Source organism: Streptomyces sp. NPDC006430 (genome assembly GCF_040612395.1).
In the GTDB taxonomy this organism is placed as follows: Bacteria; Actinomycetota; Actinomycetes; order Streptomycetales; family Streptomycetaceae; genus Streptomyces.
Map to the genome: position 1 here is coordinate 115344 of NZ_JBEXQA010000014.1, position 57671 is coordinate 173014.

45 protein-coding genes and 1 pseudogene (2 of these 46 cut by a window edge) are annotated in these 57671 nt (G+C 71.5%); 28 read left to right on the top strand and 18 right to left on the bottom strand.

The window, feature by feature from the left end; all coding sequences use genetic code 11:
- Window positions 1–79, bottom strand: the 5' portion of a protein-coding gene (locus tag ABZZ20_RS21400; protein ID WP_356871784.1) for a serine/threonine-protein kinase. The gene continues 1715 nt to the left of window position 1, outside the view; only the first 79 of its 1794 coding nucleotides appear in the window; it begins with the start codon at window positions 77–79; its stop codon lies off the left edge, out of view.
- A gap of 298 nt (window positions 80–377) precedes the next feature.
- On the opposite strand from ABZZ20_RS21400, the gene ABZZ20_RS21405 reads away from it, so the two are divergent.
- Both ABZZ20_RS21405 and ABZZ20_RS21410 read left to right on the top strand, forming a co-directional pair.
- Complete coding sequence (locus tag ABZZ20_RS21405) at window positions 378–839, top strand: calmodulin-binding protein (RefSeq protein WP_356871786.1); 462 nt, start codon at window positions 378–380, stop codon at window positions 837–839.
- Window positions 840–1040: 201 nt separating this feature from the next.
- Window positions 1041–2891: a BTAD domain-containing putative transcriptional regulator gene (locus tag ABZZ20_RS21410; protein ID WP_356871788.1), complete on the top strand. Its 1851-nt coding sequence runs from the start codon at window positions 1041–1043 to the stop codon at window positions 2889–2891.
- Between the two features lie 23 nt (window positions 2892–2914).
- On the opposite strand, the gene ABZZ20_RS21415 is transcribed toward ABZZ20_RS21410, so the two are convergent.
- A complete protein-coding gene (locus ABZZ20_RS21415) occupies window positions 2915–3592 on the bottom strand; it encodes a response regulator transcription factor (RefSeq protein ID WP_356871790.1) in 678 nt (225 codons plus the stop codon).
- A gap of 229 nt (window positions 3593–3821) precedes the next feature.
- Between ABZZ20_RS21415 and ABZZ20_RS21420 the strand changes: the two genes are divergently transcribed.
- The 5 genes from ABZZ20_RS21420 (at window position 3822) to ABZZ20_RS21440 (ending at window position 13930) form a co-directional block, all read left to right on the top strand.
- On the top strand, window positions 3822–6698 hold the full coding sequence (locus tag ABZZ20_RS21420; RefSeq protein ID WP_356871792.1) for a BTAD domain-containing putative transcriptional regulator: 2877 nt from the start codon (window positions 3822–3824) through the stop codon (window positions 6696–6698).
- A 118-nt stretch (window positions 6699–6816) separates the two neighbouring features.
- Window positions 6817–7383 carry a PadR family transcriptional regulator gene (locus tag ABZZ20_RS21425; protein WP_356871794.1) on the top strand — a complete coding sequence of 189 codons (567 nt, stop codon included), beginning with the start codon at window positions 6817–6819 and terminating at the stop codon, window positions 7381–7383.
- Window positions 7384–7494: 111 nt separating this feature from the next.
- Window positions 7495–9213 (top strand): acyl-CoA dehydrogenase family protein, encoded by a 1719-nt coding sequence (locus tag ABZZ20_RS21430; RefSeq protein ID WP_356871796.1) that lies wholly within the window; start codon window positions 7495–7497, stop codon window positions 9211–9213.
- Between the two features lie 252 nt (window positions 9214–9465).
- A complete protein-coding gene (gene ppdK / locus ABZZ20_RS21435) occupies window positions 9466–12165 on the top strand; it encodes a pyruvate, phosphate dikinase (RefSeq protein ID WP_356871798.1) in 2700 nt (899 codons plus the stop codon).
- A 148-nt stretch (window positions 12166–12313) separates the two neighbouring features.
- A complete protein-coding gene (locus ABZZ20_RS21440) occupies window positions 12314–13930 on the top strand; it encodes an oleate hydratase (protein WP_356871800.1) in 1617 nt (538 codons plus the stop codon).
- A 134-nt stretch (window positions 13931–14064) separates the two neighbouring features.
- Here ABZZ20_RS21440 and ABZZ20_RS21445 read toward each other — a convergent pair whose 3' ends face one another.
- Window positions 14065–14667, bottom strand: coding sequence for a CBS domain-containing protein (locus ABZZ20_RS21445; RefSeq protein WP_356871802.1), 603 nt, complete (start codon window positions 14665–14667; stop codon window positions 14065–14067).
- Window positions 14668–14924: 257 nt separating this feature from the next.
- On the opposite strand from ABZZ20_RS21445, the gene ABZZ20_RS21450 reads away from it, so the two are divergent.
- The 6 genes from ABZZ20_RS21450 (at window position 14925) to ABZZ20_RS21475 (ending at window position 22773) form a co-directional block, all read left to right on the top strand.
- Window positions 14925–15647: a response regulator transcription factor gene (locus ABZZ20_RS21450; RefSeq protein WP_356871804.1), complete on the top strand. Its 723-nt coding sequence runs from the start codon at window positions 14925–14927 to the stop codon at window positions 15645–15647.
- A gap of 207 nt (window positions 15648–15854) precedes the next feature.
- The gene (locus ABZZ20_RS21455) at window positions 15855–17543 is read left to right on the top strand and encodes a GAF domain-containing sensor histidine kinase (RefSeq protein WP_356871878.1); all 1689 of its coding nucleotides are present in this window, start codon (window positions 15855–15857) and stop codon (window positions 17541–17543) included.
- 401 nt (window positions 17544–17944) lie between these two features.
- A complete protein-coding gene (locus ABZZ20_RS21460; protein ID WP_356871806.1) occupies window positions 17945–19168 on the top strand; it encodes an arginine deiminase in 1224 nt (407 codons plus the stop codon).
- A 94-nt stretch (window positions 19169–19262) separates the two neighbouring features.
- Window positions 19263–20264, top strand: a complete 1002-nt coding sequence (gene argF / locus ABZZ20_RS21465) for an ornithine carbamoyltransferase (protein WP_356871808.1) — start codon at window positions 19263–19265, stop codon at window positions 20262–20264.
- 26 nt (window positions 20265–20290) lie between these two features.
- On the top strand, window positions 20291–21244 hold the full coding sequence (locus ABZZ20_RS21470; RefSeq protein WP_356871810.1) for a carbamate kinase: 954 nt from the start codon (window positions 20291–20293) through the stop codon (window positions 21242–21244).
- Window positions 21241–22773 (top strand): YfcC family protein, encoded by a 1533-nt coding sequence (locus ABZZ20_RS21475; RefSeq protein ID WP_356871812.1) that lies wholly within the window; start codon window positions 21241–21243, stop codon window positions 22771–22773. Before ABZZ20_RS21470 ends, ABZZ20_RS21475 begins: the two co-directional genes overlap by 4 nt.
- Window positions 22774–22892: 119 nt before the next feature.
- Here ABZZ20_RS21475 and ABZZ20_RS21480 read toward each other — a convergent pair whose 3' ends face one another.
- The 3 genes from ABZZ20_RS21480 to ABZZ20_RS21490 all read right to left on the bottom strand — a co-directional run bounded on the left by ABZZ20_RS21480 (window position 22893) and on the right by ABZZ20_RS21490 (window position 28392).
- The gene (locus ABZZ20_RS21480; protein ID WP_356871814.1) at window positions 22893–25793 is read right to left on the bottom strand and encodes an AAA family ATPase; all 2901 of its coding nucleotides are present in this window, start codon (window positions 25791–25793) and stop codon (window positions 22893–22895) included.
- A gap of 191 nt (window positions 25794–25984) precedes the next feature.
- Complete coding sequence (locus ABZZ20_RS21485) at window positions 25985–27337, bottom strand: cytochrome P450 (RefSeq protein ID WP_356871816.1); 1353 nt, start codon at window positions 27335–27337, stop codon at window positions 25985–25987.
- 14 nt (window positions 27338–27351) lie between these two features.
- Window positions 27352–28392 (bottom strand): terpene synthase family protein, encoded by a 1041-nt coding sequence (locus tag ABZZ20_RS21490; RefSeq protein ID WP_356871818.1) that lies wholly within the window; start codon window positions 28390–28392, stop codon window positions 27352–27354.
- A 518-nt stretch (window positions 28393–28910) separates the two neighbouring features.
- Here ABZZ20_RS21490 and ABZZ20_RS21495 point away from each other — a divergent pair.
- Window positions 28911–29339 (top strand): hypothetical protein, encoded by a 429-nt coding sequence (locus ABZZ20_RS21495; protein ID WP_356871820.1) that lies wholly within the window; start codon window positions 28911–28913, stop codon window positions 29337–29339.
- A gap of 79 nt (window positions 29340–29418) precedes the next feature.
- Here ABZZ20_RS21495 and ABZZ20_RS21500 read toward each other — a convergent pair whose 3' ends face one another.
- From ABZZ20_RS21500 to ABZZ20_RS21525, 6 genes are all read right to left on the bottom strand, one after another.
- On the bottom strand, window positions 29419–31053 hold the full coding sequence (locus tag ABZZ20_RS21500) for a M4 family metallopeptidase (RefSeq protein WP_356871822.1): 1635 nt from the start codon (window positions 31051–31053) through the stop codon (window positions 29419–29421).
- A gap of 663 nt (window positions 31054–31716) precedes the next feature.
- A complete protein-coding gene (locus ABZZ20_RS21505) occupies window positions 31717–34110 on the bottom strand; it encodes a bifunctional polysaccharide deacetylase/glycosyltransferase family 2 protein (protein WP_356871824.1) in 2394 nt (797 codons plus the stop codon).
- A gap of 26 nt (window positions 34111–34136) precedes the next feature.
- Window positions 34137–34694, bottom strand: coding sequence for a hypothetical protein (locus ABZZ20_RS21510; protein ID WP_356871826.1), 558 nt, complete (start codon window positions 34692–34694; stop codon window positions 34137–34139).
- Between the two features lie 90 nt (window positions 34695–34784).
- Window positions 34785–35639, bottom strand: a complete 855-nt coding sequence (locus tag ABZZ20_RS21515; protein WP_356871828.1) for a hypothetical protein — start codon at window positions 35637–35639, stop codon at window positions 34785–34787.
- Window positions 35636–36274 carry an RNA polymerase sigma factor gene (locus ABZZ20_RS21520; RefSeq protein ID WP_356871830.1) on the bottom strand — a complete coding sequence of 213 codons (639 nt, stop codon included), beginning with the start codon at window positions 36272–36274 and terminating at the stop codon, window positions 35636–35638. Before ABZZ20_RS21520 ends, ABZZ20_RS21515 begins: the two co-directional genes overlap by 4 nt.
- Before the next feature lie 324 nt (window positions 36275–36598).
- Window positions 36599–37333 carry an SDR family oxidoreductase gene (locus tag ABZZ20_RS21525; RefSeq protein WP_356871832.1) on the bottom strand — a complete coding sequence of 245 codons (735 nt, stop codon included), beginning with the start codon at window positions 37331–37333 and terminating at the stop codon, window positions 36599–36601.
- A 71-nt stretch (window positions 37334–37404) separates the two neighbouring features.
- Here ABZZ20_RS21525 and ABZZ20_RS21530 point away from each other — a divergent pair, with 71 nt between their 5' ends.
- Entirely contained in the window at window positions 37405–38352 is a 948-nt protein-coding gene (locus ABZZ20_RS21530) for a LysR substrate-binding domain-containing protein (RefSeq protein ID WP_356871834.1), read from the top strand.
- Here ABZZ20_RS21530 and ABZZ20_RS21535 read toward each other — a convergent pair.
- The 3 genes and pseudogenes from ABZZ20_RS21535 to ABZZ20_RS21545 form a co-directional block, all read right to left on the bottom strand.
- The gene (locus tag ABZZ20_RS21535; RefSeq protein ID WP_356871836.1) at window positions 38346–38579 is read right to left on the bottom strand and encodes a hypothetical protein; all 234 of its coding nucleotides are present in this window, start codon (window positions 38577–38579) and stop codon (window positions 38346–38348) included. The genes ABZZ20_RS21530 and ABZZ20_RS21535 overlap by 7 nt on opposite strands.
- Before the next feature lie 128 nt (window positions 38580–38707).
- A pseudogene (locus ABZZ20_RS21540) lies at window positions 38708–39057 on the bottom strand (protein kinase); the annotation flags it as partial.
- A 32-nt stretch (window positions 39058–39089) separates the two neighbouring features.
- Window positions 39090–39911: a dienelactone hydrolase family protein gene (locus ABZZ20_RS21545; protein WP_356871838.1), complete on the bottom strand. Its 822-nt coding sequence runs from the start codon at window positions 39909–39911 to the stop codon at window positions 39090–39092.
- Window positions 39912–40327: 416 nt separating this feature from the next.
- Between ABZZ20_RS21545 and ABZZ20_RS21550 the strand changes: the two genes are divergently transcribed.
- From ABZZ20_RS21550 to ABZZ20_RS21560, 3 genes are read left to right on the top strand one after another with little or no spacing between them, the layout of a single operon-like run.
- Window positions 40328–41773 (top strand): hypothetical protein, encoded by a 1446-nt coding sequence (locus ABZZ20_RS21550; protein ID WP_356871840.1) that lies wholly within the window; start codon window positions 40328–40330, stop codon window positions 41771–41773.
- Window positions 41774–41792: 19 nt separating this feature from the next.
- Window positions 41793–43274 carry a hypothetical protein gene (locus tag ABZZ20_RS21555; RefSeq protein ID WP_356871842.1) on the top strand — a complete coding sequence of 494 codons (1482 nt, stop codon included), beginning with the start codon at window positions 41793–41795 and terminating at the stop codon, window positions 43272–43274.
- Between the two features lie 13 nt (window positions 43275–43287).
- Window positions 43288–44337, top strand: coding sequence for a beta-ketoacyl-ACP synthase 3 (locus ABZZ20_RS21560; protein WP_356871844.1), 1050 nt, complete (start codon window positions 43288–43290; stop codon window positions 44335–44337).
- 61 nt (window positions 44338–44398) lie between these two features.
- Here the strand turns inward: ABZZ20_RS21560 and ABZZ20_RS21565 are convergent, their stop codons facing one another.
- On the bottom strand, window positions 44399–45181 hold the full coding sequence (locus tag ABZZ20_RS21565; RefSeq protein WP_356871846.1) for a lysophospholipid acyltransferase family protein: 783 nt from the start codon (window positions 45179–45181) through the stop codon (window positions 44399–44401).
- Window positions 45182–45375: 194 nt separating this feature from the next.
- Between ABZZ20_RS21565 and ABZZ20_RS21570 the strand changes: the two genes are divergently transcribed.
- The 10 genes from ABZZ20_RS21570 (at window position 45376) to ABZZ20_RS21615 (ending at window position 56096) form a co-directional block, all read left to right on the top strand.
- On the top strand, window positions 45376–45627 hold the full coding sequence (locus ABZZ20_RS21570; protein ID WP_356871848.1) for a phosphopantetheine-binding protein: 252 nt from the start codon (window positions 45376–45378) through the stop codon (window positions 45625–45627).
- On the top strand, window positions 45624–46829 hold the full coding sequence (locus ABZZ20_RS21575) for a beta-ketoacyl-[acyl-carrier-protein] synthase family protein (protein WP_356871850.1): 1206 nt from the start codon (window positions 45624–45626) through the stop codon (window positions 46827–46829). The genes ABZZ20_RS21570 and ABZZ20_RS21575 overlap by 4 nt, the downstream gene beginning before the upstream one ends.
- Before the next feature lie 192 nt (window positions 46830–47021).
- Entirely contained in the window at window positions 47022–49130 is a 2109-nt protein-coding gene (locus ABZZ20_RS21580) for a SpoIIE family protein phosphatase (protein ID WP_356871851.1), read from the top strand.
- A gap of 37 nt (window positions 49131–49167) precedes the next feature.
- A complete protein-coding gene (locus tag ABZZ20_RS21585; RefSeq protein WP_356871853.1) occupies window positions 49168–49800 on the top strand; it encodes a nucleoside/nucleotide kinase family protein in 633 nt (210 codons plus the stop codon).
- Between the two features lie 396 nt (window positions 49801–50196).
- The gene (locus tag ABZZ20_RS21590) at window positions 50197–50775 is read left to right on the top strand and encodes a sigma-70 family RNA polymerase sigma factor (RefSeq protein ID WP_356871855.1); all 579 of its coding nucleotides are present in this window, start codon (window positions 50197–50199) and stop codon (window positions 50773–50775) included.
- Window positions 50772–52322 carry a hypothetical protein gene (locus ABZZ20_RS21595; protein ID WP_356871857.1) on the top strand — a complete coding sequence of 517 codons (1551 nt, stop codon included), beginning with the start codon at window positions 50772–50774 and terminating at the stop codon, window positions 52320–52322. Before ABZZ20_RS21590 ends, ABZZ20_RS21595 begins: the two co-directional genes overlap by 4 nt.
- A gap of 113 nt (window positions 52323–52435) precedes the next feature.
- Window positions 52436–53068, top strand: coding sequence for a hypothetical protein (locus tag ABZZ20_RS21600; RefSeq protein WP_356871858.1), 633 nt, complete (start codon window positions 52436–52438; stop codon window positions 53066–53068).
- 117 nt (window positions 53069–53185) lie between these two features.
- Window positions 53186–53446: a ferredoxin gene (locus tag ABZZ20_RS21605; RefSeq protein ID WP_356871880.1), complete on the top strand. Its 261-nt coding sequence runs from the start codon at window positions 53186–53188 to the stop codon at window positions 53444–53446.
- On the top strand, window positions 53439–54830 hold the full coding sequence (locus ABZZ20_RS21610) for an FAD-dependent oxidoreductase (RefSeq protein WP_356871860.1): 1392 nt from the start codon (window positions 53439–53441) through the stop codon (window positions 54828–54830). Before ABZZ20_RS21605 ends, ABZZ20_RS21610 begins: the two co-directional genes overlap by 8 nt.
- Before the next feature lie 27 nt (window positions 54831–54857).
- Window positions 54858–56096 (top strand): cytochrome P450, encoded by a 1239-nt coding sequence (locus ABZZ20_RS21615; RefSeq protein WP_356871862.1) that lies wholly within the window; start codon window positions 54858–54860, stop codon window positions 56094–56096.
- Between the two features lie 119 nt (window positions 56097–56215).
- Here ABZZ20_RS21615 and ABZZ20_RS21620 read toward each other — a convergent pair whose 3' ends face one another.
- Both ABZZ20_RS21620 and ABZZ20_RS21625 read right to left on the bottom strand, forming a co-directional pair.
- Window positions 56216–56881, bottom strand: a complete 666-nt coding sequence (locus tag ABZZ20_RS21620) for an HAD family acid phosphatase (RefSeq protein WP_356871864.1) — start codon at window positions 56879–56881, stop codon at window positions 56216–56218.
- Between the two features lie 84 nt (window positions 56882–56965).
- On the bottom strand, window positions 56966–57671 hold the 3' portion of the coding sequence (locus ABZZ20_RS21625) for a 3-hydroxybutyrate dehydrogenase (RefSeq protein WP_356871866.1). It continues 53 nt past the right edge of the window; 706 of the gene's 759 nt are visible here — the last part of the coding sequence; its start codon lies off the right edge, out of view; its stop codon occupies window positions 56966–56968.

The following is a 57671-nucleotide window of genomic DNA, read 5'->3' on the forward strand; positions in this document are numbered from 1 at the left end:
AGACCTCGCCCATGCCGCCGCCGCCGATCCGCTCGGCCAGCGTGTAACGGTCCCCAAGGACCGTCCCCCGTCCCCACATGTGCGCCCCTCGCCCGTCCGGCTCGCTGGTGGTCAGTCAAAATCCGTCGGGCAGAGCGTACTTGCCGCCCACCCGGCACATCCCGTTGACGGCCGGTCGGAATCCGGCCGGGTCCCGCCCTGGCCGTCTGCGAGCAACGAAGGGAGCCTTTTGGTCACTCCGGGAAGATCATCGGGGCACGCAAGGGGGAGCCTTTGGGGCACCCTTGGGATGGAATAGACCATTCCTTTGGCTTTCTGGCTACGTTCGCCGCAGACGGGTCGTGGACGCGACCCGACGGACACAGGAGGTCCCAGGCATGCGACGTACCCTCACCAAGGCCGGTAGTCTCGCGGCGGTTTCGATGTTCGCCCTGTCGTTGGCCGCGCCCGCCCAGGCGGCCCAGAGCAGCGACACCGGAGCGGCTTCCACCGCCGCGTCGGCCGCCTACTTCGAATTCACCGACGGCACGGACACCTTCGTCTTCCAGCTCACCGACCGCGCCAAGATCAAGCAGGCCCGCGACATACTCAACGGCGTGGACACGGAGAACATCAGTGTCATGGGCACGGTCGTCAAGACCCCCGCCTCGTACAACAAGCCCTGGAAGTACCAGCTCGCCCCGAACTCGGTGGAGTTCTTCAGCATGGCCATGGAGGTGTGCGACGCGAGCATCGCCTACGTCAACGACCACCTCGGCGAGGTGGGCGGTGCCCTCCTGCCCAGGTCCACCTGGTGTCCCTGGCACTCCAAGCTGACGCGCGAGATCAGCAAGCCGTAAGGCGCCGGCGCCCCCGGGGCGCCGCCCGCGCCCGACGCCACTCCGGCCGCCGGACCTCCCGGCGGCCGGACGGACGTCCGCTGCGGGGCGCACCGGGGCCCGCCCGGACCCGCCCCGAACCGCCCGCGCGAAGCGACCGAAGTAACGTATCCCCTCGCCGGTGTCCAGGGGTGGGGAAGGTGCGTGGCGCAGAGTGAGGGCGTGAGCGGCGCCGCGGACGGGATCCGGTTCCGGATGCTCGGCCCGATGACCGCGCGGGCGGCCGACGGGACCCCACTGGCCCTGGGCCCCAACCAACAACGGGCGCTGCTCGCCGTGCTCCTGCTGAGGGCGGGCCGGACCGTGCCAGTCGCTGAACTGTGCGACGCGCTCTGGGGGGAACGCCCGCCGCCGCATGCCGTGGGGACCCTGCGGACGTACGCGTCCCGGCTGCGGGTGCTCTTCGAACCGGAGCGCCCGGCCCGTGCCCCGGCCCGGCTCCTGGTGCACGTCTCCGGTGGCTACGCCCTGCGGCTGTTGCGCCCGGTGGTGGACGTCGTCGAGTTCGAACGCGGGCTCGCCGATGCCGCCCGGCTGCGCGCGACCGGTGCCACTCGGGACGCGTACCGCACCCGTTGCCGTACCCTCGGGCTCTGGGCGGGGCATCCGCTGGCCGGTCTGCCCGGTCCGTACGCCGAGGCACAACGGGAGCGGCTCGCCGAACGGTGGCTGACCGCCCGGGAGGACCACTTCCACGACGCACTGGAGCTCGGGCTGGACCGCGACGCCGCGGTCGTCCCGGCCCTGCGCACCTTCGCCGCGGAACACCCGCTGCGCGAGCGGGCCCAGGCGCTGCTCATCCGGGCCCTGCACAGGGAGGGTCGGACCGGTGAGGCCCTGGCCGCGTACGAGGCCACCCGCGAGACGCTCGGCCTGGAGCTGGGGGCGGCCCCCGGGCCCGAACTGGTGGCGCTGCACCGCAGGTTGCGAGGAGGCTCCGGCCGTGTCCGGGGTGCCCGCGGGGACTCCCGGCGGGCACGGCCCGCAGGTCCTTCGTACGTCCTGTCCGCGGGCACCTCGTACGCCCCGCCCGTGGTGCCCCCGCCCGTCGGCGCCCCCCTCGCCCCGGCGCTGCCCTTCGTCGGCCGGGCCGCCGAGACCGCCCGGCTCGTCGAACTCCTTTCCCGCACCCCGGCCGGCGTGCCCGTCGCGGTGCTCACCGGGCCGCCGGGCATCGGGAAGAGCGCCCTCGCCGACCGGGTGGCCGAAGGGGTTCGGGGCCGCTTCCCCGACGGGGTGCTGCGGGCCGGTCTCGGCGCCGGCTGCGGCGCCCCGCTCGGCGCGTTCGTACGCGCCCTGGGAGTGCCCGACGCGGCGGTGCCGGACGGGACCGAGGCCGGGGCGGCGCTCTACCGTTCGTTGCTCGCCGGGCGGCGTGTCCTCGTCGTGCTGGACGACGCACGCGACACGGCAGCGTTGCTGCCGCTGCTGCCCGGGTCGCCGGGGTGTGCCGTGCTGGTGAGCGCGGCCTCGCGGGGCCTCGTCGTACCGGGAGCGCGATCGATCGAGGTTCCGGAACTCGACGACGACTGCGCACTGCAACTGCTGGGTGCTGCCGCGGGTGCGCGACGGGCCCGCGAGGATCCGGCCGGACTACGCGAACTCGCCCGCCGGTGCGGCGGGTTGCCGCTCGCACTGTACCTGGCCGGGCGGCGTCTGCGGGCAGAGCCGGGCCTGTCGGCGGGGGCGCTGGCCTCGCGGAGCGGCGGCGGGATGCTCGCGCGGCTGCGGGCGGAGGGCCGGGCCGTCGAGGACGGCTTCCGCCGCCGCGTCCAAGGGCTCCCGATGGCCGCGGTCCGCGCCCTGCACACGACCGCGGCGGCACCCGACGGGTTCGGCACGGCCGAGGCGGCCGGGCTACTGGGCACCTCCGAGCCCGAGGCGGCCGACGCGGTCGAGGAACTCGTCCACTCCGGGCTGCTGGCACCCGGGGACTCGGGCCGCTACCGCTACCACCCGTTGGTCCGGGAGTTCGCCCGCCACCGGCTGGGCCTCGCCCCCGGCGGCGCGTGAACCGCCCCGTCCGGTCCGAGTCCTCAGATATAGCCCTCGCGGAGCGCGTAGGCCACCGCGTGCGCGCGGTTGCTGAGCTGGAGGCGGGTCATCATGCCGTGCAGGATGTTCTTGACGGTCCGTTCGGAGTAGGCGAGCTTCTCGGCGACCCGGCGGGTGTCCAGCCCGTCGGCCACGAGGCGCAGCACGTCCGTCTCGCGCGGCGTCAGACCGAACAGCGGTGCGGTGGCAGGGCCCGAACAAGCCGCCGCCCGCTCCGAGCGGCGCAGCCGGTTCACCTGTCCCAGCACCCGGCCGATCAGGTCCGGCGGGAGCACGCATTCACCCTGCGCTGCCTGACACACGGCCGTGACCAGCTGCTCCTCCGTCGCCTGGTGCCGCCAGACGATGGCCCGTACGCCGTACTCCACCACCGAGAGCAGCTCCGATTCACGCAGCTCGCGGGCGACGAGGACCACGCGCCGGTCGCCGCTGCGCAGAATGCCGCGCAGTTCGGCCACCGACTGTTCGTCGATCCGGTCGATCACCACCACGGCCACGGCCACGGCCACGGCGGCGGCGTGCGCGAGTCCGTCCCGCTCCGCTAATCGGGGCACGACCTCCAGGATCGGCTGGTGCCGCAGATGGCTGACCACCCCGGCCCGGCTGAGCGGATCGGCGGCGTGGATCGTGACGGCAATGCGGTCGGTCGGAACCGGCATCCTTCTTTCCCCTCCTCAAAACGGGTCTTGCAGGGAGCAGGGTGGCGAAGCCGGATCAACAGTGCGTGAACGATCGATGGGTGGCCGGCCGAAATCACGTGCCCTGATCGTGCGATGTGGCCGAATTGCATACGCTCCGTCCCGTTCCGCTCGCCCTTGGTAGAGTTGGGGACCGGATGGTAGGTACACGCACCTCGCGGCCGCAGGTACGGGGGCGGGAGGAGGGGCCATGAGCGGCACGCGGGCCGAACCGTACTTCTCCCTGTTAGGACCGGTTCAGGCCCACCGGGGCGACGCCCTGCTTCCGCTGGGTCCACCGCAGCAGCGTGCCCTGCTCGCCATGCTCCTGTGCCGGCGCAATGCGGTGGTGGGCCTGGACGAGCTGATCGACGGCCTCTGGGGCGGGCAACCGCCGTACGCCGCCGTGGGCACGGTCAGGTCGTACGTCTACCGGCTCCGGCGCACGCTGGGCCGCGCACTGGCCACCCAGGGACGGGGCTACGCCCTCCAAGTCGGCCAGGACGGCCTGGACCTGGCCCGCTTCGAGGATCTGGTCGCCCTCGGCCGGGCATCCGCCTCGGCCGGCGACACGCCCGCGGCGCGGGACCTGATGGCGCAGGCCCTGGGCATGTGGCGGGGAACCGCCCTGGCCGGACTGCCCGGCCCGCAGGCCCGTATCCAGCGCGAGCGGCTGGCCGAACTGCGCCTGTCGGTCCTGATGGAGCGGGTCGAGCTCGACGTGAAGTTGGGGCGCCACGCGCAGCTCGTCGCCGAACTGACCGGCCTGTGCCTGGAGCATCCCCTCAACGACCGGCTCCGTACGCTCCGCGACACCGTACTGGAGGGCAGCGGTCGGGGGAGGGAAGCAGGGGTGGCGCCGTCCGCCGTCCTGGCCCCACCCGCTCCCGCTCCCGCACCCGTTCTTGGCGTACCCGCGGCCCACCCGGCCCACCCGGCCCACCTGCCCTGCTCCGCCCACCCGCCCCGCCCGGCCCAACTGCCGTACGTCCCGGGTGATTTCACCGGGCGCGCGGAGGCGGTCCAGGCCCTCGTCGACGCCCTGGCCCCGACGGCCTCCGAGGCGATGGCCGTCTGCGCCGTCGGCGGCATCGGCGGCGTCGGCAAGACCACCCTCGCCGTGCACGCCGCCCAGCGGCTCAGGGAACACTTCCCGGACGGCCAGCTGTACGCGAACCTGCGCGGCGTACGGCAGGACCCGGCGGAACCCGGCGCCGTGCTGGCCGGATTCCTGCGCGCGCTCGGTGTCGCCGGCCCCTCCCTCCCCGAAGAACCGGAGGAGCGCGCGAGCCTGTACCGGTCACGGCTGGCCGGCCGGCGCCTGCTGCTCGTCCTCGACGACGCCCGGGACATCGCGCAGCTGGAGCCGCTCCTCCCCGGCGCGCCCACCTGCGCGGTACTGGTCACCAGCCGCAGCACCCTGCCCGAACTGCCGGCCGCCCTGCGCGTGCGGCTCGACGTCCTGTCCGCCGCGGACGCGGTGGCCCTGCTCGGTCGCATCGTGGGGGACGAGCGGATCGCCGCCGAGCCCGCCGCGGCCTCGGCGCTCGTCGAGCGGTGCGGTGGGCTGCCGCTGGCGTTGCGCATCGCGGGGTCCCGGCTGGCGACTCGGCCGGCCTGGCGGCTGGCGGACTTCGTCCGGCTCTTCGACGGGAGCCGCCTCGCCTTCCCGGGCCGGGGCGGGGGCGAAGAGAGCGTGGAAGCCTGCTTCCGCCTCGGCTACGACCTGCTCGGTGCGGCCGAAGCGCGACTGTTTCGCCTCCTGGCGGTCCCGCAGGTGGAGACGGTGGACCTCGCCGCGGCGGCGGCACTGGCCGGGTCGGAGCAACCGGAGACCGAGCAGCACCTGGAACGGCTGATCGAGCTCGGACTCCTGGAGTCCCCGGCCCCGCTCAGCTACCGCTGTCACGATCTGCTGAAGGAGTTCGCCGCCGCGCGGTCCGAGGAGTGCGACGAGCCCGGCGACCGGACGCAGGCGCTGCTCCGGCTGGTCGAACACCACCTGGCCCGCGCCCGGTACGCGTACGCCGTCCAGCGCCCGGGGCACCCCCTCGCGGGCCTGCTGACCCCCACGACCGCCGACGGTGCGACCCCCGCTCCGCACCCCACCGGGGAGCGAGCGGGTGCCGTGCACGTCGAGGTCGTCCTCGCGGTGGCCGTCCAGGCGCTGGAGGCCGAACCGTCGGCCGTCGCCCTGATCGCCGACGCGGTCCTCGCCCTCGACCCACTGCTCGACGGATCGTTCCTGTGGGCCGCGCTGGTCACCCCTGCCCGCCGCATCCTGCGCGGCGCCGAGGAACAGCAGGAGACCCGTGCGGCCGGCCGCATCGGCTACATGCTGGGGACGGCGCTCACCCGGCTGGGCCGGTTCGAGGAGGCGGAAGCCGTACTCCAGCGCGCCGAGCGGGCGGCGGGGGCGGTCGGCGACGAGGTGGTGCGCACCGAGATCCTGACCTGTCGTGCCGTGGCCCGGCAGGGGCGCGCCGACTGGAGGAGGGCCGATGCCCTCTACCGGGAGGCGGTCGCCCTCGGTACGGCCTGCGGCAATGCGTGGGGCACGGACCACGCGCGCTCGAACAGCGTCAGCACCCTTTTGAACCTGCACCTGTACGACGAGGCCGCCGAGGCCTGTCGGCTCAGTCTGACCGCGGCCCGCGACCGCGCGGACCGCTACGGCGAAGCCCATGCGCTGTACAGCCTGGGGATCGTCGCCCGGCGCACGGGCCGCGTGGAGGAGGCGGTCGCCCTGCACAGGGAGAGCGCCGAGCTGGGCGTGCGCGGGGGTTACCCGGCCTTCGAGGTGATCAACCTGATCTCGGAGACCGCCGCCCACCTGACCGGGGCCCAGCCCCGCGAAGCCGCAGCCTGCGGCGAACGCGCGCTGGCCGCGGCCCACCGGTTCGGCTGGCGGGCTGCACAGGCGCGGACCCTGCGCCTGCTGGGCACCGCGCTGGCGGCGGCGGGGGACCACGCCGGGGCCGAGGCCCGTCTCGCGCAGGCCGTGGAACAGCTCGGAGCACTGGGCCTGCCCGAGGTGGCCGAGGCCTCGGACACCCTGGCCTCGCTCCGCGGAGCGGCAGCGCGGTGATGCACGGGTGCGTCCGGGCTCCGCTCGCCGCCCCGCCGCCCTGCTGCGCCGGGTGAGCCGTGTCTCACCCGGACCCTTCGACTTGTCTATGCAACGAGTTGCATAGAAAGATCGGGGCATGGCGCTCGAACACGCGATCCTCGTCTCCCTGCTGGAGAAGCCGGGCTCCGGCTACGAGTTGGCCCGGCGGTTCGAGCGGTCCATCGGATACTTCTGGACCGCCACCCACCAGCAGATCTACCGCGTCCTCAAGCGCATGGAGGGCGACGGCATGCTCGCCGTGCGCGAGGTCGCGCAGCAGGGCAGGCCGGACAAGAAGGAGTACTCCGTCGCCGACGCCGGCCGGGCCGCCCTCGCCCGCTGGTTGCACGAGCCGATCGAACCGGAGAGCCTGCGGCACGATCTGGCCGTGAAGATCCGTGGCGCGGCCTTCGACGACCCGGCCGCGTTGATCCACGAGGTCGAGCGGCACCGCCAGGTGCACAGCGACCGGCTCGCCCACTACCTCGCCGGGGAGCTGCGCGACTTCACCGGGCCCGGGGCCCCGGCGCCCCCCGACGCCGGCCAGGAACTGCAACACGTCGTGCTGCGCGGCGGCATCGCGTACGAACGGATGAGTATCGCCTGGCTCGACGACGTGCTCGCCACCGTCCGCCGGCTCGCCGCGTCGCCTCGGCGCACCTGAACGCCCCGCCGGCTCCCTCGACGCCCCAGCCCCCAACCCCCCGACGCCCCAGCCCGCAACCCTCGCTCTCCACCCCAACCCTCACCCCCGACCTCCGGAAGGCGAACCTCCATGGCCGACCCGCTGCTGTTCAACCCGCGCACGTACGACCCGAAGCACTTCGACCCCGAGACCCGCAGGCTGCTGCGGGCCACCGTCGACTGGTTCGAGGCGCGCGGCAAGCGCAAGCTGATCGAGGACTACCGCTCCCGCGCCTGGCTGGCGGACTTCCTCGCCTTCTCCGCCGAGGAGGGCCTGTTCGCCACCTTCCTCACCCCGGCCGCGGACGCCGGGCAGAAGGACCAGCGTTGGGACACCGCCAGGATCGCTGCCCTCAACGAGATCTTCGGGTTCTACGGTCTCGACTACTGGTACGCCTGGCAGGTGACGATCCTCGGCCTCGGCCCGGTCTGGCAGAGCGACAACGCCGCCGCCCGCAGCCGTGCGGCAGAACTCCTCTCCCAGGGCGAGGTGTTCGCCTTCGGCCTGTCCGAGAAGACCCACGGCGCCGACATCTACTCGACCGACATGCTGCTGGAGCCCGACGGCAACGGCGGCTTCCGGGCCTCCGGCTCCAAGTACTACATCGGCAACGGCAACGCGGCCGGGCTCGTCTCCGTGTTCGGCCGACGCACCGATGTCGAGGGCCCGGACGGCTACGTCTTCTTCGCGGCCGACAGCCGCCGTCCCGCGTACCACCTCGTGAAGAACGTCGTCGACTCCTCGAAGTACGTCAGCGAGTTCCGCCTGGATGACTACCCGGTGGCCCCCGAGGACATCCTGCACACCGGTCGTGCCGCCTTCGACGCCGCGCTGAACACCGTCAACGTCGGCAAGTTCAACCTCTGCACCGCCTCGATCGGCATCTGTGAACACGCCATGTACGAGGCCGTCACGCACGCGCACAACCGCATCCTCTACGGCCGCCCCGTCACCGCCTTCCCGCACGTGCGGCGCGAGCTGACCGACGCGTACGTCCGTCTCGTCGGGATGAAGCTCTTCAGCGACCGCGCCGTCGACTACTTCCGCACCGCCGGGCCCGATGACCGCCGCTACCTGCTCTTCAACCCGATGACGAAGATGAAGGTGACCACGGAAGGCGAGAAGGTCATCGACCTGATGTGGGACGTCATCGCCGCCAAGGGCTTCGAGAAGGACAACTACTTCGCCCAGGCCGCGGTCGAGATCCGCGGTCTGCCCAAGCTGGAAGGCACGGTCCACGTCAACCTCGCGCTGATCCTGAAGTTCATGCGCAACCACCTGCTGGACCCCGCCGAGTACGCACCCGTACCGCCCCGCCTCGACGCGGCCGACGACGCCTTCCTCTTCCAGCAGGGGCCGGCCCGCGGCCTGGGCTCCGTGCGCTTCCACGACTGGCGCCCGGCGTACGAGGCGTACGCCACGGTGCCGAACGTCGCCCGCTTCCGGCAGCAGGCCGACGCCTTGTGCGCCTTCGTCACGACCGCCGCCCCCGACGAGGAGCAGAGCCGCGACCTCGACCTCCTCCTCGCCGTCGGCCAGTTGTTCGCACTGGTCGTCCACGGCCAGCTGATCCTGGAGCAGGCGCGCCTGACCGACCTCGACGAGGACGTGCTGGACGAACTGTTCGCCGTCCTCGTGCGCGACTTCTCCGCGCACGCCGTCGAGCTGTACGGAAAGGATTCTGCCACCGAGCAGCAGCAGAGCTGGGCGCTCGGCGCCGTCCGGCGTCCGGTCGTCGACGAGGCCCGCTCGGCCCGGGTCTGGGAGCGCGTCGAGGCCCTGTCCGGGGCGTACGAGATGGCGCCGTAACCGCTCACGCCCCACGGCTCACCAGCCACCCACGGCCCACCGCGCGACCGCCGCGCGGTGGGCCGTGGCGCGTGTGGGCGCCGGACCCCGCACGGGGATCCGCCAGAAGGGGGGAGTGGGCCGGTCGTCCCGGTGTGGGGACCTGTGGACCCTGCACGGCGCGAGGGGGGACGGCGAGAGTGTGAGGGGACGAGCATGCCGCTGCCCCGACGAGCGGAACGCCCCGTACACCCCACGAGAGAGGCGAGCGTGATGACGAAGTACGTGTACGAGTTCACCGAGGGCGGTCGTGAGATGGCCGGGCTGCTCGGCGGCAAGGGCGCGAACCTCGCGGAGATGGCCCGCATGGACCTGCCCGTGCCTCCCGGGTTCACCGTCACCACCGAGGCGTGCCGCGTCTTCCTCAGGACGGGCGCGCCGCCCGAGGAGCTGGACGCGCAGGTCGCGCGCCACCTCACGGCTCTGGAACGGGCGGCGGGCAAACGGCTCGGGCAGGTGGACGACCCCCTGCTGCTGTCCGTCCGGTCGGGCGCCCGGTTCTCGATGCCCGGCATGATGGACACGATCCTCGACATCGGCCTGAACGACCTGGCCGTCCTCGGCCTGGGCAAGACGCCCGAGCGCGAGCGGTTCGCCTGGGACTCCTACCGGCGCCTCATCCAGATGTTCGGCAGCACCGTCATGGGGGTGGACGGCGCCCTCTTCGAGAACGTCATCGGCCAGCTCGAACGGCAGCACCGCGCCTCCGACGACAGCCGCCTCGACACCGTGGACCTCATCCGGCTGGTCGATTCCTTCAAGGACCTGATCGTGGAACAGACCGGCGAGGAGTTCCCCCAGGACCCCGCCGAGCAGCTGCGCAGGGCGATCCTGGCCGTCTTCACGTCCTGGAACGGGGAGCGGGCCCGGATCTACCGCCACCGCGAGCACATCCCCGACGACCTGGGCACCGCGGTCACCGTCCAGACCATGGTGTTCGGCAACCTCGGACCGGACTCCGGCAGTGGCGTCGCCTTCACCCGCGATCCCGCCACCGGGCGCCCCGGCACCTACGGCGACTACCTGCCCAACGCCCAGGGCGAGGACGTCGTGTCCGGAATCCGCAACACCGTGCCCCTGGAGCGACTGGCCGACCTCGACCCCGCTTCGTACGCCCGACTGCGCGGCTACATGGACCGCCTGGAAGCCCGCTACAAGGACCTGTGCGACATCGAGTTCACCATCGAGCGGGGCAAGCTGTGGATGCTCCAGACCCGCGTCGGCAAGCGCACGGCGCAGGCCGCCTTCGGCATCGCCTCCCAGCTCGCCGACGAGGGGCTGATCTCCTCGCAGGAGGCCCTGGCCCGCGTCGACGGGGACGCCCTGGCCCGCCTGATGTTCCCGCGCTTCGACACGTCCACCGCGGGCGAGGTGATCGCGCGCGGCGTTCCCGCATCGCCCGGGGCCGCTGTGGGGGCCGTGGTGTTCGATTCGGCCGAGGCGGTCCGACGGGCCGGTGCCGGGGAGCGCGTGGTCCTCGTACGCAGGGAGACGAATCCGGACGACCTGCCGGGCATGATCGCCGCCCAGGCCGTGCTGACCAGTCGGGGGGGAAAGACCAGCCACGCCGCGGTCGTGGCACGGGGCATGGGCAAGGTCTGCGTGTGCGGGGCGGAGGGCATCGCCGTCGACGTCCCCGGGCGTTCCTTCACGGTGGGCGGGATGACCGTCAACGAGGGCACGGTGGTCTCCGTGGACGGAACCGACGGGGTGGTGTACCTCGGGGCGGTGCCGCTGGGCGAATCGGAGGTCGTGCGGTACTTCGAGGAGGGCGGGCGGGCGCCCGACGAAAGCGACGAGCGGATCGTCCACGAGGTGCACCGCTTCATGTCCTCTGCCGACGCGGTGCGCCGGATGGAGGTCCGGGCCAATGCCGACACCCCGCAGGACGCCGCCCGGGCCCGCCGGTTCGGCGCCCAGGGCATCGGTCTGTGCCGTACCGAGCACATGTTCCTCGGTGATCGGCGCCCCCTGGTCGAGACCATGATCCTGGCCCGTACCGGTACCGAGCGGGCCGAAGCCCTCGCGGCGCTGCTGCCCCTCCAGCGCGATGACTTCATCGGAATCCTGGAGGCGATGGACGGGCTTCCCGTCACCGTCCGCCTGCTCGACCCCCCGCTGCACGAATTCCTACCCGACCGGACCGAGCTCGCCGTGCGCATCGCCCGGGAGGAGGCCGCGGGCCGCACCCCGACCGCGCGCGATCGCGAACTGCTGGCGGCCGTCAGCCGCATGCACGAGGAGAACCCCATGCTCGGCCTGCGCGGCGTCCGGCTCGGGCTGGTGGTTCCCGGGCTCGTTGCCATGCAGGTGCGTGCCCTCGCCGAGGCCGTCGTCGCCCGCAAGCGGGCCGGAGGCGACCCTCGGGCGGAGATCATGGTCCCGCTCGTGGACGCGGCGGAGGAACTGCACCTCGTACGGGAGGAGGTGAACGCGGTGCTCGCCGAAGTGGTCCTGGAGACGGGCGTCGAGGTCGACTGCCCGGTGGGCACGATGATCGAACTGCCCCGGGCGGCGCTGACCGCGGGGAAGATCGCCCGGGACGCCCAGTTCTTCTCCTTCGGGACGAACGACCTGACCCAGACCACGTGGGGGTTCTCGCGCGACGACGTCGAGGCCGCATTCTTCTCCACGTACCTCGACAAGGGCATCTTCCAGAGGTCGCCCTTCGAGACGATCGACCGCGAAGGCGTGGGCCGCCTCATGGAGATCGCCGTCGCGGAGGGGCGCGCGACGCGGCCGGACCTCAGGATCGGCGTCTGCGGCGAACACGGCGGAGACCCCGCATCCGTCCACTTCTTCCACGACGTTGGGCTGGACTACGTCTCCTGTTCCCCCTTCCGGGTCCCGGTCGCCCGGCTGGAAGCCGGCCGCGCCGCCCTCCCGCCGTCATCGGCCGACAGCAGCAAATGAACGGTCCCCACCGGGGTCGGGCCGTGGCGCAGGGACCAATGGACGGTGTCGCTCGGCCCGACCGGCCCGTGCGCGTCCCTACGTACGGGCGTTGACTGGGTGGACCGGCGGGGAGCCCCGGCGGTCCGCTCCAGGAAGGGCATCGGTCATGACGAACGCGACGCAGCATCCCCGGGCGTATCTGGTCGGCGGTGGGATCGCCTCGCTCGCGGCGGCGGTTTTCCTCGTACGTGACGCGGGACTGCCGGGCGAGAACGTCCGCATCCTTGAGGAACAGGCGCAGTCGGGCGGTTCGCTGGACGGCAGCGGCTCCCCGGAGGGCGGATACGTCACCCGGGGCGGTCGCATGCTGGAGGACGAGGCGTACGTCTGCCTGTGGAACCTGCTGGACACCATCCCCACGCTGGGCGACGACGCGGTGTCCGTCCTGCGGGAGACCGAGGAGTTCAACGCCCGCTGGGCCACGCACGCCAACGCCCGGCTGATCGACGCCTCCGGGACCGTCCTCGACGCGTCCAGGCTCGGGTTCACCACCGCGGACCGGTTGGAGATGGCACGGCTGCTCGCCCTGCCCGAGTCCGTCATCGGAGCGCGCCGGATCGAGGACTTCTTCTCGGAGCACTTCTTCACCACGAACTTCTGGGCCATGTGGCGCACCACCTTCGCCTTCCAGAACTGGCACAGCGCCATCGAGCTCAAGCGGTACTTCCTGCGCTTCCTCCAGGAACTGCCGCGCATCCACACCCTCGCCGGGGTGCGGCGCACACGGTTGAACCAGTACGACTCCATCGTGCGGCCGGTACAGGAGTGGCTGGAGCGGCAGGGGGTCCGCACCGAGCACGGTGTCAGGGTCACGGACGTGGAGTTCACCGGCGAGGACGGCGAGGGCCGCCTGGGCGGTGAGCACGGCGAGCGCCGCGTCCGGCGGATCCGCTTCGAGCGGGACGGCACCGAGGACTCCTACGAACTCGGCCCGCAGGACTACGCCTTCATCACTCTCGGATCGATGACGGCGGACGCGCGGTACGGCAGCGACGACACGGTGCCCGAGCTCGTCCGCGACAAGAGGGACGGCGCCTGGACCCTGTGGGAGACCCTGGCCCGAAAGGCTCCCGACTTCGGCCGGCCCGGCGCCTTCAACGGCAACGTGGACGAGGCCAAGTGGGAGTCGTTCACCCTGACCATGCGCAGCCCGACCCTGCTCAAGCGGATCGAGGAGTTCTCCGGCAATGCCCCCGGCACCGGAGCGCTGATGACGTTCAAGGACTCCCGCTGGCTGATGTCGGTGGTCGTCCCCCACCAGCCGCACTTCGACGGACAGCCCGACGACGTCTTCACACTGTGGGGGTACGCACTGTTCGTCGACGAGCCGAGCGAGCTGACGGGCCGGAAGATGTCGGAGGCGACCGGGCAGGAGATCCTCGACGAACTGCTGGGCCAGTTCGGCTTCCACGACATCGCCGACGAGGTGTGCGCCACCACGACCGTCACCACCGTGATGATGCCGTACATCACCAGCCAGTTCGAGCGGCGCGAGGTCCACGACCGGCCCCAGGTCATTCCGCGCGGCTCCACCAACTTCGCGTTCCTGGGCCAGTTCACCGAGATCCCCGAGGACGTGGTCTTCACCGTCGAGTACTCAGTGCGCGGGGCCATGCACGCCGTGTACGGGCTGCTCGACATCGACAAGGAGATCCCGGCGGTCTACCACGCCCTGTCCGACCCCGTGACGGCACTGAAGGCGCTGAAGGCGATCTTCGCCTGAACGCCGCCGCGGTGCGCCGGTCCCGGGTCAGACCCGGGACCGGCGCACCGCGGTCATCCATGACGCCCCGGGCCGCTCGGCCCGGGGCGTCATGTCGTGCCACCCGTTCTGGTGCTCAGGCGCCCTCTGGTGCCTCATGCCGCCTCGTTCGGTGGGCGGTACACCACCCCCACCACACCGTCCACGCGCCAGGCCGCCCGCAAGAGCGCGGTGCTGTCCGTGTCGGGCGGGGCGATCCCCTGGAGGGTGACGATCCCGTCCTTGACGAGGACGCGGAGCCCTCCCTCGGCGGGGGTGGGCAGCCGTGCCGTGACTTCGGCCGCGACCTCGGAGTGGATCTCGTCGTCGGTGCGCAGGAAGGTGCGCAGCAGGTCACGGCGCGTGGTGATGCCGATGAGGCGATCCTCCTCGTCCACCACGGGGAGCCGGTCGATGCGGCGGCGCTCCATGATGCGTGCGGCCTCCGCGACCCGCTGCTCGGGGTGCACCGTTACCGCCGGGGCGGTCATCAGCGCTCCCGCCGACACGTGGGGCATGAGGCGGCTCGGCACGCTCCGTCGCCGGGTGAGGTCGGTCCGGGAGACGACACCCACCACTTTGTCGTCCTCGTCCACCACGGGCAGGCCGGTGATCCGGTGGAGGGCGAGGAGCCGGGTCAGTTCCTTGAAGGGGGTGTCCCGACGGGCCGTGACGACCTCGCAGGTCATCAGCTGCCCCACCGTTCGTGTGTGCACCATGTTCCTCGCCCCTGCCGTGGTCGTATTTTCGTCCTTGCTCACAGCCTGCTGCCAGGGAGGAGCGCGCGGCAGGTCCGGTCAGGGTCCTGATACGGGGCCGTTCGTCCCCGTTCCCAGGTACCGTCAGCAGGAGCACGTGCTGAGATCGGTGTGCGAAGAGGGTCTTCCGGCCCTGGTCCTTCGCCGCGACCGACGGCATGCTGCACTTCAGCCCCCATCAGAGTCGGGGGCGTGAACAGGAAAGATGGAGCGCTTCGATGACGCAGTACACCGCCGGCGCCGTGCCGCGAGAGCCGGTCAGGGTCTTCCTGCTGGACGACCACGAGGTCGTGCGTCGGGGCGTCCACGACCTGCTGGACGCGGAACCCGATCTGACGGTCGTCGGCGAGGCGGGCACGGTGGAGCAGGCGCTGGTGCGCGTGCCCGCGCTGCGCCCGGACGTGGCGGTCCTGGACGTACGGCTGCCGGACGGCGACGGGGTGAGCCTGTGCCGTGAGCTGCGTTCGCGGATGCCGGAGCTCGCCTGCCTCATGCTGACCTCCTTCGACGACGAGGAGGCACTGCTGGACGCGATCATGGCCGGCGCCTCGGGCTACGTGCTGAAGCAGATCACCGGTACGGACCTGGTGTCCGCGGTACGCACGGTGGCGTCGGGCCAGTCCATGCTCGACCCGGGCGCCACCGCACGGGTGATGGCCCGGCTGCGGACCGGAGGCCAGGAGGAAGAGCCGCAGGGGCCGCCCGGGCTGACCGCGCGCGAACGGGAGATCCTCGCGCTGGTGGGGGAGGGGCTGACCAACCGGGAGATCGGTACGCGGCTCTACCTCGCGGAGAAGACCGTGAAGAACAACGTCTCGCGGCTGCTGGCCAAGCTCGGCGTGGAGCGCCGGGTGCAGGCTGCCGTCCTGGCGGCCCAGTACTCCGGACCGGGACAGGAGACCGGTTCCCCGACCGTACCCGAAGGCCGTACCCCGCGGTAGCCGAGCGCGGCGAGCCCCGTACGGTGGCCGGCACACCGGGCTGACCTCCACTAACCCCTCCCTCCCGACCACTGCGGGCCCCTCCCGTCCCGGGCCGCCCTGCGGGGCCCACCACCGGGATGCCGTTACCCTGGGCGTGTACGGGGAGCGGGATGCACGAGGGGGACGGTGGACATGGCGGACGAATCGTTTTCGCGCATGCCTCAGATGCGGCTGGACGAGCTGCTGGAAGAGCTGCAGGCGCGCATCAACGCGGCCCGCGGGACGCGGGACCGCGTGCACAGCCTGCTGGAGGCCGTCGTCTCCGTCGGCCGCGAACTCGATCTCGCACAGGTGCTGCGCCGCATCGTGGAGGCCGCGGCGCTGCTGGTCGACGCCGAGTACGGGGCGCTGGGCGTCATCGGCCCGGACGGCCGACGGCTCTCGCAGTTCCTCACCACGGGGCTGACGCAGGAGGAGATCGCGAAGATCGGACCGCTGCCGGCCGGCCACGGCCTGCTCGGCGAGATCATCCGCAATCCCGAGCCGCTCCGGCTCAGCGAACTGGACACGCATCCCTCCTCCTACGGCTTCCCGGCGAACCACCCGCCCATGCGCACGTTCCTCGGCGTCCCGATCCGGGTCCGGGACGAGGTCTTCGGGAACCTGTACCTGACCGACAAGCGCGGCGGGCAGGACTTCGACGCCGAGGACGAATCGGTGATCTCCACGCTGTCCGTGGCCGCCGGAGTGGCCATCGACAATGCCCGCCTGTACGAGGGCTCCCAGCGCCAGCAGCGCTGGCTGGAAGCGAACGCGGAGATCACCAACAGCCTGCTGTCCGGAAGCCCACGGCTCCAGGTGCTGGAGCTGATCGCCCGTCGCGCCCAGGAGATCACCGGGGCGTGCCTCACCGAGGTGTCCGTGCCCGTGTCCGGGACGGACGACCTCGTCGTGGAACTGGTCATGGGAGTGGACGAGGACGTCCGGCGGGGCCTGGTCGTTCCCATCGAGGGAACCCTCCCGGGCACCGCGTACCGATCGGGCGCCCCCGTGAGCAGCACCGGGCTGGCCGACGACGCCCAGTACCATGCGGGGGCGGTCCGCTCCGACGATCTCGGTCCGGCGGTGGCGGTCCCGCTGGGCACGAGCGCGCAGGACACCCGAGGCGTGCTCCTGCTGGCCCGCGCCCCCGAAGAGCCCCCGTTCATAGCGGCCGAACTCGACCACTTGCGCGCCTTCGCCGGACAGGCGGCCCTCGCCCTGGAGCTCGCCGAGCACCGGCACGACGCCGAGCAGCTCGCCCTGCTGGAGGACCGCGACCGGATCGCCCGGGACCTCCACGACCTCGCCATCCAGCGGCTGTTCGCCACCGGCATGACCCTGCAGAGCGCCGCCCGGCTGGTGGAGCACCAGGGCGCCGCGGAACGCGTCGAGCGGGCGGTGTCGGACCTGGACGAGACCATCAAGATCATCCGTTCGACGATCTTCGGCCTCCGTACCCGCGACGAGGCGACCGGGCCGAGCCTGCGCGCCCAGGTCGCGCGCGCCGTCGGGGACGCCGCCTCCTCCCTCGGCTTCCCGCCGCGGCTGAGCATGGAGGGGCTGTTGGACACCAACGTCCCCCTGCCCGTGGCGGACCACGTCGTGGCGGTGCTGTCGGAGCTGCTCAGCAATGCCGCGCGGCACGCGCACGCGACGCGCGTCGAGGTGAACCTCCAGGCTGCCGCGGACGAGGTGGTGCTCGTGGTCTCGGACAACGGCAGGGGCATCCCCGAGGAGGGCCGGCGCAGCGGCCTCGCCAACCTCGGCGAGCGGGCCCGCCGCGCGGGCGGGACCTTCGAGATCCTTTCTCCCCCCGAAGGGGGGAGCCGGCTGGTCTGGCGGGCCCCCCTGACCGAGGGCGCGGACTGCTGAGCTGACGGCGCGCACCAGGCGAGTGCGTAGCGGCGCCCGTCGGGCACCCGCGCCGGGCACGGGCGTCGGGCACCGCAGCACGGGCTCGCGCCCGGCCGCGGGCCCCTACCGCTTGCGGGATGCCCGGCCGTACGTCCGGGCATCCGATCGCAAGCGTCCCGCACCGGCTCGCTCGCGCACCAGGGCCGAACGGCCCGCACAGGGCCGGGCGAACGGGCCGGGACGACGGGGTCGTTCAGGTCCGGGGCAGGGACCGTCGCCCAGGGCTCGCGGCGGGTGCACGGTGACAGGGTTCAGGTGTCGCCCCGATCCGGCAGGAACGAGGCGCCGCTCGACCGGAAATGACGGTGCGTTCGGTGCTTCCTCGGGGTGACTCCTGATCCCCCACCCTTGAGGAAGCCATGCCTTTCCACGTGGACTCCGAGACCGGACGGCTCAAGCAGGTCATCCTGCACCGGCCCGATCTGGAACTGAAGCGACTCACCCCGACCAACAAGGACGCGTTGCTCTTCGACGACGTGCTCTGGGTCAAGCGGGCCAGGGAGGAGCACGACGCCTTCGCGGACACCCTTCGTGACCGCGGGGTGCGGGTGCACCTCTTCGCGGACCTCCTGACCGAAACCCTGGCCAGTCCCGCCGCCCGAACCCTCGTCCTTGACCGGGTCTTCGACGAGCGCGAGTTCGGGCCGCTGGCCACGGACCGGATCCACGCCTCTTTCGACTCGATGGAGCCGGCCGCTCTGGCCGCGTGCCTCGTCGGCGGTGTCACCAAGCGCGAACTCCAGACCCTTACGGGGAACGTTCCGAGCGTACGGTTGCACGCCATGGCGCCGGACGACTTCGTCCTGGCACCGCTGCCCAACCACCTCTTCACCCGCGACACCTCGTGCTGGGTGTACGACGGCGTGAGCATCAACCCGATGCGCAAGCGCGCACGGCGCCGCGAGACCGTCCACTTCGAGGCGATCTACCAGCACCACTCCCTGTTCGAGAAGGGGGACTTCCGGCGCTGGTCGGACGGCCAGGCGGGGTTCCCCTCCACGATCGAGGGCGGTGACGTCCTGGTCATCGGCAACGGTGCCGTGCTGATCGGCATGAGCGAGCGCACCACGCCGCAGGCCGTGGAGCGGCTGGCCCTGCGGATGTTCGCGGCCGGCTCCGCGCGGCGCGTGGTGGCACTGGACCTTCCCAAGAGCCGCAGCTTCATGCACCTGGACACCGTCATGACGATGGTCAGCGGCGACACCTTCACCCGCTACGCGGGTCTGGGCGCACTGCGGTCCTGCACCATCGAGCCCGGCGTCGGGGACCAGGACCTGAAGATCACCGATCACGCGCCTGAAGACATGGACCGGGTCATCGCCGACGCGCTGGGCTTGGACTCCATCACCGTCCTCACCCCCAGCCAGGACATCCGCTCCGCCGAGCGGGAGCAGTGGGACGACGGCTGCAACGTGCTGGCCGTCGAACCCGGCGTGGTCGTCGCGTACGAGCGGAACGTCACCACCAACACGCACCTGCGCAAGAGCGGCATCGAGGTCGTCACGATCCGCGGCAGCGAGCTCGGCCGGGGCCGCGGCGGTCCGCGCTGCATGAGCTGCCCCATCGAGCGCGAAGCGGTCTGACCGCCGCGCGGACCGCCCGGCCGACCCCGGCCCGCGCCGCGCCCAACGTCCCGCCAGCCCCGTACACCCCGTACACCCCCTCAAGGAGTCCTCCGTGTCGATCGACCTCCGTCACCGCCCGTTCCTCAAGGAACTCGACCTCACGCCCGCGGAGTTCCGTCACCTCCTCGAACTGTCCGAGCAGCTCAAGAGCGCCCGCTCGGCCGGCACCGAGCAGCAGCAGCTGCGCGGCAAGAACATCGCCGTCATCTTCGAGAAGACATCCACGCGCACTCGGTGCGCCTTCGAAGTGGCCGCCCACCAGGAAGGCGCACACGTCACCTACCTCGAACCGGCGAGCTCGCAGCTGGGCCACAAGGAGTCCATCAAGGACACCGCCCGGGTCCTGGGCCGCTACTACGACGGCATCGAGTACCGCGGCAGCGACCAGCGGCTGGTCGAGGAACTGGCCCGGTACGCCGGCGTTCCGGTATGGAACGGGCTGACCGACCAGTGGCACCCCACGCAGTCGCTCGCGGACGTGCTCACCATGTGGGAGCACACCGACAAGCCGCTGGAGCAGGTGTCGTTCGCCTTCCTGGGCGACGCCCGGAACAACGTCGGCAACTCCCTGCTCGTCACCGCCGCGATGCTCGGCATGGACGTGCGCATGGTCGGGCCCGCCGCCCTGCACAACACCCCCGAGGTGGTGGCCGAGGCACGCCGGGTGGCGAAGGCCACCGGAGCGCGGATCACCCTGACCGAGGACGTGGCCGAAGGCGTGGACGGCGTCGACTTCATCTACACCGACGTCTGGCTGTCCATGGGGGAGCCGGCGCAGATGTGGGACGAGCGGATCGCCCTGCTCAAGCCCTACCAGGTGACGATGGACGTGCTCAAGGCCACCGGCAATCCGCGGGTCAAGTTCATGCACTGCCTGCCGGCCTTCCACGACGCCGAGACCACCGTCGGCGCCAAGATCGCGGCCCAGACCGGCATGACCGCCATGGAGGTCACGGACGAGGTCTTCGAGTCGACGCACTCGATCGTGTTCGACCAGGCGGAGAACCGGCTGCACACGATCAAGGCCGTGCTCGTCGCCACCCTCACCGACTGACCACCCCGACCTATGGAGACCACCTCATGCGCGTCGTCATAGCCCTGGGCGGCAACGCCCTCCTGCGCCGGCAGGAACGGCCGGACGCCTCCGTCCAACTGGCCAACGTCCGTGCGGCGGTCGCCGCACTCGCCCCGCTGGCAGACCGCCACGAACTGGTGATCACGCACGGCAACGGTCCGCAGGTCGGCGTACTCGCCCTGGAGAGCGCGGCCGACCGCTCCCTGAGCAGCCCCTATCCCTTCGACGTCCTCGGCGCGGAGACCCAGGGCATGATCGGCTACTGGCTGTTGCAGTCCCTCCAGAACGCCCTTCCCGAGCGACAGGTCTGCGCACTGCTGAACCAGACGCTCGTCTCGGCCGCCGACCCGGCCTTCGCCGAGCCCGAGAAGTTCGTCGGACCCGTCTACGAACGGGCGGAGGCCGAACGACTGGCCGCCGAGCGCGGCTGGACGGTCAAGCAGGACGGCAGCCACTGGCGGCGGGTCGTCGCTTCGCCCCGCCCGCAGCGCGTCGTGGAGACCCGACTGATCCGCCTGCTGCTGGACTCCGGTGCCGTTGCCGTCTGCGCCGGCGGCGGAGGCGTCCCCGTGATCCGGGACGACCAGGGCCGACTGGTGGGCGTGGAAGCCGTGGTGGACAAGGACCTGACCGCCGCCCTGCTGGCCGAGGCACTGGACGCCGACGCACTCCTGCTGCTCACCGACGTGCCGCACGTCGAACGCGAATACGGAACCCCTTACGCCGCACCCATCGGGCACACCACACCCGCGCAGCTCCGCGCGCAGCACTTCCCCGCCGGCTCGATGGGCCCGAAGGTCGACGCCGTCTGCCGGTTCGTCGAACTGACCGGCGGCATGGCCGCGATCGGCGCCCTCGAAGACGCGCAGGCCATCCTCGACGGCGCCACCGGCACCCTCGTCACCCCGAACGGCCGTCCCCGGGCCGACTCCGCCCCCAGAACTCAGGAACTGACATGAGCACAAGAAACGCGCCCGCGGCAGCGGAGCCCGCCGGGAACGGCACCGACCCGGCCCGGCCGACGAACGGCCGGCGCCGGTTCCGGTTCCCTTCGGCCTTCACGGTTCTGATCGCGGTGACGATCACCGTCTGGGCGCTGACCTTCGTCATACCCGCCGGCCGCTACGAGACCAAGGACGGCAGCCCCGTACCCGGCACGTACCACTCGGTGCAGCTGACCACCGGCTTCTGGGACCGCCTGAAGGACCTGTTCCTCTCACCCGTCAACGGCCTCTACGGCGTCACCGACGCGCAGAGCGGACTCACCACCCCCGGCGCCGACGGCGCCTTCGCCGGCGCAGCCGGAGTGTTCCTGTTCATCCTGGCGGTGGGAGCGTTCATCACGGTCACGATGCGCACCGGGGCCCTCACCCTCGGGGTGGCCCGCCTCGCACACCGGCTCCGCGGCCACCGGACCCTGCTCCTCGTCGTCCTCATGACGGTCTTCTCGCTCGGCGGCACCACGTACGGGATGGCCGAGGAGACGCTCGGCTTCTACGGCCTGATGATCCCCCTCATGCTCACCCTCGGCTACGACCGCATGGTGGCGGCGACCGTCATCATGGTCGGCGCCGGTGTGGGCACGCTCGCCTCGACCGTCAACCCCTTCGCCACCGGCGTCGCATCCGACAGTGCCGGCATCGGCACCGGCGACGGAATCCTGCTCCGACTGGCGATGTGGGTCTGCCTGACCGCCATCGCTGCCGCCTACGTGGTCCGGTACGCCGGACGCGTCCTGGCCGACCCCTCGCGCTCGCTGGTCACCGCCACCGAGGACGACCGCCTCCCGGCGGCCGGGGACGCGGAGACGGCCGCCCTCGGACGTCGCCACCGCCTCGTGCTCGGCCTGTTCGCGGGAACCTTCCTCTTCATGATCTTCGCGGTCATCCCGTGGGCCGACCTGCACGTCACCTTCCTGCCGACGCTCGGCTGGTACTTCCCCGAACTCGCCGCTCTGTTCATCGTCGCGGCGATCGCCGTCGGCCTGATCGGCGGCCTCGGCGAAAAGGGCACGGCCGACGCCATCACCAACGGAGCCGGCGACTTCATGGGAGCGGCCATGATCGTCATGCTGGCGCGCGGCGTCACCGTCATCATGAACAACGCGGCTGTCACCGACACCGTCCTGAACGGCTTGCACAGCGCGGTCTCGGGCACGTCCTCCAGCGTCTTCAGCGTGCTGATGTTCCTCATCAACATTCCGCTCGCGTTCTTCGTGCCGTCCTCGTCGGGCCACGCCGCGCTGGCCATGCCGATCCTGGCGCCCCTCGCGGACTTCGCTGGAGTCAGCCGGGCCCTGGTGGTCACCGCCTACCAGTCGGCGTCCGGCTGGGTGAACCTGATCACGCCCACCTCGGCCGTGGTCATGGGCGGCCTGGCCCTGGCCCGGATCCGCTACGACCAGTACCTGCGGTTCATCGCTCCCCTGATGGGCGCCCTACTCGTCGCCGTCGCGGGCTTCCTGTGCCTGGGTGCGGTCCTCGGCTGAGGCCGGCGTACGACCCTCCCGCGCCCGTCCCGAGGCACATCACTGCCGGGACGGGCACGAGGCATGTCACCATCGGTCCGGGCGCGAGGCCGACGAGGCACCGCACGGCGGTCCGCGGATCAGGTCCCGAGGGCCCGGCTCAGGCCCAGCCGGTCGGTACCCAACTTCGTGAAAACCGCGGACAGCAGCTCGGAGACCTCCTGCACGGTGGTGTTCGTCTTCGTGGCGATCGCCGCGTTGTCGAGACCGAGCGCGGCGTGCCGGGCCGCGGCGATCTCCGCGACGGTCAAGGTGTCCTGTTCGAAGGTGTGCAGACGGCGCGGACGCAGCCCGGCCGACGCGAGTTGGGAGCGTGCGCGGCGCGCGAGGGCGTCGGCGCCGCAGGCCGAGGCGGCCTCCATGCCCCGGTAGAGCTGCTGGGCCGCCCGGTGCGGGTCACCGAGCGTGTGCAGCGCAACGCCGTGGTCGACGAGCGCGTGCGCCAGTTCGCAGGCCGCCGGCGACTGATCGAGGTGGTTCACCGCCTCCTGCAACAGGGTGGCTGCCTGTGCGGGGTCCCCGGCCGCCGCCGACACCCGCAGGGCGTGCCCGATCGCACTGGACGTTCCGAACGCGCGGGCGCGCGCCAGCGCCTCGGCCGCCGTCGCCCGTGCCTGCTCGGGTTCGCGTGCCACTTGAGCGAGGGCCAGGTCGAGTTGCCAGGGACTCCACGAGGGGTTGCGCGTACCGCGCAGATCGAGGCGCTTGCCCGCCGCGCTGAGGTGCTGGATCGCCTCCTCGTACCTGCCCTGGGCCAGCAGGAGCTTGCCCCGCACGGCTTGGGGGTCGGGATAGACGACCGCCTGGGGAAGGCCTTCCTCCAGTTTGTAGGCCTGGGCGACCTGCACGGCCTCGTCGGTGTTCCCGCGGGCGAGCAGCGTCTCGATGAGGGTTCCGATCGCGTACCACTGCGCCGGGATCCCGTGTCCGACACGGTCGGCGATCTGCAGACCGTTGCGCACGAAGTCCTCGGCCTCGGCGAGGCGCCCGCGGCGGTACCGGACGTAGCCGAGCAGGGTGTAGACGAACGACAGGTGTGCGCCGCGCCAGCCCTTGGCCTCGAACTCGAGGATGCCGGCGTTGAAGAGTTCCTCGGCGCGGCCCGGCTGGTCGCAGTACATGAACGTGACCGCCACGACGGCCGGCACTTCGAACCCGAAGTCCTGGTCGGTCCAGCTCATGCCACCGTCCAGCGCCTGTTCCGCGTACTCCAGGGCCGTAGCGGCGGGTTCGCCGCGCATGGCGGCGTCCCAGGCCCGCAGACCCAGGATGTGCCGCTCGGCAAGCCCGCGTCCGGTGATCCGCTTGGCGAACTGGGAGAGGAGCCGGGAGCGCGCGGGCGAGTTCTCCTCGTCGACCCGGACCGAGTTCCACTTGAACTGTTCGGCCCGCATGCGCAGCCGGGTCCGGGCGCTCGTGGCCTTCTTGGCCTCGTCCGCAAGGAGACCGGCGGCCTTCGCCAACTGTCCCGTGTGGGCGAGCGCCTGGGCGAGCCGGTACGTGATCGCTTCCCGCAGCGGCTGCTGCGCCTGGGGCTCCTCCAACGCGGCCCTGAGCTGGTTGATGGTGGTTGCGGGGTCGTGCAGGAGGTTGGCGGAACCGAGTTCGAACAGCACCTCGGCCCGGTCCTCCGCGTCCGGCGGTTCGCGCAGCGCCCGCGCCAGGTAGCGGCGTGCGGCGTCGGGCGCTCCTGCGGAGAAGCTCTCGCGTGCCGCCTGGCGCAGTTGCTGCACCACCCAGGGGTCGCCGTCGGGGTGCATCTCCAGCAGGTGGCGGGCCGCAGCGGCAGCCCCTTGGCCGTCGTCGACGAGGGCTTGTGCGGCCATCCCGTGCATGGCGACGCGCACACCGGGTGGAATCGACCTGTACACGGCCGTGGCGATGAGCGGATGGAAGAACTCCACGACCTCCTTGCGGCGCACGCTGGTGAGGACGGTCAGGATGCGCGCGGCCTTCAGCTGGGCGATGGCCTGGTCGACCTGTGCCTCGCCGAGGGCCGCGACGCTTCCCACGATGCCGGTCGGGATCGCGGTGCCCAGTACCGCGGCGGCCCAGGCGAGCCGGACGGTGGACGGCCCGAGCTGTTCGAGGCGGTCGATCAGACCACTGCCCTTGACGGCCGAGGCCAGGTCGCGCAGCTGGGGGATGCTGTCCTGGTGCGGCTTCAGCTCGCGGTCGCGGCCCTTCATGGCCAACTCGACGACCTCGAAGGGGTTCCCGCCGGTGATCGCCCAGCATTCCCGGCAGAACACGTCGTCGGCGTTCTGCCCGAGGGCATCGCGCACGATACGGGCCACGGCGCTGGTGGTGAGGGGCGCCAGTTCGTGGGGACGGGTCCCCTGGCGCCCCATCAGGGAGCGCAGGGAGCCGGCGTCGGCGGGGATCTCGTCCGGCCGGCAGGCCACCATGATCAGCATGCCCAGTTCCTCGGCCCGCGCCGCGAACGCGGTCAGCCACGCCAGGGATTCCGCGTCCGCCCAGTGCGCGTCGTCGAGCACGAGGACGACGGGGGCGCTGCGTACGGTTAAATGGGTGACGACCCAGTCCAAGCCGTCGCGCACGCCCTGCGGGTCGGGTGCCGTCGAGCCTTCGGCGGCGGCGGTCAGCCCGAGCGCCGGAGCGACGATGTCGTACCAGGTGCCGAGGACGTCGCGCCTCTCGCCCTCGCTCATGGCGGCGAACGCCGGCTGGATGAGCTGCCGCATCACGTGGAACGGAACCTGCTTCTCCTGCTCGCCGCCGCGCGCGAACAGTACGGTGCACGAGCGCTCCGCGGCATGCCGGCGGGCCTCTGCCAGTAGCGTGGTCTTCCCTATGCCGCCCGACCCCGCGAAGGTCAGGACTCCACCGCGGCGGCCGGACGCACCGTGGTGAGAGGTGCCGCAGAGATCGTCCACTGCGCGGTGGATCGCGAGAATCTCGGATTCCCGTTCAAGCAGAGGCTGGGAAGCCCAGCCTCGCGGTTCCGTGACATGTGACATTCTTGCCCCCTCCAGCGCGTGCGGCCGAGTGTACGACCCAGGGGACGCGTTGTTGCTGCTTAAGCACATTATTGCGGTAACTCGTCACCCGTACGAGGGGAATGCTGTATTGTCGGCTGACTTTGGACGCTGCGGCATCCGAGTGCAGGAACAGAACGCGCCCTGGAAGGAACGGGACCGATCGGATTCCGTCAGTGGCGTGAAACGGGGATCATCGGGAGCTCGCTGGGCTGGGGCATGCCCGCCGGGAGTTCCCGTACCGTCACGCCCGGGGCGGGAACCAACTGCCACTGGGATGCCACGCTCGCCACCGCTGTCAGGATTTCCGCCACGGCGAACGAATCCCCGATGCACTTGTGTTGGCCGGCCCCGAACGGAATGTAGCGGTGGTCCCGCGGTCCCCCGCTCGCGCCCTGTGCCCAGCGGTCCGGATCGAAGACGGTGGGATCGCGGAACAGCGCGGGGTCCCGGTGCAGCGCGTACGGGCTGTACGCCAATTCGGCTCCGGCCGGGATGCTGACACCGCCCAGCGTGAGGGGCTTGAGGGCCTGCCGGGTGAACAGCAGGGGCGAGTGCAGGCGCAGCGCCTCCTGGAACACCCTGTTCGCATAGGGCAGTCGGGAGAGGTCGGCGGGCCGGACCGGTCGCGTGCCCACCACCGCATCGACCTCGGCGTGGAGGCGCTCCTCCACCTCGGGGTGACGGCCGAGTTCGTGGAAGATCCAGGCCAACGTGGTCGCCGAGGTTTCCGTACCGGCGAACATGATGGCGATCACCTCGTCCCGCACCTGCTCGGGATCCATCGTGGAGCCCGTCTCGGCGTCCACGCTGGACAGCAACAGGGAGAGCAGGTCGTGCCGCTCCACCTCCTCGGCGCCGTACTGCGCGATCACCTGGTCGATGATGCGGCGCAGTCTGGCGGCCGCCGCGTCGAACCGCCGGTTCAGCGGGATGGGCAGCCGGTCCAGGGACTTGGGCATGACCGCGCGCAGGAGCATGCCCTCCAGCACGATCGGCAGCGACCGGTGCACCTCGGCGATGGCGGGCCGACTCAGGTCCCCCGAAAAGATCATCTCGGCCACCGAGGACAGTGCGTAGCGGCGAGCCTCCGTGACCATCGAAATCTCGCGGCCAGCAGTCCAGGACGTGGACATCTCCTCCGCCGTCCGGCACATCACCTCGGCGTACTCGGTGATGTGGTTCCGGTGGAAGGCCGGTTGGATCATCCGGCGCTGCTTGCGGTGGAACTCGCCGTCCGTCGTCACGATGCCGTTGCCGAACATCGGGCGGAGCCTGTCGAAGATCCGGCCGCGACCGAACTGCGGTGCCTGCTGGACCAGTACGGCGTGGACGTGCTCGGGGCTCGTCAGTACGTGGACCGGCCACGTCCCGATGTCGAGGCGCACGATCTCCCCGTGCTCGCGCAAGGACTCCAGGAACGCGATCGGCTGCCGCCAGAGCGGCAGTGCGTGGCCCAGGAGCGGTAACCGCCCCGGGGCCACGGGTGCATGGACCACAGGGCCGGAAGGTTCCGCACGGGCCATGGGCCGACTCCTCGCTATGCCACCGAGACCAGGTCCGGGCGGGTGTAGGCAGACTCCATCCCGGCTGCGAACCGTTCGTCGCTGTACCGTGTGCACTCGTAACGCTGCCACAGATCCGCGCCGATCATCCAGTCTTCGTAGCTCCGCACGCAACGGGAGACTGCTTCACGCAGTGCCGGGTCCGTCTCCCCCTGCGCGTCCAGGACCTGGAACAGCCGCTGTTCGCCGGCCACGTAGTCCTCTATGCGGGCCTGGATGCGGCCTTCGACCACCTGGACCGCGTTCGGAAGCGAGCGCCCCTCCCACGAAGAAACGAGGGCGACGAGGTTGTTGGTGTCCCCGCAGGAGTGCTCCTTCGGCAAGGAGAACACGTCGTTGCCCCAGGAGATGATGTCCACGGCGCTCTCGACGAGCGCCTGGAAGGCGGGCAGGTCGTGGATGTGCTGCGGCAGATCGATCCCCAGTCCAGCTTCGACCATGTCCATCATGGGCAACAGCTGGGAGCTGTGCCGGCGCATGAGGACGTAGTCCTGGACCGTCGGACGCCCGCCGGCTCCGCGGTTTCCCGCCTCCTGGTCCAAGGAGCCCAACATTAGGGGGACATGGGCCCGGTAGCGGGCCGCGGTCCCTTCGGACATCCCGGCCAGGATCCGGTCGCACAGGTCGACGAACGCGTTCACCAGCGGATTCCTTCGCGCTGACGCCGTGTTCGTCCGCCCGGTTGCCAGGTACTGCGTGATGGCCTCCCTGACGGGCCGCCACGCTGCCACGTCACCGGTCCTGATGAGGTGGTCGTGCTGGTCGTCGAGGACGAACGACCAGGCCATCCACTCGGAGAGCAGGACGATCCTGTCGTACGGCACCTCGCCGCTCACCCGGCCCGCGAGGTGGCCGCAACCGATGCCCGCGAACTGGTCCGCGGCTTGGCTGACGACGAGCTCGTGGCGCAACGCCCAGGAAGTGGACTCGGCGTTGGCCCGTGCGGCCTGCGGATGCTTCGAGTTCCCGAACGGAAGATGGAAATCAGGAACTGAGAACGAGTCGAGCTGGGCCATTGATCCCCCCACGGAAGAGTCGGATTCGCCAATACCCGCTCAATGTACGATCGTGATTGCACGTGCGATGTAGAGCACTTCTCAAGAGCGGTATCGCCGCGTTGGAGCAGCCGCCAATGGCGATTCAACCGGTCATGGAGTGACCGGATCCCACCCATACGCGACTACATCAGGCCACCCATGAACTCATTAACCCTCAGGGCGCGGTGCACTGTCAATGCAGGAAGTGGGGAGATGTTGAATGCACTTCGGAATTGCCGAGGGAATATGCGCGGGGGATATGCGGTGGGCATGACCTGCGCCGTCCAGGAGTTCGGCCTCCGCTCAGGGGTTCGCATCGACCACTCAGGTGAACGCGGCGGGCGGTGCGTCCCGGGGGTTCGGATCCGGCACGGTGCATCGTTGCCGAGGTCGCGCAGCATCCGCAGCGGGAGGTCGTTTGGCCGAAGAACGCCGTGTGGGCGTCGGATGCTCCCTACACTGCCCAAGGACGCTGCCGTCCGGGGAAGGGCGGGAACATGACTCAGTACCAACCGGCAGAACCCGGTGAGGGCCAGGAGGTCGATGTCCTGGGTCCCTACCTGGAAGTCCTGCGGGCGCGCTTGAACGGAGAGCGGTTCGAGCTGCTCATCCGGGCGGTGCAGGCCACGTGCGCCCTGCTGGCCGACGGCCAGGAGGCTGTCCTGGAGGTGTCCGGAGACACCCAACTCGCCCCCGATCTACAGGGTGAGTACCTGTCCCTGATGGCGGTGATGATCACGGGTCACCTCGATCACCGCCTCGTCGAAGTCGCCACCCCCGACGGCGGCAAGGGCTGGGCGGTCGTGGAGAACGCTCCCGGTCGGCAAGCGGACGCGGCGCCGCCCGGTGGCGAAGACGACGAGCGGGCGTGGATCGCCGCGGAGCTCGAGGGCATCGTCCGCGCCACCGACTCCACACGGCCCTGAGTTCCCCCGAGGGGTCGCATACGCGCGAAAGTGCCGGCAGGACCCTTCCGGGCGCTGCCGGCACCACGTCGCTAGGGCGTCAGTTGACGTTGACGCCGGACCAAGCGGCTGCCACCGCCTGGTACTCGGCGGAGGTCGCGCCGTACAGGTCGCCCGCCGCCTTCAGGGTCGCCGTGCGGGCACCCTTGTAGTCGGTAGTGGAGGTCATGTACACGGTGAGCGCGCGGTACCAGACCTGGAGGGCCTTGTCGCGGCCGATGCCGGTGACGGCGGTGCCGGTGTAGGTCGGGCTGTCGTAGGCGACGCCGTTGACCGTCTTCGCGCCGCTGCCCTCGGACAGCAGGTAGAAGAAGTGGTTCGCGACGCCCGAGGAGTAGTGGACGTTGAGGCTGCCGACACCGGAGGACCAGTAGTCGGCGGAGCTGCCGTCCTTGGAGGGCTTGTCCATGTAGCGCAGCGGCGTGCCGTTGCCGTTGAGGTTGATCAGCTCGCCGATGAGGTAGTCGCCCTTGTCGGCGCTCAGGTTGGCGTTGAACTCCACGCCGGTGCCGAAGATGTCGGAGGTCGCCTCGTTCAGGCCGCCCGACTCCCCGGAGTAGTTCAGGCCCGCGGTGTTCGCGGTGACGCCGTGGCTCATCTCGTGTCCGGAGACGTCCAGTTCGGTCAGCGGGTGGGTGTTGCTCGCGCCGTCGCCGTACGTCATGCAGAAGCAGGAGTCGCTCCAGAACGCGTTGACGTAGTTGCGGCCGTAGTGGACCCGGCTGTAGGCGCCGACACCGTCGTTGCGGATGCCGCTGCGGCCGAAGACGTTCTTGTAGAAGTCCCAGGTCGCGGCGGCGCCGTACTGGGCGTCGACCGCTGCGGACTGGCCGTTGGACACGGTGCCGTCGCCCCAGGCGTTGTCGGCGTCGGTGTAGAGGGTGCCGTTGCCCCCGGTCTTGTTCGACAGGGTGACGGTGTACTGGCCGCCGCGCGTGGCGTCCTTCAACTCGTAGCCGGTACCGGTGGAGTTGGTCGTCAGTGGAACGGAGCCGACGAAGACGCCCTTGCCCGTGCCCGCGGCGTTGGCGGTCTGGATCCCCTCGTGGGTGGAGAGGACCTCGCCGGTCGCCGCGTCGGTGACGACGCGCTGGCTGCTCGGGGTGCCGTCGGCGCGCATGCCCTCGACGAGGGTCTCGTACGCCAGGCGCGGGGTGCCGGAGGCTGCCCAGACGACGAGGCGCGGGGTGCCGGTGCGGTCGACGGAGGTGAGGGCCGGCTCGTCGGAGTCCTTCGCGATGCCGACGGTGGCGCTCACGGCGCCGGTCGCCTGGGCGGCGGCCTGGCCCGCGGAGAGCTTCGGGGAGAGCGAGGCCGGGGCGATGGAGTGCTGGACCGCCTTGTCCACCGACTTCATGGCGCCCTTGCCGTCCTGGTGGACTATCAGGTCGCCGCCGAGCACGGGGAGGCCGTTGTAGGTGCGCTCGTAGCGCACGTGGCGGCTGCCGTCCGCGTCGGTCACGACGTCCTTGACGACCAGCTTCTCCGCGTTGCCCAGTCCCAGGGCGCGGGCCGTGACGGGCGCATCGCTACCGGCCTGGGCGAGCAGGGTGGCGCGCTGCTGGGCGGGCACGGGTGTGGGGGAGGCCTGTGCGAGCCCGGCGCTGACCTGAATGGCGCCGGCGAGCAGGGCCGAGGTGGAGAGGACTGCTCCGAGGGCGAGCTTTCGCTTCACTTGGGATTTCCTTCTGGATCCAACCGCGTGTGCGCGGTCGCGCCTCGCTCCGGGGCACCGGGGTGAGTGCCTGCAGGGGGCGGAACGGGCGCTGTCGTGCTGCTCCGTACGGTTGGGTCGCACCTGCCGGTGGCGATCGACCGGCGGTTGCCCGTACGGGAACTGACGGAAGCATGACAATCCAGTGGATCGCCTGAACAGGCCCTGAACGGAATTGGCATAGTTCCGCCATGACGGGACGTCAGAGAATTGCGGAGGTCCTATCGCACGGTGTGGGTGAACCGGGTCGAACCGGACTGCCGGAACGTGGTTACCTGACGTACGGCAGAGCGCGTGTCGGGGAATTCGGTGCCATCTCCGACATTGCCGTCGACGTTACGGCCGTGTTACCCCTACGTTTTCGGTCGAGAGGCCGGTTCTGGGATGGCGGGAATTCGCCACCTCGGACGGTTGCCCGCCATCCTCGGCGCCTGTTAGGTGTGCGGGAAGCCGTCCTGCCTGCGGATGTGCGCTGCTCAAGGCCGAAGCCCCCCGGCTCGGAGGGCCGTGGGGGCTTCGTGGTCCGTCGGGAATGCGGCTCGGACTGCCGGGGCCGTGCAGGTGAATGCCGCAGGAATTGTCCCGGCTCCGCAGGGATGCGTACGGGTGCCGGGGGATGCTGCGTCAGCGGTAATCCTGATAAATCGTCGGCGTGGGCGGCTGCTGGTTCTGGGCGTAGTAGGAGGGGTGGGGGGCCCATCCGGGATCGACGTAATGGCCGCCACCCGGTGTCGATTCCGGCGCCGGGGCCTGTTCCTGCGCGACGACGGGGTGCCCGACCTCGTGCCAACCCCGTTCGATCTCCGGTCCGGGTGATACGGGCGGCAGGGGGGATGGCGGGTACGCAGGGGACACAGCGGACGCAGGGGGCGCGGACCCGGTCGCACCGACGGGAACCTGGAGGCTCCCGTAGCGCTCCATCCGCTGCCAGCGCAGGCGCGACCCGGCGACGGCGGTGAAGACGGACTGGATCACGACGAGGTACATCAGCTGGCGGTAGACGAACTGCTGGAGGGGAAGGCTCCACAGCGGTCCGGGGCGCTCGCCGTCGAGGCGGAACGCGTACAGCCCCATCGCGACCTGGAGCAGCAGGAACGCGGTCCACAGGCCGAGGATGCGCCAGGGGTCGAGGAAGACCAGACCGTAGACCGCGAACACGTCGACGACCGGGGCGAGCAGGGGCAGCAGGACCTGGAACATGAGGAGGTAGACCAGGCCGCGACGGCCCAACTTGCCCGCCTGGCCGCGCTGGGTGAGGGCGCCCCGGTGCTTCCACATGGCTTGGAGGGTGCCGTAGCACCAGCGGTAGCGCTGTTTCCACAGGGCACCCAGCGAGGCGGGTGCCTCGGTCCAGGCCTTGGCGCGCTCCTCGTAGACGACGCGCCAGCCGTCGCGACACAGGGCCATGGTGAGGTCGGTGTCCTCGGCGAGCGTGATGTCACTGACGCCGCCGACGCGCAGCAGCGCCTCGCGCCGGAAGGCACCCACGGCACCGGGGACGGTGGGCATGCATTCGGCGAGATCGAACAGCCGGCGATCGAGGTTGAACCCGACGACGTACTCGATGTGCTGCCAGCGCCCGAGCAGACCGCCCCGGTTGACGACCTTGGCATTGCCGGAGACGGCGCCGACGCGGCGGTTGGCGAAGGGCTGGACGATCATGCGGACGGCATCCGGTTCGAAGACGGTGTCGCCGTCGACCATGACGAGGAGGTTGCACGAGGCCGCGGCGATGCCGGTGTTGAGCGCGGCCGGCTTCCCCGCGTTCTGCTGTCGGATGACCCGTACCCCGGGGAGTTGGAGTGCCTCGACGATGTCGGCGGTGCCGTCGGTGGAGCCGTCGTCGACGACGATGATCTCGACGGGGTGGTCGGAGGCCAGCAGCGAGCGGACGGCCGCCTCGATGCCGGCGCTCTCGTTGTAGGCGGGGACGATGATGCTGACGGGCTCGGTGACCGGCGCGCCCCAGGGCTTGCGGCGCATCCGTACATGGCGGCGAGCGGCGACGAACACGGCCACCGCGCGCAGCAGGCTGATCGCGCCCGCGACCCACAGGAGCCAGGAGAGGACGTCCAGGAACCCGTCACTGGTGCGCAGCGCGGTGATCAGGGCGAGGCCCTGCCAGCGCTCGGCCGTCCCCGCCGGCCGTACGGCCTCGGGGAGGGCGACGGCGTCGCCGACGGTGGCGAACGTGAAGCCGGACGCCTTGAGCTTGGGCAGGAGCTGATCCAGCGCGGCGACGGTCTGCGAGCGGTCTCCGCCCGCGTCGTGCATCAGGAGGATCTGCCCGCCGGTGCCCTCGGGGGTGGCGTTGGCGATGATCCGGTCGACGCCCGGGCGGCGCCAGTCCTCGCTGTCCCGCGTCGTCAGGACGGTGAGGTAGCCCTCCTGGCCGGCCTGGACGACGGCGCTCCACTCGGCATCGGTGAGCGCGCTGGTGGTGGAGGAGTACGGCGGGCGCAGCAGCGGAGTGGTGACTCCGGTGGCGCCGGCGACGGCGAGTTGCGTCTCGCGCAGTTCCAGCGAGCGCCGCCACGGGGAGGCGCTGCCCAGGTCGGTGTGGGTGAAGCTGTGGAGCCCGATCTGGTGGCCTTCCGCGACGATCCGCCGGGCGAGGTCGGGGTTCTCGGCGACACGGGTTCCGACGGTGAAGAACGTGGCACGGACGTCGTTGCGACGCAGGACGTCGAGGACCTTCGGAGTCCAGACCGGGTCGGGGCCGTCGTCGAAGGTCAGCGCGATCGTACGGGCGGCCGGGGCGGCGGTACGGGCTGCCGCTCCTTGGATCACCGGGCCGCCGGAGGCTATCTGCGGGGGCACGGAGGAGGTAGAACCCCGGTCACGCTCCACGCCGTCGGCCCTGGAATCGAACAGGTGCTGGGTGTAGCCCTGGATCAGCAGTGCGGCCGACAGCGTGAGGACGAGCGTGGTGAGGAGTAGCCAGTGCGTGCGCAGCGGCACGTTGCGCACGGTGCCGCGTCGACCGCGGGTCCGACGACGACGGGGGTTCTTGGACAAGGGGAGTGCTTCCTGCCGTGCGGGACTTAAGGATGGGCGGTGGGCTTGCCGCCCTGGCCGGGTGCGGAACTGGAGCGGCCGCGCGCCGTGGTGGCCGTGGAAGGGAGGGCGGTGGAGGTGGACTGGCCGCCGACCGGTGCGGCGGTCGGACCCGACCCGGTCCCGGACGTCGCCGTTTTGCCGGGAGCGCCGGTGGCGGGCGCACTGCTGCGTGCGCCGGACGGGCTGGGGCGCGTCCGGCCGTTCGCCGCGCTGCCGATGGAGGGGCTCGGCGTACTGGACCCGGCTGCCGGGTCGTTGCCCTGGGAGCCCTGCGGCGCCTGGGCGGAGGGCAGGAACGGCGAATGGACCGTGGGGCCGCCCAGCAGGGTGCTGATGAGCAGGACGACGTAGGCGGCGGCCGGGACGACCAGCAAGCGCCCCATCCGACGCACCCGGCGCTGTCTGCGCCCCGAGACGTCCACGAAGACCGGGCTCGCCTCGGGGACGTGCGGCGGCGGGGCGTCCGGCACGCCGGGGGCGACGGGGTCCATGAGCGGAATCGGCGCGGTGTCCTCGGCTGGGTTGCCAGGTCGTTGGTGCATCGGGGGGCGGCCTCTACGGGTAGGAGGTTCGGAAGCCGGGCGGGTGGGCGGTGCCGGGAACGCCCACCGGTCCCGGCGGGGACGGGCGGGTCATTCCTTGGGACGGAAGGTCTGATCGTCGCCGGTGCCGGGAGCGGTTCCTGGCCGGCTGTCCGGAGGTCCGGTCGGATGGGCGGCGGTGGGGTTCGGGGTGTGGACCGCGCCGGGACCGGGGCCGGCACTGGTCGGCCGGTTGTCCGGTGGCTCGGTCCGGGAGGTCGGACGGCCGCTCGACGGGGCCGCCGTCGGACGGTCCGTGGCGGCCGGCGTAGCGCCGGGACCGCCGGAGGCCTCCCGTACCGGGGCGCAGTACCCGGCGACACGGTCCGGGCCCCCGGCCACCGTGACCAGGACCGTGAACCGGGACTCGGCCGGCAATTCACCGGGATGCGCGTCGCGCGCCCGGTCGTAGGCGCGACAGAGCTCCGCCAGTTCGGCGGTCAGCGGGGCCGCCGCACGCGTGGTCGGGTTCGGGTTCGGGTTCGGGGAGACAGAACGGGAAGCCGCGGCGGATGTGTCGGAAGGCTCCGCACGCCCGGGGTTCGGACCGCCCCCCAGCGCGGCGGGCAGATGGCCGGTGCCGGCGGCCACGGCAACGCCGCCGAGCGCGGTGGCGACGGCGGCAGCCGCGACCTTCGCGCTCAGGGCCTTCGCCAGCACCGACGTGAGCATCGGTCGCCTCCGGGGGTGTTGCGCAACGGGGACAGGGGCAGGTGCGAGCTGAGCCGCCCGGAACGCGGCCAGCGCCGCCCGTTCGCCGGACAGTTCTCCGTCCGCCGGGGGCGCGGCGGCAGCGGAGAGCAGTTCCACGAGGGCTTCGTGGCCGTCCGCCGCGCCGACCACGGATCGACCGAGCAGTTGCTCGGCTGTGTCGCGGTCGATCCGCCGGGATCGGTTGGTGCTCATCTCATGCCCTTCAGCGTTGGTGCCTTCGTTGGTGTCACTCCCGGGGCGGAATCTTTTTCCGGGGACGTCGTTCTGTCCGATTGTGTGGGTGTTCCTGCAGGTCGCAGGGCTTCTTCGAGGCGCTTGGCGAGCTTGCGCAGGCCGCGGTGGGAGGCCATCCGGACCGCCCCCGGCCGTTTGCCGAGCACGCGCGCGGCGGTCTGCGCGTCGAGGTCCATGACCACCCGCAGCAGCACGGCCTCGGCCTGGTCCCGGGGCAGCTCGGCTATGAGCGCCAGGGCGGCCGTGGTACCCAGGCCCGAGAGCACGGTGCCCTCGGTGTCGTCGGCCGCCGGCCGGTCACCGAGCAGGTCCTCCACCGGCACGCTGCTGACGGGCCGCCGCCGCCGGGACCTCAGCAGGTCCAGCGCCCGGTTCCGGCCGATGGTCGCCACCCAGCCGCGGAACCCGTCGAAATCGCCCTGGAACGATCTGAGGTCCCGGGCGATCTGGAGCCACGTCTCGGAGGCCACGTCCTCGGCCTCGATGCCTACGAGCACGCCCAGGTAGCGCAGCAGGCCGGGCTGTACTGCCCGGAACAGCGCTCCGAATGCTCCCTCGTCGCCGTCCCGGGCGGCTATGACCTGTGCGGACATGTCTTGTGGGGTGCGTCGGCCCGTTGCTCCAGGGCTGTTCGTATCGTCCTCGGCCTCGCCGAACTGCTCCGCATTTTGCACCGGGACATCATGCTGCACGCTCGGCGCGGGCCTCACCCTTCGGGCAAAATGCGCCCTTTGTCGGTGCGCGGCCCATCGCTGAGGTGGTCCGATGTGACGGGGCCGAGCACCGGGCGGTGACGACAGTCAGTACAGAAACGTCTCGCCCATCAGGGCCAGGGCCAGAGCCAGGGCCAGAGCCAGGGCCATCGGTCGGCGCCCTGCCCCTCGGGTGGGCCCGGGATCGCCGGCGTTGCCCGGGTCTCACCAGGGAATCGGCCCGTCCTCTGCCAAGAAGGCGCCCGTCGGGTCGTCCTCGCCCGTAGTCGCCAGGTCAACCGCCACGGCCGCGCCCTCCTCCGCCGTGCGTATCCCGGTGTGGCGGTTGAGGTCGGTCGCACAGTAGCCGGGACTCACCGCGTTGACCAGGATCCCTTCGGCGCGCAGTTCATGGGCGTAGAGCACGGTGATCGCGTTCAGCGCGCTCTTCGAGGTGCAGTAAGGGAGGAGGATCGAGGAGTAGGCGGACCACGGGCTGCCCGGGTCGGCCAGGTGGGTGAGGGAGCCGAGTTCGCTGGACATGTTGACGATGCGTGCGGCGGCGGAGCGGCGGAGCAGGGGGAGCATGGCGTGGGTCACCGCGATGACGCCGAACACGTTGGTCTCGTAGACCTGCCGGACGGTGCCGGCGGGGGTTTCACTCGGTTTTTGCGGTCCGGCGGCGATCGCAGCGTTGTTGACGAGGATGTCGAGGCGGCCGAACGTGGCGTCGATGTGCTGGGCGGCGGCCTGGACCGAGATCTCGTCGGTGACGTCCAGCGGTACGAACCGTACGTCGGCGCCGTCGGCGCGAAGCTCCTCGGCCGCCGCCTCGCCACGCTCGGCGTTGCGGGCGCCAATCAGCACGGTGATGCCGAGTGCTGCGAGCCTGCGCGCCGTTTCCTTGCCGATGCCCTTGTTCGCGCCGGTGATCAGAGCAGTCTTCTGTGAAGTCGTCATGGCACCCAGCCTCCCCTCGCCCACGGGCGGCAGGGAAAGACCGGAAGACTCTGGATCTATAGTCCACAGATATGAGTGAGCTAGAGGTGCGGGAGCTGAGGTACTTCATCGCGGTCGCCGAGGAACTGAACTTCAGCCGGGCCGCGCAACGCCTGGGGATGGCGCAGCCCCCGCTGTCGAAGGCGATCGCTCAGATGGAGTCCCGGCTCGGCGTACGCCTGTTGGAGCGCACCACCCGGCAGGTGAGGCTGACCACCGCCGGTCAGGTGCTGCTCGACCAGGCCCGGATCGCGGTCGACGCGGTGCACGCGGCGGCCCGGCGAGCACGCCGGGCCGGTCAGCCGACACCCCAGCTCGTCGTGGCGGTCAAACCGGGAGGCGATGCCGGGCTGCTGCGGGAGATCCTCGCCGCCTACCGGGAAACGGGTTCGCATCTGCCGCCGCCTGAAGTCGTCGTCGGCGGCAGCGGAGAGCCGATCGCCATGCTGCGGGACGGCCGCGCCGATGTAGCGCTGCTGCGCAGCCCGTTCGACGGTCAAGGGCTGGATTCCCAGACGCTCGTGGTCGAGCCGCGACTGGCCGTTCTCCCCGCCGCGCACCGCCTGGCCGGACGCCGGCGACTGCGGGCGACCGACCTGAAGGGTGAACCGATCCCACGCTGGAAAGGGGCCGCTCCCTCCACCACCGCCTACTACACAGGATGCGACGGAGCGGAAGCAGGCGATGGCCACACAGGCTTGGCGCCGGCCGACACTCCTGAGGGGCCGCTCGTGGCCAGCGTCGAGCAACTCCTGGAGGTGGTCGCGCTGGGCCAGGCGGTGGCGTTCCTGTCACGCTCCACCACCAAGCGGCACCAGCGCCCGGACATCGCATACCGGCCGGTCACCGGCCTCAGCCCCAGCGCGGTCATGGTCGCCTGGCCGGAGGCCTCGCGATCCGCAGCCGTCGCCGCCTTCGTCCAAGCCGCGCACGACGTCGCCGCCCACCACCCCGACTACATGACCGCACTGGCCTACTGACCGGGGGTACTTGCCCCGCCGCCGTCCTCGCCCTTCTGCGGTCGTACGTCTTCGTCCCCGAGGGTCAGGTGGTAGCCGGCGGTGAGATTGACGCCCTTGTACTCGGTGGGCTTGGGGTCGGCCTTGGCGCCGCCCGGCTTGGCGGAGCCCGACGCCTCGCCGCCGCCCGCCCGTTCGCCCTGCGTGCTGCTTCCGGACTGCGTCTGCCCTCCCTTGTCCTTGAGCATCACGTACGCCGTGCCCGTGCCCGCGATGCCGAAGACCAACGCGGCGACGAGGGCGACGGGCAGGCCCCGCTTGCCCGCACCGGGCGTGGGTTGTGGCTGGGGCAGGGGCGGGTAGCCCGGCGGCATCGGATGGCCGGGGCGTCGGCGGCGTAGGCGATGCCGAAGTCGATGACGCGGGGCCCGTCGGCCGCCAGCAGCACGTTGGAGGGCTTCAGGTCGCGGTGGACGATGCCCGCGCCGTGGATGACCTGTAGTGCCTCGGCCGTACCGGCGATCAGCAGCAGCACCGCCTCGACCGGCAGCGCCCCGTGCGCGACGACCGCATCGGCGAGGGAGGGGCCGATACGTACGCGGTGGCCAGCCACGGGTGCGGGCCGTCCGTGGCGGCGTCGATGACGGGTGCGGTGAACAGGCCCTGCACGCGCTGTGCGGACCGTACTTCCCGGGCGGAACCGCGGCGGAACTCGGGGTCCTCGTTCGTCGTCGTCATGGCGAGTACAGGGCCCGCCCTCATTGCGCTCCGCCGCGCCGCAGGCGGTCGTGCAGGAAGGCAGTGACGTCCGCGCGGGCCCTGAGGGCCGGGTGGTCCGCCGAGGTCTCGCGGACCTCCAGGGTCAGGACCGCGTGGGCCTGTCGGCCGAAGCCGTCGGGGTTGCCCGGGGCGGAGTCGAGCCGGACGACCTTGAACGCGTCGCCGAGCCGGGAGCGCAGGGTTTCGAAGCGCTCCTCCGGGGACAACCGGTCCTCGCTGAAGCGGAGCCCCATGACGCAGAGGCCGTGGTGCCGGGTGCGGTCGACGACGCGCTGGAGTTCCTCCTCCGAGAGGCCCGCGTCCGCGCGCTGGGCGGCGGTCAGGGCGATGGGGGTGGAGGGTTGGCTCATGACGGGGGCCAGTACCGAGTCGTCGACCGCGGCGGCCAGGGCGAAGCCGCCCGTGAAGCACAGGCCGATGACACCGACGCCCGCTGCGGGGGTACGGGACGCGAGGTCGCGGGCGAGGGCCCTGAGGTAGTCGGCGACGGGCCGGCGGGCGTTCGTGGCGAAGGCCCGGAACTCCGCCGAGACGCACACGCGGGCGAACACGCCTGCCGTCCGGGCGAGGGAGACGGGCTTGCCCGGCGTACCGAACAGCGACGGCATCACGACGGTGAAGCCCTCCGACACCAGGTGGTCGGCCAGTCCGAGCACCTCGGGCGTGATCCCGGGCAACTCCGGCAGGAGCACGACGCCGGGGCCTTCGCCCTTCTCGTAGCAGTCGTGCGTGAATCCCTCGGCGGAGAAGGAAGTGCACTGCCATCCGGCGAGGCTGGAGGTCGGTGCGGTGCCTGTCATTGCTCCTGCTTTCAGTGGCATCGGTGGGCATCGAGGGGGATCGAGGGGTGGTCGAGTCCCGGCGTCGGGAGCCGACTGTACGCCGTGTTCATGCCAGGCCGATGGCCTGTGTCGGCTCGTGGAAGCGTGCCGGAGGTAAGCGCCGGCACGGTGCCGTGCCGCCCTCCCCGGACGACGCAGGATGCCGCGCGTCAACACCGAGGTCCTGTGCTCATCCCCCCGAGCCCTTCCACCCCGTTGGGTGAACCGGGCGCCCCCACACAGCGGCAGGGCCCTGCGCGCCGGGCGTCGAGCAGGCGGTGGCACGGAGGAACGCGGGCACGGCCGCGGCAAAAGGATCACGTTCGGTGCCACCATTCCCCCGCACACAGCGGGCAAGGCTGCGAAGCCGTTGCACAGGGATGAGAGGTACGGAAGTGGCGTCTCAGGTGGTCGAAGAAACGGCTCAGGACCTTCCCGCGCAAAAGGGGCCGGATACCGCCGCCGAGAGCGCGGCTCCGGTCCCGCCGGCCGCGGAGCGGACCGACGCCGAGCTCCTGATCGCCGCGTCGGTCCTGCTCGCAGACGCGGCCCTCACGGCCAAGCAGTCCGGTGCGGAGCTGACGGGGGCGTTGTTCAGTTGGCGGTTCGGGGTCGAGGCGCTACGGCGCCCCGTCTGGGCACTCGGTACGGCCGTGTCCTGCGCCCGGGCGCTGACCGACTCGGCCGGGCTCGGATTCGGGGCGAACGGCGGCCTGATCGGCGAACTCGCCCGAATGGCCGGGAGCGTGACGTACCGTCGCCCCGCCAAGGTGGCCATGGCCGTGGACGCCTTCGCGCTGCGGATCAAGGCTGCGGCGGTGGACCACCCCAACCTCGATGCACCGACGGCACGGCGCCTGACCGACGCGATCGTGGCCGGGAACCGGTGGGAGGCGCTGCGGGCGGCGTACGGGCTGGTCGAGCTGCTGGGGGTGACCCGGGCCCTGACCACGGTGAGTCCCGTGATCATGGAGCTGCTGGCGTTGCTCGGGCTGCTCGACGAGAACCCGGTCAACGACGACTTCTCGTGGGTGACGCTCGCCGGTGGTGTACCGACCACCGACCCGTTCTTCGGGCTGCCGAGTTCGCTGCTCCGGTACCTCAACCCCGGCCCGGGGCGGGCGGAGCGCACCGAGCCGGACTCGATCCTGGCGAAGGTGCTGGCCACCTCCCGCAACGACATCGTCAGCTACGTCAACGACATCGGGGCCCTCGGCAACCACGGGCTGGTGCTGCTGCGCCGCGTCGCGTGCGCCGACGGCGCCGTACGGCACGTGCTCCTGCTGCCCGGCACCAGCTTCGGGCTGCTGAGCAACAGCACCCCGCAGGACCTGGTGGGTGCCTTCGACGGGCTGCTGCGGACCGACACGACGTACACGCGTGCGGCGAAGAAGCTGCTTCAGCGGGCCGGGGTGCCGGCCGGCTCGGAGCTCATGATCGTCGGGCACAGTCTCGGCGGCCTGACCGCGATGAACCTCGCGGCCGACGTGGAGGTGGCCTCCTCCTACCGGGTCACGCACGTGGTCACGCTCGGCTCCCCGATCGACAGCAAGCGGTCCGCGGACCCGACCACACAGGTGATCAGCCTCGTCAACAAGCATGACGTGATCCCGATGTTGGACGGGCGCGGGCCGGCCTCGCCGAACGACATCCCCGACGGCTGGGTCGAACTGGCCTGGCTGGACGAGTCGTACGACTACCCGCTCTCGCACGCCCCGCAGGCGTACTCCGACACCCTGCGCGGGGAGCTGACGCACTACCGGGAGCAGGTCAACAAGCTGATCAGTGCCTACGACGGCGAAGTCGTCGGCAACCAGCCGTACATGCTGCGCGACAAGTGACCACAAGGGAGACCGACCGATGACCACTGCCGACAGCCCGGCCACCACGGCGCGACGTCCCGCGACGGCCTGGCTCCTAGAGAACGCCGTGTTCAGCGCGACCATGGCCGCCCAGCGCCTGCCGTGGACGGACGCCCCGGCCCGTGCCCTGGGGTTGGACCTGATGACCCGGGACGGGGTGATGCGCATGCTGCTGGCCCATCTGCGGCGCACCCGCTCCGGGCGGCCGGTGCAACTCCGCACCCCGTTCGGGTCCTTCCTCCTGCCGCTGGCCGCCAGTGACGCCGAGGGCATGCTCGCTCGGGCCGACGAGGCCGGGGCGTTGGGACCCGCAGTCGGTCTCACGGCCGGTGGACGACGCTACGAACTGTCGCAGCATGTGCCGTTGCCCCGGGACGCGGCCGTGCCGGCAGCGGAGTTGGGCGCCCTGGTGGCCGACGACGTGGACGATGCGGTCGCGTCCCGGCGCGGGGACGGCACGCTGGAGTGGCACGCCTGGCACCGCGGCATGCTGCGGCTGAGCCGGCGCGTCGTGGTGGGCGCCGCAGCCACCGAGGACACGCTGCTGAGCGAGGTGATCGCAGTGGCGACGGCGGGTGTGGACAGCAGGCCGTACGCGGACGGGGCCGCCGCGGCCCTGGGCCGACGGCTGGCACCCCATCTGGCCGACCCGGACCCCTGCTCCGTGACCGGCCGGATGGTGGCGCAGGCCGGTGGTGCGGGCACGGGACACGGTAGTGATCCGGAGGCCGCCGTCCCGGCCGTCGCCCACGCGCTCGCGCTCGTGTCCGAGGCCGCGGCCGGGACCGTGCTCCAGGCGCTGGCCCTGCTCGCCGTGGGGGCCGCCGCGTCCGCCGAGGACGCCGTGGGCGAGGCCCTACGCCGCTATCCGCCGGTCGCCGCCGCCGTGTACCCCGTACGGGCGTCGTTCGTATGGGAGGACCTGGCGGTCGAGGCCGGGACCGAGATCCTGCGTGCGCCCGGCTGGCTGCGCGGACCGCACGACGAGGACCGCCCGGCCCCGGGGACGTCCGGGGCACCGGCGCTGTGCGGGGCCCCGTCCGCATGCGCGGCGACACGGTTCGCGGCGCTGGTCGCCGAGCAGATCGTGCGCCTCGTCACGGCGACGGTTCGCCCGGTGGTTATCTCGCCGCAGTTCACCGCGGACCGGCTGCCGGACACACTGGACCCGCGGACGCTGCTCGTGGCGCTGGAGGACCTCGCCGCCCCTTCGGGCGACGGGCGGGTCACCGTCGGCATGCCGACGGCGGTGCCGGTCTCCGCGTTCGGGTACGCCCCGGCGGCGTACGGAGCCTTGGCGCACGCCAGCGCCGACCGGCTGGAACGGCACGCGGAGAGCCTTGCCGCCTGCGCCGGGAACAGCGGCTGGAACAAGGACGGGGCGGGCGAGCAGTTCCGGGTCGCCCTGCTGGGCCACGCCGAACGGTGTGCGACGGCGGCCACCGGCGTCCGGCGCGCAGCGAAGCGGCTGGCGGACTGAGGCGGACGGGACCATGCACACTTCGGCAACCCCACCAGCGCCGGATTCCGGCCGCGGAGCCGTACTGTCCGGGCTCGGCGCCTACCTGCCGCCGCGCGTCCTCACCAACGCCGAGCTGTGTGGGCAGCGGTCCATCGGCGACGAATGGATCCGCACCCGCATCGGTGTGGCGAGCCGACGCATCGCCGACGGGGAGTCCACCGTCGACCTGGCCGTCCGGGCCGGTCGCCATGCGCTGACGGCCGCCGGGGCGTCCGCGGTAGACGCGGTCGTCCTGGCCACCATCTCCCCGGACCGGCTCCTGCCGGCCGGTGCCCCGGAGGTGGCGGCGCGGCTCGGGCTGGGCACGGTGGCGGCGTTCGACCTGGCGTCGGGGTGCAGCGGGTTCCTGTACGGCCTGGGCGTGGCGACCTCGATGATCAGCGCGGGAACCTTCGGGAGCGTACTGCTGGTCGCCTCCGACGTGTTCAGCGCGTTCCTCGATCCGGAGGACTGGCTGATGTCGGCCATCTTCGGCGACGGCGCGGGAGCGGTGGTGCTGCGCGCCGGGGGAGCGGGTACCCCCGGCGCGTTCGGGCTGTTCGACCTGGGTAGTGACGGCGCGCAGGCCGATCTGCTGGAGATCCCCGGCGGGGGCGCGCGGGCGAGGAAGAGGTTGCTGGCGGCGCCGGACGAGGCGATCTCGTCGTACTTCCGGATGGACGGGCCCGCCGTACGCAAACAGGCAGTCGTCGGCATGTGCGACTCCGTGACCCGGGCCCTGGGCGGAGCCGGATGGTCACTCGGGGAGCTGGACCTGCTGGTCGCCCACCAGGCGAACCAGCGCATCCTGGACGGCCTCACCGCCGAGTTGGGCCTGGCGCCCGGCCAGGTCCTGTCGCACATCGAGTCGTACGGGAACACGGCGGCGGCCTCGGTGCCCGTACTGCTGGCCCAGGCCGCCGCTTCCGGGACGCTCGCGGCGGGCCGGCGGGTGGCGCTCACCGCCTACGGCGCCGGGCTGGCCTGGGGGTCGACCACCCTGGTCTGGCCCGAGGTGCGGGCGGTGGTCGAGGACGGCTGAGGCCGGCCCCGACCGGTGCGGGGGCGCCCGCGCTCCGGGCGCGCCCGCCGCCCCGCGTGCGCTACCAGAACGGCGTGTCCCGCCTGCGGCGTTCCCGGTCCACCAGGGACTGCACCGCGGCGTGGGCCTCGGCGCACAGCAGTCGGGCCGCGGCGCAGCGGGCGGCGTAGGACGTGCCCCCGTGCGGCGCGGGGATCGGCTCGCCGATGGTGACGAGCCACTTCGCGGGCAACGGGAAGACCGGAGTGATCGGGAAGTAGGGGAGGTCGAAGAGGCGTGCCAGGGCCGGGACGTCACCGAACCGGGGGCACGCCTCCTCGGCACCGATGACGGACACCGGCACGACGGGGGCGCCGGCCCGGACGGCGGTGACCGCGAATCCGGGGCTGAAGGGGCGGAGTTGGTAGCGCTTGCGGAAGGGCTTTTCCAGACCGGCGAGGCCTTCGGGAAACACTCCGACGAGTTCCCCGGCGGTCAGGTGTTCCATTCCGAGCATCGGATCGAGTGGAATGGCGCCCTTCTTCCGGGCGTACGAACCGATGACCGGAAATCGGAACACGAGGGGTGCGGCAGGTACGTTCAGGGGGCGCTGGAGGCTGCGGGCGAAGACCTTCTGGAGTACGAAGGCGTCGAGCCCCCAGGCTCCGGAGTGGTTGGCGACGACGACGGCGGGCCCGTCCGCCGGAATGTTCTCCACCCCGACTACTTCCAGTCGGAAGTAGTCGTCGACGAGCCAGTCCAGGAAACGGTCCCAGGCGCTTTCCCCGACGTCGCCGAGCAGCTGCTTCACGTACCTGAGCTCCGAGCCGGCCACCTCGATCACATCGGCCATCCTTTCCGACACGAATGATCCTCCATCTCGCTTTTTGAAACATCAAGAAGCTGTTCAAAGGCGGGTTTTGAGTAAATACCCTGCCGTGGTACTTATTTGAGCACGAGAACGTTCAACTTCCCTGCGTCGCGTTCTCGTTCACCTTTCCCACCGGCCGTGCGCGCCACCCCGGAGCAACGGTCCCGATACCGAAAACGAGAGCCCCTGTGACCACCTCCGCGCCGGAATCAATCCTCGACGTGATCAGTGAACTGCTCATCGAGAGGTTCGAAGTCCCCCCAGAAGAGGTACGGGCCGGCGCGCGGATGCGCGATCTGCTGACCGATTCGCTCATGGTCGTCGAGATGGCCATCGCCGTTCACGAGACGCTGGGCGTCAAGATCGAAGAGGAGGAGGTACGCGGCAGCACCCTCGCGGAGTTCGCCGCGTCCGTCGAGGCACGGCGCACGGACCGTTGAGCCGACGCCCCGAGGCCGTCGTGACGGGGCTCGGCCTGGTCACGGCGGCCGGCTGCGACCTGGACAGCACGTGGTCGGCCGTCCGCGCGGGCCGCTCCACCGCCGCCGCGGACGAGCTGCTGACCGGTCTGCCCGTCAGCCTCAGCTGCCGCGTACCGGACCTGGACCACCCGGTCCTGCACCGGCGCGGCGCGGCCCACCTGGACCCGGTCGACCGTTTCGCCCTGGTGGCAGCCGCCCAGGCACTCGAACACGCCGGGCTCGATCCACAGCAGTGGGACGGCAGCAGGGTCGCCGTGGTGACCGGCGGCGGCATGGGCGGCGTCCGGACCCAGGACGAGGCACTCGAACGGCTCGCCCGGCGGGGCCCGGAGTTCGTCTCGCCGTACTTCCTCCCCGGCTATCTGATCAACATGGCGTGTGCCAACCTCGCGCTGCGCTTCCGGGTGACCGGGCCCGCCCTGTCCACGTCCACGGCCTGCGCCTCCGGCACCACCGCCCTCGGCCTCGCCCGGGACCTGCTGGCGACACGGCAGTGCGACATCGCCCTCGTGTGCGGCGCCGAGGCGGCCGTCAGCCGGCTGGTGGTGACCGGCTTCTCCCAGCTCGGCGCACTGTCGGGCACGGGGTCACGCCCGTTCGACGCCACCCGCGACGGCTTCGTCATCGCCGAGGGCGCCGGCGCACTGGTCCTGGAGCGCCCCGAACACGCCGCCGCGCGGGCGGCCCGGCCCGTCGCCCGCCTGATCGGCTACGCCTCCTCCACCGACGCCCACCACCTGGTGGCGCCGCATCCCGAGGGCCGCGGCGCCGAGCAGGCCGTCCGCGGCGCCCTCGCGGACGCGGACGTCGGACCTGCGGACGTCGGCCACGTCAACGCGCACGGCACCTCGACCCGGCAGAACGACCACATCGAGGCGGCGGTCCTCCGTCGCGTCTTCCCCCACCAGCCCCCCGTCACCTCGGCCAAGGGCACGCTCGGGCACACGCTCGGGGCCTCGGGAGTCATCGAGGCGGCACTGACCGCCCTGGCCCTGGCCGAGGACACCGTCCCGCCCACGGGCGGGCTGCGCGCAACCGACGCCGGCATGGACATCGACGTCGTCAGCGGCACGGCGAGGATGCACACCTCGTCCGTGGCCGTCAGCAACTCGTTCGGGTTCGGCGGGCACAACGCCGTGGTGGTCCTCGCAAGCCCCTGACCACGACGGGAAGCGGTCCGGGGCCGGCGGGGCGACCATGGGGGGTGTGGAGGAAGCGAAGCCGAGGGCCTCCCTTGCCGGGCGGCTGCACGAAGCTGACCGCGGCGCCCGGGCAGGCGCCCGGGCAGGCGCCCGAGCCGTGTACCGATCCGCTGACCATGCCGTGGGCCGCCGGGGAGGGGCGGGTGCCGGATGAACGGGAAGATGTCGATCGAGGACCTGATCAGCAGCGCCGCCCAGGATGCCGGAGGGTGGCTCGGCTCCCTGCCCATAGCGCAGCTGGCCACCAGCGCCGACGGCACGATCGTCCGCTGGAACCGCACGGCCCAAGACCTCCTCGGGTACAGCCCACCGCAGATCGTGGGCCGACACATCGCCGACCTCCTCCACCCCGGAGCCGACCGCAGCCTCGGCCGTTCCCTGTGGGAGACCGCCGCCACCGGGCGCGGGGTGATGGGGACCGTGACGGCATGGCACCAAGACGGGCATCCGCTGGAGGTGGAGATCTGGGCCTGCCCGGTTCCCGGCCGGCGTCACGGCGCCTCGGCGGTCCTGGTCTTCGCCGCCGACGCCCATGCGGCGCGCCGCATCCGCGGGTCTTCGGCGGTCTGGGACGGGCTCTTCGCCCGCTCGCCCGTCGGCATCGCCATCCTCGACACGCAGCTGCGGTTCCTCCAGGTCAATCCCGCCCTGGAGGCAATGAACGGCCTCTCGGAGTCCGCCCACGTGGGACGGCGCCTCGCGCAGGTGCTGCCGGAGGTGAACGCCGAGGACATGGAGGACGCGATGCGGCAGGTCCTGGCCACCGGGGAGCCGGTGCTGGACCGCCGTCGCGCGGGCCGCACCCCGGCCGACCCGACCCACGACCGGGTGTGGTCGTGCTCGTACGTCCGGGTGGAAGATCCCGGCGGCCGCCCGATCGGCGTGATCGCCTCCCTGCTCGACATCACCGAGCAGCAGCACGACCACATCGAGGCCGAGGCGGGGCGCCGCAGGCTCGCCCTGCTCAGCGAGGCCAGCGTCCGCATCGGTGCCAGCCTGGAACTGGAGCGCACCGCGCAGGAGCTGGCGGAGCTAGCCGTACCGCAGCTCGCCGACGCCGCCACCGTCGACGTACTGGACACCCTGGCCCACGGCGACGAACCGGCTACGGGCCTGGCCGGCGGCATCGCCCTGCGCCGCCTGGGCAAAGCCCCGCTGACGGGTTCCGCCGTCATCGGCATCCTCGCCCCCTTGGGCAGGACCCTCGTCTTTCCCGCCGGCGCCCCCTACACCCAGGCCCTGACCGGCCGCCAGCCCTTCCTGATCCCCGAGCTGGACGAGCAGGCCGTCGCTTCCGCCGCCCGCCACACGACCAAAGCCGCACAACTCCTGCCCGCCGGCGTGCACTCATTCATGATGGCCCCGCTCGTCGCCCGGGACCTCGTGCTCGGTGTCGCCACCTTCTACCGCACCCGCCCCATCGGCCCCTTCGGACCCGATGACGTCACCCTCGCCGGTGAACTCGCGGCCCGCGCCGCGATCAGCATCGACAACGCCCGTCTCTACCATCGCGAACACGAGACCGCGGTCATCCTCCAGCGCAGCATGCTGCCGCAACACATCACCGCGCCGCCCGGCATCGAGGTCGCCCACCGTTACCTGCCTGCCAGCGACGTCAACGAGATCGGCGGCGACTGGTACGACGTCCTGCAGCTGCCCGGAGGCAAGGCCGCCCTCCTCATCGGGGACGTCATGGGCCACGGCATCGCGGCCGCGGCGGTCATGGGACGGCTCTCCGCCAGCGTGCGCGCCCTCGCCCGACTCGACCTCGCTCCCGAAGAACTGATGAACCAGCTCGAAGCGACCCTGGACGATCTCGCCGAGCCGATGATCGCCACCTTCCTGTACGCCGTGGTCGACCCGGAAACCGGCCACTGCCGCATCACCCGTGCCGGGCACCCGCCACCGGCGACCGTGGCCCCCGACGGCACGGTCCGCCTCCTCCAACTGCCGCCCGGCACCCCGCTGGGCGTCGGCGGGACCACCTTCGCCACCACCGACCTCACCCTTCCTCCCGGCAGCCTCCTCGTCCTGTACACCGACGGCCTCGTCGAAGCGCGCGGAAGCGACATCGACGAACGCCTGGCCGACCTCACCCGCCTGCTCACCGAACCCCAGGGCTCGCTGGACCACCTGTGCGACTCGCTGATCACCCACCTGGTCCCGGCATCCGCGGACGACGACATCGCCCTCCTCATCGCCCGCATCGGCTCCGGTCCCTCTACCCCCCGACCCGCCGGGCCGTCCACCCGGGTCTGAGCGGACCGCACCCGCATGCCGCGGGCAGGATGAGGGGATGGAATTCATCGAACTGGAGGAGCGGGCCCGTGCGCTCGCGGCGTCGGGCGTCCGGCGGCTCCTCGGCATCGCCGGTCCGCCCGGAGCCGGCAAGTCGACCCTGGCCGCGCGCCTCGCCCAGGCACTCGGGCCGCACCTCGCCGTCGTCGTACCGATGGACGGGTTCCACCTCGCCCAGGCCGAACTGGTGCGGTTGGGCCGGGCCGACCGCAAGGGCGCGCCGGACACCTTCGACGCGGCCGGATACGCGGCGCTGCTGCGCCGGCTCCGTACACCCGCCGCCGGGGCGGTCTACGCTCCGACCTTCGACCGGTCGTTGGAGGAGCCCGTCGCCGGGAGCATTCCGGTGCACCCCGCAGTGCGCCTGGTGATCACCGAGGGCAACTACCTGCTGCACGGGGTGGGGGAGTGGGCGGTGGTACGGCCCCTCCTCGACGAGGTCTGGTTCCTCGCACCCGACGATGCGGTACGGGTCCGGCGCCTGGTCGACCGCCACGTCCGTCACGGGAAGGCGCAGGCCCGCGCCGAGGAGTGGGTGACCGGATCGGACGAGGCGAACGCCCGGCTGATCGCTCCGGGCCGGGCCCGGGCCGATCTGGTGGTGGAGTGCCCCGGTGACGTGATCCGGTGACCGGTGACCGGTGACGCGCGGGTGCGGTGACACCCCGCCAGTCAGCGAAGGTCAGCAAGGGGCGTACGCGGAGGCACGGGGGGCGCGCAGCGGGGCAGATGCGCCATTTTCCGAAAGATTTCCGTCGACAGCCGTGCACAATCGGGCGCCTTTTCCGATGGGGTGGTGTTGGGGGGAGCTACCGGTGCGTCCGGCTGCTGGATGTGGGGGGCTGGCACGCCCGTTCCGTTCACTTCACCGGAAGGCTTCCCGCCGACGTGAGTCCTGTCCAGATCGTCTCCTCCGTGCTGATAGGCGTCGCCTGGTACGCCGTCAGGAGACACCCATCCCTGCCCGGTCCGCCGACCCGGGCCGCGACCGCTCGTACCGGCGACGACCGGCACACTGGAGGAGCGAATGAGTGAGGGCGAGTTCGACCCGGCCGGGGACCGGGCGGTCTCCAGCGTGCTGCCCGGCGTCCTGCCGGTGGAGTTCAGCGCGTTCCACTCCCAGTACCACCGCGCCTACCTGCGCTACGCACACCTGCACCTGGGTTCCCGTCAGGACGCCGAGGACGTCGTCGACGACGTGTTCCTCTTCCTCCTGAAGGTGTGGCGCCAAGCGCTGAAGGAGGCGAGCCTCCACGGCTTCGCGTGGGCCGTGCTGCGCGAACACGTCGCGCGGAGACTGGCCGTGCTGGGCCGGCCGGCGGTGATGGTGGAGACGGCCTGGTTCGCCGCGTTGCGCCGCGCCTCCCGGAACCGCATGGAGCTGCTGGAGTCCAAGCTCGGGCTGTACGCGGCGGTCGCGGGACTGCCCGAGCGTAAGTACGACGTGGTGCTCCTGGCGTTCCTGCTGGGGTACGACAACGGCACCGTCGGGCGGATGATGGGGATCTCTCCGGCGGCCGTCCGGTCGCACGTTCGAGGTGCACTCCGAATCCTGTCCCAGAAACTCGGGGCGGACTGGGCTCCCGGAGAGGAGAAGGACCAGTGAGCGACATGACGGCCGACCGCGACGCCGTGACGGCGGAGGAACTGGCAGCGGCACTGGAGCAGGCGCAGGTGCTGATGGACGAGTACACCGGCTACGACGAAGAGGCCGCGCGGAGGCGCATCGCCCGCCGCTTCACGGCGGACCGCACCCACTCGGCGACCGGAGCCCACGGCACGATCGTCCTGCCGGCACCGACGCCGGCACCCGGGTTGGCGCCCCTGCCCGCCCCGGTGTCCAGGCCGGCGGACGACCTCGTCCTGGACGCCGCCTGTCATGTGCGGGCTGCACGCGTCCTGGACGACCTGGCCTGGTTCCTGGCGGAGAACAGTGCCTTCGCCGAGCTCGCCCTGGCCGCCGGAACCTGGCCGCACGGTGCGGAACCGGCACTGCTGTTCGGCTGCCTGCTGCACCTGTCCGACCGGACGGAGGGCGCACAGTTCTGGTTCCAGTACGCGGCGGGTGCCGGTTCGCAGACCGCGGCGCGCCTGCTCTACCTCCACCACCTGGCGCGCGCCGAGGTCCGCACCGCCCGCCACTGGAAGGTGCTGGCCGGGGTGCTGCCATCGGACGAGGGGTTGCCGCTCCTGCCGGAGGTCCCGGAGAACCTGGAGGAGGCCCTCGGAGCTTCGGTCATCTGGACGTCCCCGCCGATCACCACCCAGGACCTCACCGCCCTCACACGGGTGCACGGCCATGGCGGGCGGCCCCCGTACCGGCTTCCCGTCCAGCTGGAGCGGGCAGTGACCGCCCGGATCTGGTCCGAGGACCACGATCTGGGGGAGGTGTACCTGCTCGGCCCGCAGGTCGCGGTGGCGGTCGCCCGGCACGCACGGCTGAGCCCCGTGCACCTCGCCTACGGGGCGGGCGCGTGGGCACTGGTGCCCCTCCGGCAGCCGCACCCGGCCCGGTCCGCCCGGAGCTCCTGTGCACAGCGGCCGGCGCCGGTCGCGATGGAAGCCGTCCACCGGGCGCTTCACGTCCTGGAGGTCGTCAACCGCTACTCGGGCGGCGTGAGCCTCGCCCAGATCGCCCGCGAGACGCGGTTGCCGCAGCTGGCGCTGGCCCGGGTGATGGAGCAGCTGCTACGGGCCAACCTGGTCGCCCCGGCCGGGCCCGGCACGTACATCACCGGCCTCGCCCTCTTAGCGACCGGTACGGCGTCCGGCGACGGGCGCGGACATCTGCAGGAGACCCTCGCCTGGGTCAGGGACGCGGTCGGTGCTGCCGTCTACGAGGAGGACCTCTTCCGACAGCTCGACACGCGCCGGCCGGGCGTCCCCCTGCTCGACGTGCAGGAGTACGCCGTGGGCACGGTCTGCGCGGCCGTACCCATCACCTCGGGCCCCAACGCCGAATGCCTGGCCCTGTCCATCCCGGCATCGGACCCGCACCGCCTGGGTCAGGCCGCCCGGATCCTGCAGAGCGAGGCCGCCGCGGTGCTGCTCTGCCTGATCATCCCCGGCGCCGCACCGGGCGCACCCCGCACGCCGCCGCAGCGGGAGGAGGGCGCGGGCGGGTCGGGCAGTGTCCTGATCACGGCAACGTAGGGGAGGGGTGCGGGAAGAAGCGGGAGGGGCGCGGGACGGCCTGTGGACCGCCCGCGTCACCCGAGCGCGCCGTCCCGCTGGACCGCGGGCCCGGGGTGCAGCTTGCTGGAGGGATGCAACGAGGAGCACTTGGAACGCCCCGGGAAGAGAGCCTGAGCACCCCCAAGGCCGCGGGGCTGGCAGGGGTCGCCTTCGCCCTGCTGCTCGCGGCGGCGATCGTGCTCGTGCGGATCGCGCTGCCCGAAGGTGCGGCCGGCGCACAAGTGGAGATCGCCCCGGGCCGGCGGGGGGCGCTGACCACGGCCCTGGAACTCGTCCCGTTCGCCGGCATCGCCTTCCTGTGGTTCATGGGCGCCCTGCGCGAGCACACCGGGGAGGCCGAGGACCGCTTCGTCACCACCGTCTTCCTCGGCAGCGGGCTGGTCTTCGTCGCCTCCCTCTTCGGCGCCGTCGCGGCTGCCGGCACCGTGCTGGCCAACGGCGAATCCACTGGCTTCGGCCGCCATTTCGCGTACACGTTGCTCACGACCTACGCGATGCGGATGGCCGCCGTCTTCGTCCTGGCCACCTCGAACATCGGGCGCAAGCTCGGGGTCCTCCCGAAGCCGCTGACCGTCGTCGGGTACCTGACCGCGCTGGTGCTGCTGACGGTGGCTTCCTCCGTGCCCTGGTCCGAGCTGATCTTCCCGGGCTGGGCCCTGCTCGTCAGCCTGTACATCTTGAACGTGGCCTTCCGCACGCCGTGAACGCGCCCAGCCGTCAGCAGCCGTCACCCCGATGGTCCTGCCGACGGGCCGTCCCCCGTCCCGGGGCCGCAGGCTGGGCCGGGGAGTCGCAGGGGTCAATGAAAGGACTGCACCTTGCTGAGGCTTGTCGTCGATCTCAATCGCTGCCAGGGATACGCGCAGTGCGCTTTCCTCGCACCCGACGTCTTCGCGATGCACGGAGACGAGGGACTGCTGTACGACCCGCAGGCGCAGGACGCCCAGCGTGAGCGCCTGGCCCAAGCGGTCGCCGCCTGCCCCGTGCAGGCGATCCTCGTGGACGAGCTGGACTCGGCCGCCGCCCCCGCTTCCCGCGGCACGCGTGCCGCCGTGACCACCGGGGAGGCGGCTGATGCCTGACCTCACCCTGGACCGCCTCAAGCAGGACGGCCGGATCGTCGTCGTGGGTGCCTCGTTGGCCGGTCTGCGCGCCGCCGAGACGTTGCGCGACAAGGGCTTCAAGGGCTCGCTCACCATGATCGGCGACGAGCCGTATGAGCCGTACGACCGCCCGCCCCTGTCGAAACAAGTACTGCTGGGCCGGGCTTCGGCCGAGCGCACCGCGCTGCCCCGCCGCCGCGAGATCGACGCCGAGTGGCGACTCGGCGTACCGGCCAGTGGCCTCGACATGGCCGCCCGGAGGGTCAAGCTGGCCGACGGCGACGCGGTGCCCTACGACCGGCTGCTGATCGCCACCGGCGTACGGGCCAGGCCCTGGCCGAACCCGACCGAGGCCGAGCTCGAAGGCGTCTTCGTCCTGCGCACCCGCGACGACGGAGCGGCGCTGGCCCGGCGGCTCGACGCCGGGCCGCGCCGGGTCCTGGTCATCGGCGCCGGCTTCACCGGCTCGGAGATCGCCTCGGCCTGCCGCGAACGCGGCCTGGAGGTCACCGTCGCCGAACGCGGAGACGCGCCGCTCGTCGGCGCCCTCGGTGGGGTGATCGGCGCGGTCGCCGCCGAGCTCCAGCGGGAGAACGGTGTCGACCTGCGCACCGGAGTCATGGTCACCAGCCTTGAGGGCGACTCGACCGGGCGGGTGCGCGCCGCACACTTCTCCGACGGCAGCACGCTGGAGTGCGACGTCGTGGTCGTCTCGCTCGGCGCCCAGCGCAACACCGAGTGGCTCACCGGCTCCGGACTCGGCGCCGGTCCCCGAGGCATCGCGTGCGACGCGGGCTGCCGGGCCTTCGACATCCGCGGCATCGTCACCGACGACATCTTCGTGGCGGGCGACGTCGCCCGCTCCCCGCACCCGCTGTTCGGCTACCAGTTCCTGTCGCTGGAGCACTGGGGCAACGCCGTCTCCCAGGCAGAGACCGCGGCGCACAACATGGTCAGCGAGAGCACCGAACGCCGCCCGCACATCTGGGTGCCGGCCTTCTGGTCCGCCCAGTTCGGGGTGAACATCAAGTCCGTGGGTGTGCCCTCGATGGGCACGGAGATCATGATCACCCAAGGCTCGCGCGCCGAGCGCCGTTTCACCGGTGTCTACGGCTACCAGGGCCGCGTCATCGGGGCGGTCACCTTCGACAACGCGCGCTGGCTGCAGTTCTACCAGCAGCAGATCGAATCCACCGCGCCGTTCCCGCCGCCGTACCCCACGGTGGACCGGCGCCCCGAAGGCCAGCGGCCGATCCCCGCGGACTTCCCCGACCCGTCCGTGCCCACGCACGGGCCGACCATCACCCTCAGCGGGTACTCGCCGGCCGACCGCCGGATGACATTCACCCCCGCCGGGCACTGACCCGCACGCGCCCCCGGAGGACCCGTCATGAAGCAAGGCATCCTGAGCGAGATCCTGGACTACTCCAACCGCGCGAACCCGTACCCGCTGTACGAGGAGCTGCGCAAGACCCCGGTCTTCCACGACGGGGACGGTCCGTACGTCATCAGCACCTACTACGACATCCAGAGCCTGTTGCACGATCCGCGGCTGAGCTCGGACTCGCGCAACCTGGCGGCGACGGCCGGTGACCCGCTGGCCGAGGGCGGGAGCGAGGAGGCGTCGGCCCTGCCGCCGAGCTTCCTGAAGCTGGACCCGCCGGAGCACGACCGGTTGCGCCGGATGACCAACCGTCCCTTCGGGCCGCCGCATGCCCCGCGCCGCGTCGACGCGATGCGCGGTTTCCTCCGCGACACCGTCACCGGCCTCATCGACAACCTGGGCGACCCGACGCGGATCGACCTGGTCGAGCAGTTCGCCTATCCGTTCCCCGTGACCATGATCTGCCGGCTGCTCGGTGTGCCGCGCGAGGACGAGGCCCGTTTCCACGTCTGGGCCGACACCCTCGCCGCGAGCCTGGACCCCGATCCGGGCTCCGACCCGGTCGAACGGGAGAAGACGACGCATGACGCCCGGATGGAACTGGGCATGTACCTGGCCGGGTTGATCGAGGAGCGGCGCAAGGCCCCCGGTGACGACATGCTGTCCCAACTGGCGGTCGGGCACGGCCAGAACGGGACGATGAGCACGATGGAGCTGCTCAGCACCTCCGCCCTGCTGCTGATCGCCGGCCACGAAACCACCGTCAACCTGATCGCCAACGGGATGCTCACCCTGCTGCGCAACCCCGACGTCCTGAAGCAACTGCGCAAGGATCCGGGGCTGGTGGTACCCCTGGTGGAGGAGCTGCTGCGGTTCGAGCCGCCGGTGCAGCTGCTGCCGCAGCGCACCCCTCTCGTCGACATCGAGGTCCGCGGGGTCACCATCCCGAAGGGCTCCTCGATGTGGCTGGTCCTGGCTTCCGGCAACCGGGACCCGAACCGCTTCGAGAACCCGGACTGTTTCGATCCGCACCGCAAGGACGTCCAGCACCTGGGTCTCGGCAGCGGTATCCACAGTTGTTTCGGCGCCCCGCTGGCCCGTCTGGAGGCGCAGCTCGCGCTGAGCGAGCTGGCCCGTCGCCTGGAGAAGCCGAGACTGGTCGAGGACCCGCCGCCCTACCGGCAGAACGCGGTCCTGCGCGGCCCGCGCCACCTGCCGATCACCTGCGACGGGATCCGCTCCTGAAGTGCGGTGCGCCCGACCCGCACGCGGGATGGCTCCGGCCGGGGCACCGGCCGGAGCCGCCGGCTGCAGCGTCGGATCCGGTCACCGACGGGGCGTCGACGACCTGATCCGACGGTCGGTCAGGAGAGCTTGCCGTCGTAGTCGGGCAGCTTGAAGGTGCGCTCCGCGTGGCCGCCGACCAGATCGCTCTGGTTGTTGCCGATGTTGGCGATGATCGTGTAGCCGCGGGCCTCGATCTCGGCGCGCTTGGCCGTCTTGTAGGCGCTGACCTCGCTGAAGAGGGCGGGCAGGTCCCGTACGTACAGGTCCGTGACGGGGTAGCCGACCGCCTGGAGGTTGTGCTGCGTCAGGGAGTGGATGATCCCGGGGCGGGCGGTGACGAAGATGATTGCCACGCCGCGCTCGTGGGCGTACCGGGTCAGGTCGCGGACCTCGGAGATCGCCGGGGTCGGGAAGGTCCAGAACCAGTGGAAGTCGGTCTCCAGCGAGGAGTTGTCGATGTCCAGGACGATCGCGGGCTTCTCGCCGGCGGGCGACTGGGCGATGCGCTGCTCGACGTAGGGGCGGGCCGTGGCCATGACCGTGGCGACGTCGCGCTTCCACGTGTCGTAGTCGATGCCGCGGAGGGCCGCGTTGCCGCCGGGTGCGGAGGCGCTGACCGCGGCCGGACCGGAGATCGGGACGGGCGCAGCCTGGGCGGGGGCGGCAGGGGCCAGCATCAGGACGGCGGCGGCCGTGGCGGTGGCGGTGGCGAGCCTGCGGACGCGGGCGCGGGTGTTGAGCATGTGGGGGCGCTCCTCAGTGAATTGGCATGTACGGAGCCAGAATCCGCAAGATCGCAGGGCCTGTCTACTGACGGGTAGTAAATTTCAGGTGGCGGTCCAACCACCGTCGAGGGGGAGGGACGCGCCCGAGAGGTAGCCGGCGTGGGGTCCGCACAGCCACACCGCTGCCGCCGCGACCTCCTCGGGCTCGATCAGCCGCTTGATCGCGGAGCGGTTCAGCAGCACCTCGGACGGCACGTCCCCGGGGCTGATGCCGTGCACGGCGGCCTGCTGTTCGATCTGGGCCTCGACCAACGGCGTGCGTACGTAGCCGGGACTGATGCAGTTGCTCGTCACCCCGTACGGGGCACCCTCCAGCGCGGTGACCTTGCTCAGCCCCTCCAGGCCGTGCTTGGCCGCGACATAGGCGGACTTGTAGGCGCTGGCGCGCAGTCCGTGGACGCTGGAGATGTTGACCACCCGGCCCCAGCCGGCCGCGTACATCTGCGGCAGGACGTGGCGCAACAGCAGGAACGGCGCGGTGACCATCACCTGCTGGATCAGGGTGAAGCGTTCGGCCGGGAAGTCGGTGATGGGCGCGACGTGTTGCAGGCCGGCGCTGTTGACCAGAATGTCGACGGAGGCGGGCAGTCCCTCGATCGCGGCCGGGTCGGCCAGATCGACGACGTGCGCCCGCCCTCCCACGGCAGCGGCGACCGTCTCGGCCGACTCCGCGTCCCTGTCGACCACGTTCACGGTGGCGCCCGCCTCGGCCAGGGCGATCGCGCAGGCCCTCCCGATGCCGCTGCCG

Excerpts from the sequence above, each read along its gene's own strand:
- ABZZ20_RS21405 (WP_356871786.1), top strand. The coding sequence starts at position 378 with ATGCGACGTACCCTCACCAAGGCCGGTAGTCTCGCGGCGGTTTCGATG.
- ABZZ20_RS21415 (WP_356871790.1), bottom strand. The coding sequence starts at position 3,592 with ATGCCGGTTCCGACCGACCGCATTGCCGTCACGATCCACGCCGCCGAT.
- ABZZ20_RS21420 (WP_356871792.1), top strand. The coding sequence starts at position 3,822 with ATGAGCGGCACGCGGGCCGAACCGTACTTCTCCCTGTTAGGACCGGTT.
- ABZZ20_RS21425 (WP_356871794.1), top strand. The coding sequence starts at position 6,817 with ATGGCGCTCGAACACGCGATCCTCGTCTCCCTGCTGGAGAAGCCGGGC.
- ABZZ20_RS21430 (WP_356871796.1), top strand. The coding sequence starts at position 7,495 with ATGGCCGACCCGCTGCTGTTCAACCCGCGCACGTACGACCCGAAGCAC.
- ppdK (WP_356871798.1), top strand. The coding sequence starts at position 9,466 with ATGACGAAGTACGTGTACGAGTTCACCGAGGGCGGTCGTGAGATGGCC.
- ABZZ20_RS21440 (WP_356871800.1), top strand. The coding sequence starts at position 12,314 with ATGACGAACGCGACGCAGCATCCCCGGGCGTATCTGGTCGGCGGTGGG.
- ABZZ20_RS21445 (WP_356871802.1), bottom strand. The coding sequence starts at position 14,667 with ATGGTGCACACACGAACGGTGGGGCAGCTGATGACCTGCGAGGTCGTC.
- ABZZ20_RS21450 (WP_356871804.1), top strand. The coding sequence starts at position 14,925 with ATGACGCAGTACACCGCCGGCGCCGTGCCGCGAGAGCCGGTCAGGGTC.
- ABZZ20_RS21455 (WP_356871878.1), top strand. The coding sequence starts at position 15,855 with ATGCGGCTGGACGAGCTGCTGGAAGAGCTGCAGGCGCGCATCAACGCG.
- ABZZ20_RS21460 (WP_356871806.1), top strand. The coding sequence starts at position 17,945 with ATGCCTTTCCACGTGGACTCCGAGACCGGACGGCTCAAGCAGGTCATC.
- ABZZ20_RS21470 (WP_356871810.1), top strand. The coding sequence starts at position 20,291 with ATGCGCGTCGTCATAGCCCTGGGCGGCAACGCCCTCCTGCGCCGGCAG.
- ABZZ20_RS21475 (WP_356871812.1), top strand. The coding sequence starts at position 21,241 with ATGAGCACAAGAAACGCGCCCGCGGCAGCGGAGCCCGCCGGGAACGGC.
- ABZZ20_RS21480 (WP_356871814.1), bottom strand. The coding sequence starts at position 25,793 with ATGTCACATGTCACGGAACCGCGAGGCTGGGCTTCCCAGCCTCTGCTT.
- ABZZ20_RS21485 (WP_356871816.1), bottom strand. The coding sequence starts at position 27,337 with ATGGCCCGTGCGGAACCTTCCGGCCCTGTGGTCCATGCACCCGTGGCC.
- ABZZ20_RS21490 (WP_356871818.1), bottom strand. The coding sequence starts at position 28,392 with ATGGCCCAGCTCGACTCGTTCTCAGTTCCTGATTTCCATCTTCCGTTC.
- ABZZ20_RS21495 (WP_356871820.1), top strand. The coding sequence starts at position 28,911 with ATGACTCAGTACCAACCGGCAGAACCCGGTGAGGGCCAGGAGGTCGAT.
- ABZZ20_RS21510 (WP_356871826.1), bottom strand. The coding sequence starts at position 34,694 with ATGCACCAACGACCTGGCAACCCAGCCGAGGACACCGCGCCGATTCCG.
- ABZZ20_RS21515 (WP_356871828.1), bottom strand. The coding sequence starts at position 35,639 with ATGAGCACCAACCGATCCCGGCGGATCGACCGCGACACAGCCGAGCAA.
- ABZZ20_RS21520 (WP_356871830.1), bottom strand. The coding sequence starts at position 36,274 with ATGTCCGCACAGGTCATAGCCGCCCGGGACGGCGACGAGGGAGCATTC.
- ABZZ20_RS21525 (WP_356871832.1), bottom strand. The coding sequence starts at position 37,333 with ATGACGACTTCACAGAAGACTGCTCTGATCACCGGCGCGAACAAGGGC.
- ABZZ20_RS21530 (WP_356871834.1), top strand. The coding sequence starts at position 37,405 with ATGAGTGAGCTAGAGGTGCGGGAGCTGAGGTACTTCATCGCGGTCGCC.
- ABZZ20_RS21535 (WP_356871836.1), bottom strand. The coding sequence starts at position 38,579 with ATGCTCAAGGACAAGGGAGGGCAGACGCAGTCCGGAAGCAGCACGCAG.
- ABZZ20_RS21545 (WP_356871838.1), bottom strand. The coding sequence starts at position 39,911 with ATGACAGGCACCGCACCGACCTCCAGCCTCGCCGGATGGCAGTGCACT.
- ABZZ20_RS21555 (WP_356871842.1), top strand. The coding sequence starts at position 41,793 with ATGACCACTGCCGACAGCCCGGCCACCACGGCGCGACGTCCCGCGACG.
- ABZZ20_RS21560 (WP_356871844.1), top strand. The coding sequence starts at position 43,288 with ATGCACACTTCGGCAACCCCACCAGCGCCGGATTCCGGCCGCGGAGCC.
- ABZZ20_RS21580 (WP_356871851.1), top strand. The coding sequence starts at position 47,022 with ATGAACGGGAAGATGTCGATCGAGGACCTGATCAGCAGCGCCGCCCAG.
- ABZZ20_RS21585 (WP_356871853.1), top strand. The coding sequence starts at position 49,168 with ATGGAATTCATCGAACTGGAGGAGCGGGCCCGTGCGCTCGCGGCGTCG.
- ABZZ20_RS21590 (WP_356871855.1), top strand. The coding sequence starts at position 50,197 with ATGAGTGAGGGCGAGTTCGACCCGGCCGGGGACCGGGCGGTCTCCAGC.
- ABZZ20_RS21600 (WP_356871858.1), top strand. The coding sequence starts at position 52,436 with ATGCAACGAGGAGCACTTGGAACGCCCCGGGAAGAGAGCCTGAGCACC.
- ABZZ20_RS21610 (WP_356871860.1), top strand. The coding sequence starts at position 53,439 with ATGCCTGACCTCACCCTGGACCGCCTCAAGCAGGACGGCCGGATCGTC.
- ABZZ20_RS21615 (WP_356871862.1), top strand. The coding sequence starts at position 54,858 with ATGAAGCAAGGCATCCTGAGCGAGATCCTGGACTACTCCAACCGCGCG.
- ABZZ20_RS21620 (WP_356871864.1), bottom strand. The coding sequence starts at position 56,881 with ATGCTCAACACCCGCGCCCGCGTCCGCAGGCTCGCCACCGCCACCGCC.